Annotated in this window: 57 protein-coding genes (2 of these 57 cut by a window edge); 28 read left to right on the top strand and 29 right to left on the bottom strand. The window is 72.0% G+C overall.

Annotated features, from left to right (window positions below):
* Nucleotides 1–70 carry the start of an FAD-dependent oxidoreductase gene (locus ABD691_RS02455; protein ID WP_344677673.1) on the bottom strand. It extends 1,457 nt beyond the left edge of the window, so only the first 70 of its 1,527 coding nucleotides appear in the window; its start codon is at nucleotides 68–70; its stop codon lies beyond the left edge, outside the window.
* A gap of 107 nt (nucleotides 71–177) precedes the next feature.
* Between ABD691_RS02455 and ABD691_RS02450 the strand changes: the two genes are divergently transcribed.
* Complete coding sequence (locus tag ABD691_RS02450; protein ID WP_344677672.1) at nucleotides 178–906, top strand: IclR family transcriptional regulator; 729 nt, start codon at nucleotides 178–180, stop codon at nucleotides 904–906.
* A 100-nt stretch (nucleotides 907–1,006) separates the two neighbouring features.
* Here the strand turns inward: ABD691_RS02450 and ABD691_RS02445 are convergent, their stop codons facing one another.
* Together ABD691_RS02445 and ABD691_RS02440 are read right to left on the bottom strand one after the other, a co-directional pair.
* Nucleotides 1,007–1,555 carry a GrpB family protein gene (locus tag ABD691_RS02445; protein WP_344677671.1) on the bottom strand — a complete coding sequence of 183 codons (549 nt, stop codon included), beginning with the start codon at nucleotides 1,553–1,555 and terminating at the stop codon, nucleotides 1,007–1,009.
* A 19-nt stretch (nucleotides 1,556–1,574) separates the two neighbouring features.
* Complete coding sequence (locus ABD691_RS02440; RefSeq protein ID WP_344677670.1) at nucleotides 1,575–2,060, bottom strand: Lrp/AsnC family transcriptional regulator; 486 nt, start codon at nucleotides 2,058–2,060, stop codon at nucleotides 1,575–1,577.
* 123 nt (nucleotides 2,061–2,183) lie between these two features.
* Between ABD691_RS02440 and pdhA the strand changes: the two genes are divergently transcribed.
* The 3 genes from pdhA to ABD691_RS02425 are packed head-to-tail and all read left to right on the top strand — an operon-like array spanning nucleotide 2,184 to nucleotide 5,492.
* Nucleotides 2,184–3,257: a pyruvate dehydrogenase (acetyl-transferring) E1 component subunit alpha gene (gene pdhA, locus ABD691_RS02435; protein WP_344677669.1), complete on the top strand. Its 1,074-nt coding sequence runs from the start codon at nucleotides 2,184–2,186 to the stop codon at nucleotides 3,255–3,257.
* Between the two features lie 11 nt (nucleotides 3,258–3,268).
* A complete protein-coding gene (locus ABD691_RS02430) occupies nucleotides 3,269–4,249 on the top strand; it encodes an alpha-ketoacid dehydrogenase subunit beta (RefSeq protein WP_344677721.1) in 981 nt (326 codons plus the stop codon).
* A complete protein-coding gene (locus tag ABD691_RS02425) occupies nucleotides 4,242–5,492 on the top strand; it encodes a dihydrolipoamide acetyltransferase family protein (protein ID WP_344677668.1) in 1,251 nt (416 codons plus the stop codon). The genes ABD691_RS02430 and ABD691_RS02425 overlap by 8 nt, the downstream gene beginning before the upstream one ends.
* Before the next feature lie 49 nt (nucleotides 5,493–5,541).
* Here the strand turns inward: ABD691_RS02425 and ABD691_RS02420 are convergent, their stop codons facing one another.
* From ABD691_RS02420 to ABD691_RS02410, 3 genes are all read right to left on the bottom strand, one after another.
* On the bottom strand, nucleotides 5,542–5,754 hold the full coding sequence (locus tag ABD691_RS02420) for a hypothetical protein (protein ID WP_344677667.1): 213 nt from the start codon (nucleotides 5,752–5,754) through the stop codon (nucleotides 5,542–5,544).
* A 144-nt stretch (nucleotides 5,755–5,898) separates the two neighbouring features.
* Entirely contained in the window at nucleotides 5,899–6,786 is an 888-nt protein-coding gene (locus tag ABD691_RS02415; RefSeq protein WP_344677666.1) for an MBL fold metallo-hydrolase, read from the bottom strand.
* Between the two features lie 24 nt (nucleotides 6,787–6,810).
* A complete protein-coding gene (locus ABD691_RS02410) occupies nucleotides 6,811–7,086 on the bottom strand; it encodes a hypothetical protein (RefSeq protein WP_344677665.1) in 276 nt (91 codons plus the stop codon).
* Nucleotides 7,087–7,268: 182 nt separating this feature from the next.
* On the opposite strand from ABD691_RS02410, the gene ABD691_RS02405 reads away from it, so the two are divergent.
* A complete protein-coding gene (locus tag ABD691_RS02405; RefSeq protein ID WP_344677664.1) occupies nucleotides 7,269–7,757 on the top strand; it encodes an ATP-binding protein in 489 nt (162 codons plus the stop codon).
* Between the two features lie 118 nt (nucleotides 7,758–7,875).
* Here the strand turns inward: ABD691_RS02405 and ABD691_RS02400 are convergent, their stop codons facing one another.
* Nucleotides 7,876–9,399: a glycerol-3-phosphate dehydrogenase/oxidase gene (locus ABD691_RS02400; protein ID WP_344677663.1), complete on the bottom strand. Its 1,524-nt coding sequence runs from the start codon at nucleotides 9,397–9,399 to the stop codon at nucleotides 7,876–7,878.
* Nucleotides 9,396–10,004, bottom strand: a complete 609-nt coding sequence (locus tag ABD691_RS02395; RefSeq protein WP_344677662.1) for a TetR/AcrR family transcriptional regulator — start codon at nucleotides 10,002–10,004, stop codon at nucleotides 9,396–9,398. Before ABD691_RS02395 ends, ABD691_RS02400 begins: the two co-directional genes overlap by 4 nt.
* Nucleotides 10,005–10,084: 80 nt before the next feature.
* Between ABD691_RS02395 and ABD691_RS02390 the strand changes: the two genes are divergently transcribed.
* The 16 genes from ABD691_RS02390 (at nucleotide 10,085) to ABD691_RS02315 (ending at nucleotide 29,241) form a co-directional block, all read left to right on the top strand.
* Entirely contained in the window at nucleotides 10,085–11,650 is a 1,566-nt protein-coding gene (locus ABD691_RS02390) for an FAD-binding oxidoreductase (RefSeq protein WP_344677661.1), read from the top strand.
* Nucleotides 11,651–11,723: 73 nt separating this feature from the next.
* On the top strand, nucleotides 11,724–12,617 hold the full coding sequence (locus ABD691_RS02385) for a diacylglycerol/lipid kinase family protein (RefSeq protein ID WP_344677660.1): 894 nt from the start codon (nucleotides 11,724–11,726) through the stop codon (nucleotides 12,615–12,617).
* A gap of 96 nt (nucleotides 12,618–12,713) precedes the next feature.
* Nucleotides 12,714–13,460, top strand: coding sequence for a methyltransferase domain-containing protein (locus tag ABD691_RS02380; protein ID WP_425564940.1), 747 nt, complete (start codon nucleotides 12,714–12,716; stop codon nucleotides 13,458–13,460).
* Nucleotides 13,457–14,497, top strand: coding sequence for a FecCD family ABC transporter permease (locus tag ABD691_RS02375; RefSeq protein WP_344677659.1), 1,041 nt, complete (start codon nucleotides 13,457–13,459; stop codon nucleotides 14,495–14,497). The genes ABD691_RS02380 and ABD691_RS02375 overlap by 4 nt, the downstream gene beginning before the upstream one ends.
* On the top strand, nucleotides 14,497–15,285 hold the full coding sequence (locus ABD691_RS02370) for an ABC transporter ATP-binding protein (protein ID WP_344677719.1): 789 nt from the start codon (nucleotides 14,497–14,499) through the stop codon (nucleotides 15,283–15,285). The genes ABD691_RS02375 and ABD691_RS02370 overlap by 1 nt, the downstream gene beginning before the upstream one ends.
* Complete coding sequence (locus tag ABD691_RS02365; protein ID WP_344677658.1) at nucleotides 15,282–16,271, top strand: ABC transporter substrate-binding protein; 990 nt, start codon at nucleotides 15,282–15,284, stop codon at nucleotides 16,269–16,271. Before ABD691_RS02370 ends, ABD691_RS02365 begins: the two co-directional genes overlap by 4 nt.
* Entirely contained in the window at nucleotides 16,268–17,341 is a 1,074-nt protein-coding gene (locus tag ABD691_RS02360; RefSeq protein WP_344677657.1) for a pyridoxal-phosphate dependent enzyme, read from the top strand. The genes ABD691_RS02365 and ABD691_RS02360 overlap by 4 nt, the downstream gene beginning before the upstream one ends.
* Nucleotides 17,338–18,528 (top strand): ATP-grasp domain-containing protein, encoded by a 1,191-nt coding sequence (locus tag ABD691_RS02355; protein ID WP_344677656.1) that lies wholly within the window; start codon nucleotides 17,338–17,340, stop codon nucleotides 18,526–18,528. The genes ABD691_RS02360 and ABD691_RS02355 overlap by 4 nt, the downstream gene beginning before the upstream one ends.
* The gene (locus ABD691_RS02350) at nucleotides 18,525–19,682 is read left to right on the top strand and encodes an MFS transporter (RefSeq protein WP_344677655.1); all 1,158 of its coding nucleotides are present in this window, start codon (nucleotides 18,525–18,527) and stop codon (nucleotides 19,680–19,682) included. The genes ABD691_RS02355 and ABD691_RS02350 overlap by 4 nt, the downstream gene beginning before the upstream one ends.
* Nucleotides 19,683–19,865: 183 nt before the next feature.
* The gene (sbnA, locus tag ABD691_RS02345; RefSeq protein WP_344677654.1) at nucleotides 19,866–20,840 is read left to right on the top strand and encodes a 2,3-diaminopropionate biosynthesis protein SbnA; all 975 of its coding nucleotides are present in this window, start codon (nucleotides 19,866–19,868) and stop codon (nucleotides 20,838–20,840) included.
* Between the two features lie 11 nt (nucleotides 20,841–20,851).
* A complete protein-coding gene (locus ABD691_RS02340; RefSeq protein WP_344677653.1) occupies nucleotides 20,852–22,564 on the top strand; it encodes an IucA/IucC family protein in 1,713 nt (570 codons plus the stop codon).
* Nucleotides 22,561–23,775, top strand: a complete 1,215-nt coding sequence (locus ABD691_RS02335; protein ID WP_344677652.1) for an MFS transporter — start codon at nucleotides 22,561–22,563, stop codon at nucleotides 23,773–23,775. Before ABD691_RS02340 ends, ABD691_RS02335 begins: the two co-directional genes overlap by 4 nt.
* Nucleotides 23,772–25,490 carry an IucA/IucC family protein gene (locus ABD691_RS02330; protein WP_344677651.1) on the top strand — a complete coding sequence of 573 codons (1,719 nt, stop codon included), beginning with the start codon at nucleotides 23,772–23,774 and terminating at the stop codon, nucleotides 25,488–25,490. Before ABD691_RS02335 ends, ABD691_RS02330 begins: the two co-directional genes overlap by 4 nt.
* The gene (locus ABD691_RS02325; protein WP_344677650.1) at nucleotides 25,487–27,253 is read left to right on the top strand and encodes an IucA/IucC family protein; all 1,767 of its coding nucleotides are present in this window, start codon (nucleotides 25,487–25,489) and stop codon (nucleotides 27,251–27,253) included. The genes ABD691_RS02330 and ABD691_RS02325 overlap by 4 nt, the downstream gene beginning before the upstream one ends.
* Nucleotides 27,254–28,018: an HpcH/HpaI aldolase family protein gene (locus ABD691_RS02320; protein ID WP_344677649.1), complete on the top strand. Its 765-nt coding sequence runs from the start codon at nucleotides 27,254–27,256 to the stop codon at nucleotides 28,016–28,018.
* A gap of 11 nt (nucleotides 28,019–28,029) precedes the next feature.
* Nucleotides 28,030–29,241 carry a type III PLP-dependent enzyme gene (locus ABD691_RS02315; RefSeq protein ID WP_344677648.1) on the top strand — a complete coding sequence of 404 codons (1,212 nt, stop codon included), beginning with the start codon at nucleotides 28,030–28,032 and terminating at the stop codon, nucleotides 29,239–29,241.
* 4 nt (nucleotides 29,242–29,245) lie between these two features.
* Here the strand turns inward: ABD691_RS02315 and ABD691_RS02310 are convergent, their stop codons facing one another.
* Entirely contained in the window at nucleotides 29,246–29,803 is a 558-nt protein-coding gene (locus ABD691_RS02310) for a winged helix-turn-helix domain-containing protein (protein ID WP_344677647.1), read from the bottom strand.
* 205 nt (nucleotides 29,804–30,008) lie between these two features.
* Nucleotides 30,009–30,080, bottom strand: a complete 72-nt coding sequence (locus ABD691_RS33665; RefSeq protein ID WP_425564945.1) for a putative leader peptide — start codon at nucleotides 30,078–30,080, stop codon at nucleotides 30,009–30,011.
* Between the two features lie 285 nt (nucleotides 30,081–30,365).
* Here ABD691_RS33665 and ABD691_RS02305 point away from each other — a divergent pair, with 285 nt between their 5' ends.
* The 3 genes from ABD691_RS02305 to ABD691_RS02295 are packed head-to-tail and all read left to right on the top strand — an operon-like array spanning nucleotide 30,366 to nucleotide 32,885.
* Nucleotides 30,366–31,199 carry an ABC transporter permease gene (locus ABD691_RS02305; RefSeq protein WP_344677646.1) on the top strand — a complete coding sequence of 278 codons (834 nt, stop codon included), beginning with the start codon at nucleotides 30,366–30,368 and terminating at the stop codon, nucleotides 31,197–31,199.
* Nucleotides 31,172–31,885 carry an ABC transporter ATP-binding protein gene (locus ABD691_RS02300; RefSeq protein WP_344677645.1) on the top strand — a complete coding sequence of 238 codons (714 nt, stop codon included), beginning with the start codon at nucleotides 31,172–31,174 and terminating at the stop codon, nucleotides 31,883–31,885. The genes ABD691_RS02305 and ABD691_RS02300 overlap by 28 nt, the downstream gene beginning before the upstream one ends.
* Nucleotides 31,872–32,885 carry an ABC transporter substrate-binding protein gene (locus ABD691_RS02295; protein WP_344677644.1) on the top strand — a complete coding sequence of 338 codons (1,014 nt, stop codon included), beginning with the start codon at nucleotides 31,872–31,874 and terminating at the stop codon, nucleotides 32,883–32,885. Before ABD691_RS02300 ends, ABD691_RS02295 begins: the two co-directional genes overlap by 14 nt.
* A gap of 61 nt (nucleotides 32,886–32,946) precedes the next feature.
* On the opposite strand, the gene ABD691_RS02290 is transcribed toward ABD691_RS02295, so the two are convergent.
* Genes ABD691_RS02290 through ABD691_RS02280 form a run of 3 tightly spaced genes read right to left on the bottom strand, consistent with a single transcriptional unit; the run spans nucleotide 32,947 to nucleotide 36,508 of the window.
* Nucleotides 32,947–34,791, bottom strand: coding sequence for an FAD/NAD(P)-binding protein (locus ABD691_RS02290; RefSeq protein WP_344677643.1), 1,845 nt, complete (start codon nucleotides 34,789–34,791; stop codon nucleotides 32,947–32,949).
* Complete coding sequence (locus ABD691_RS02285) at nucleotides 34,788–35,546, bottom strand: amino acid ABC transporter ATP-binding protein (protein ID WP_344677642.1); 759 nt, start codon at nucleotides 35,544–35,546, stop codon at nucleotides 34,788–34,790. The genes ABD691_RS02290 and ABD691_RS02285 overlap by 4 nt, the downstream gene beginning before the upstream one ends.
* Complete coding sequence (locus ABD691_RS02280; RefSeq protein ID WP_344677641.1) at nucleotides 35,543–36,508, bottom strand: amino acid ABC transporter permease; 966 nt, start codon at nucleotides 36,506–36,508, stop codon at nucleotides 35,543–35,545. Before ABD691_RS02280 ends, ABD691_RS02285 begins: the two co-directional genes overlap by 4 nt.
* Nucleotides 36,509–36,998: 490 nt before the next feature.
* Here ABD691_RS02280 and ABD691_RS02275 point away from each other — a divergent pair, with 490 nt between their 5' ends.
* The gene (locus ABD691_RS02275; protein WP_344677640.1) at nucleotides 36,999–37,904 is read left to right on the top strand and encodes an ABC transporter substrate-binding protein; all 906 of its coding nucleotides are present in this window, start codon (nucleotides 36,999–37,001) and stop codon (nucleotides 37,902–37,904) included.
* 59 nt (nucleotides 37,905–37,963) lie between these two features.
* On the opposite strand, the gene ssuE is transcribed toward ABD691_RS02275, so the two are convergent.
* Both ssuE and ABD691_RS02265 read right to left on the bottom strand, forming a co-directional pair.
* Nucleotides 37,964–38,524, bottom strand: coding sequence for an NADPH-dependent FMN reductase (ssuE, locus tag ABD691_RS02270; RefSeq protein WP_344677639.1), 561 nt, complete (start codon nucleotides 38,522–38,524; stop codon nucleotides 37,964–37,966).
* 236 nt (nucleotides 38,525–38,760) lie between these two features.
* Nucleotides 38,761–39,060, bottom strand: a complete 300-nt coding sequence (locus tag ABD691_RS02265) for a DUF1330 domain-containing protein (RefSeq protein WP_344677638.1) — start codon at nucleotides 39,058–39,060, stop codon at nucleotides 38,761–38,763.
* A 98-nt stretch (nucleotides 39,061–39,158) separates the two neighbouring features.
* Between ABD691_RS02265 and ABD691_RS02260 the strand changes: the two genes are divergently transcribed.
* Nucleotides 39,159–39,839 (top strand): TetR/AcrR family transcriptional regulator, encoded by a 681-nt coding sequence (locus ABD691_RS02260; RefSeq protein ID WP_344677637.1) that lies wholly within the window; start codon nucleotides 39,159–39,161, stop codon nucleotides 39,837–39,839.
* Here ABD691_RS02260 and ABD691_RS02255 read toward each other — a convergent pair whose 3' ends face one another.
* The 5 genes from ABD691_RS02255 to ABD691_RS02235 form a co-directional block, all read right to left on the bottom strand.
* On the bottom strand, nucleotides 39,840–40,877 hold the full coding sequence (locus ABD691_RS02255) for a cation diffusion facilitator family transporter (protein ID WP_344677636.1): 1,038 nt from the start codon (nucleotides 40,875–40,877) through the stop codon (nucleotides 39,840–39,842).
* A gap of 106 nt (nucleotides 40,878–40,983) precedes the next feature.
* The gene (locus ABD691_RS02250) at nucleotides 40,984–42,132 is read right to left on the bottom strand and encodes a DUF6923 family protein (RefSeq protein ID WP_344677635.1); all 1,149 of its coding nucleotides are present in this window, start codon (nucleotides 42,130–42,132) and stop codon (nucleotides 40,984–40,986) included.
* Nucleotide 42,133: 1 nt separating this feature from the next.
* Nucleotides 42,134–42,895, bottom strand: a complete 762-nt coding sequence (locus ABD691_RS02245; protein WP_344677634.1) for a bestrophin-like domain — start codon at nucleotides 42,893–42,895, stop codon at nucleotides 42,134–42,136.
* The gene (locus tag ABD691_RS02240; protein WP_344677633.1) at nucleotides 42,892–43,143 is read right to left on the bottom strand and encodes a helix-turn-helix domain-containing protein; all 252 of its coding nucleotides are present in this window, start codon (nucleotides 43,141–43,143) and stop codon (nucleotides 42,892–42,894) included. The genes ABD691_RS02245 and ABD691_RS02240 overlap by 4 nt, the downstream gene beginning before the upstream one ends.
* 910 nt (nucleotides 43,144–44,053) lie before the next feature.
* Entirely contained in the window at nucleotides 44,054–44,686 is a 633-nt protein-coding gene (locus ABD691_RS02235) for a TetR/AcrR family transcriptional regulator (protein ID WP_344677632.1), read from the bottom strand.
* Between the two features lie 120 nt (nucleotides 44,687–44,806).
* Here ABD691_RS02235 and ABD691_RS02230 point away from each other — a divergent pair, with 120 nt between their 5' ends.
* Both ABD691_RS02230 and ABD691_RS02225 read left to right on the top strand, forming a co-directional pair.
* A complete protein-coding gene (locus ABD691_RS02230; RefSeq protein WP_344677631.1) occupies nucleotides 44,807–46,165 on the top strand; it encodes an MFS transporter in 1,359 nt (452 codons plus the stop codon).
* A gap of 49 nt (nucleotides 46,166–46,214) precedes the next feature.
* Complete coding sequence (locus ABD691_RS02225) at nucleotides 46,215–47,099, top strand: hypothetical protein (RefSeq protein WP_344677630.1); 885 nt, start codon at nucleotides 46,215–46,217, stop codon at nucleotides 47,097–47,099.
* Between the two features lie 35 nt (nucleotides 47,100–47,134).
* On the opposite strand, the gene ABD691_RS02220 is transcribed toward ABD691_RS02225, so the two are convergent.
* The 9 genes in view from ABD691_RS02220 to ABD691_RS02180 are tightly spaced (at most 50 nt apart) and all read right to left on the bottom strand, a layout consistent with a single transcriptional unit that may run on beyond the window.
* A complete protein-coding gene (locus tag ABD691_RS02220; protein ID WP_344677629.1) occupies nucleotides 47,135–47,695 on the bottom strand; it encodes a dienelactone hydrolase family protein in 561 nt (186 codons plus the stop codon).
* A gap of 27 nt (nucleotides 47,696–47,722) precedes the next feature.
* On the bottom strand, nucleotides 47,723–48,793 hold the full coding sequence (locus ABD691_RS02215; RefSeq protein WP_344677628.1) for a VIT1/CCC1 transporter family protein: 1,071 nt from the start codon (nucleotides 48,791–48,793) through the stop codon (nucleotides 47,723–47,725).
* A 50-nt stretch (nucleotides 48,794–48,843) separates the two neighbouring features.
* Complete coding sequence (locus tag ABD691_RS02210) at nucleotides 48,844–49,944, bottom strand: MCE family protein (RefSeq protein WP_344677627.1); 1,101 nt, start codon at nucleotides 49,942–49,944, stop codon at nucleotides 48,844–48,846.
* Nucleotides 49,944–51,077: an MCE family protein gene (locus ABD691_RS02205; RefSeq protein ID WP_344677626.1), complete on the bottom strand. Its 1,134-nt coding sequence runs from the start codon at nucleotides 51,075–51,077 to the stop codon at nucleotides 49,944–49,946. The genes ABD691_RS02210 and ABD691_RS02205 overlap by 1 nt, the downstream gene beginning before the upstream one ends.
* The gene (locus ABD691_RS02200) at nucleotides 51,077–52,213 is read right to left on the bottom strand and encodes an MCE family protein (RefSeq protein WP_344677625.1); all 1,137 of its coding nucleotides are present in this window, start codon (nucleotides 52,211–52,213) and stop codon (nucleotides 51,077–51,079) included. Before ABD691_RS02200 ends, ABD691_RS02205 begins: the two co-directional genes overlap by 1 nt.
* Nucleotides 52,210–53,217, bottom strand: a complete 1,008-nt coding sequence (locus ABD691_RS02195) for an MCE family protein (RefSeq protein ID WP_344677624.1) — start codon at nucleotides 53,215–53,217, stop codon at nucleotides 52,210–52,212. Before ABD691_RS02195 ends, ABD691_RS02200 begins: the two co-directional genes overlap by 4 nt.
* Nucleotides 53,214–54,245 (bottom strand): MCE family protein, encoded by a 1,032-nt coding sequence (locus tag ABD691_RS02190; protein WP_344677623.1) that lies wholly within the window; start codon nucleotides 54,243–54,245, stop codon nucleotides 53,214–53,216. Before ABD691_RS02190 ends, ABD691_RS02195 begins: the two co-directional genes overlap by 4 nt.
* Nucleotides 54,242–55,453 (bottom strand): MCE family protein, encoded by a 1,212-nt coding sequence (locus tag ABD691_RS02185; protein ID WP_344677622.1) that lies wholly within the window; start codon nucleotides 55,451–55,453, stop codon nucleotides 54,242–54,244. The genes ABD691_RS02190 and ABD691_RS02185 overlap by 4 nt, the downstream gene beginning before the upstream one ends.
* Nucleotides 55,450–55,584: the end of an MlaE family ABC transporter permease gene (locus ABD691_RS02180; protein WP_344677621.1), read on the bottom strand. It continues 681 nt past the right edge of the window; only the last 135 of its 816 coding nucleotides appear in the window; its start codon lies beyond the right edge, outside the window — the gene reads right to left on this strand; the stop codon is at nucleotides 55,450–55,452. The genes ABD691_RS02185 and ABD691_RS02180 overlap by 4 nt, the downstream gene beginning before the upstream one ends.

Genomic DNA, 55,584 nt, shown 5'->3' with positions numbered 1-55,584 from the left:
CACCGACCACCACGACGGACGCGGCGGCCGGCGGCGGCTCGAAGGGATACCGGCGCGGCGCGAAGTACACACCCACCTCCGATGTTGCAAATAACGAACACAGGTGTTACACAGATTGCATCACTATCTTTCCGGGGTCTGGGACTGTCAAGGCCTCGGACGCCAACCGGGGTGGGTATGTCCGCTGAACGGAAAAGCACCGAACGGAAAACCGACGGGTCGCAGACGCTGGAACGCGGTCTGCTGGTGCTGCGGATGCTCGCCGAGGCGCCGGAAGGGCTCGGCGCGAGCGAGGTCGCGACCCGGCTCGGAGTGCACCGCTCGGTCGCCTACCGGCTGCTGATGGCGTTGACCCGGCAGAACTTCGCGTCCCGGGATCCCGAGGGCAGGTACCGGATCGGCCTGGAGTTCTTCACCCTCGCCGAACGCGTCCGCCCCCGGCTGCTCGACGTGGCCGACCCGGTGCTGCGGGAGCTGACGGCGGAGCTGGACGCGACCGCGTGCCTGGTGGTGGCAGAGAACGGCTCGGCGGTCGCGATCGCCGTCATCGAGCCGCCAGGGCCGGGGCCGCGCTTCTCCTACGGCATCGGCAACCGCGACCCGCTGGAACGCGGCGCGGCGGGGATCGCGCTGCTCGCGGCGGGGTCACCGGAGGACGACGAGCCGGAGCGGGTCACCACCACCCGCCGGACCGGGCACATAGTGACCCACGAGGAGGTCGTCGCGGGCTCCATCGGCATCGCCGCGCCCATCCGCCCGCCGCGCGGCGGGCAGGCCGCGGCCGTCAACGTCATCACCCACCGCCGGGACATCGCCGACCGGGCCATCCCGTTCGTCGTGGCCGCCGCGCAGCGGATCACCGAGGTCCTGAACGGACCGGGTACCGGGGGCAGCCGAGGGAGTTGAACCCTGCGCGGCTTGTGAAGGCGGCGCCCATAACCGGCCCAGTCTTCGACGGGCGGCGGCTGCCCACCTTTTCAACGTGCCGCCACGGCCGGGAATTCCCTCAACGCACGTCCGTGCCCAGGACGCTCGCGACGAAATCCCCCTTGCCTTCCGTGTACGCCTCGCGGTCGTGGCCGCTCTGCTCGGACAGCCGGCGTTTCAGGTCCTCGTACCGGCGCGCGAGCTCGCCGTCCCGGCGCAGCGCGTCGCGGAACCTGATCTGCTCGGACCACCGCGGATGACCGGCCCCGACCAGGTGCAGGTGCGCCTCGCGCCGCTGCCCCGACGGGTCCGGCTTGACGAAGAACCGCCGCCAGGGGCGGTGATCCAGCTCCGGCGGCACGTAGCACCAGCCGTCCGCACGCAGCCGTTCCAGCGCCCGGTCGACCACCGTGTCCAGGTCGGTCACGGAGGCCATCACGTCGACGATCGGCTTGGCGGCAAGCCCGGGGACGGCCGTCGACCCGACGTGCTCCACCCCGTCGACCAGCCACGGCGCGAGCGAATCGGCCAGCGCCGCGCACTCCGCGTCCGCCCGGAGGATCCAGCGCGGGTCGTGCGGCCGGAGCTCCGCCCGCTCGTACGCCCAAGCAGGGACTTCCTCGCTCATCCGGCCGCCCTGACCGCGATCACAACGGCCGGGAAGGCAGTTCGTCCAGCACCAGTACGGTGTGGCTGGACACCACGTCCGGGATCGTCTGCAACCGGTTGAGCACCAGCTCCCGCAGGCACTGGGCATCGCGGGTGCGCACCAGCAGCACCAGATCGTTCTCCCCGGAAACCAGCGCGCCGTGTGCGACCTCGGGGATCTCCAGCACCCGCTGGCGGACCGCCTTCCAGGAGTGCTGGCTGACCTTGAGGTAGACGTACGCCGAGACCCCGTAGCCGAACCGCTCAGGGTTGATCACCGCGCTGTAGCCGGTGATCACGCCCTCCCGGTGCAGCCGCTCGACCCGGGTGTAGGCGCTCGCGCGGGAGATGTGCAGCCGCTCGGCCAGCGCGCGCATCGAGATCCGGCCGTCGGCGCGCAGCTCCTCGACGATCCGCCGGTCGAGCTCGTCCAACGCGGCGGAACGTCCAGCGGGAGCGGCGCTGCCGGGGCGTTCTGCGGACATCTGGCACACGGTAGCCGACCACGACGGCCAGATGTCCGGAAATCCGTTCCCGATCTGGAGGATCGGCCGCCTCGGTTGAACAATCCCTCTCACCACCAGGCTGCCGGTTCACTGGAGGACCCCATGACCACGGCCAGACAACGCACTCTGCTCCCCTCGGAAACCCCGAGGTCGCTGCTGGACGCCGACGGCCGCGCCACGGGCGGCGAGCTGCCCGCCGACGACGTGCTGCTCGAACTGCACCGGCGGATGGTCGTCGGCCGCCGGTTCGACACCCAGGCCACCGCGCTGACCCGGCAGGGCAGGCTCGCGGTCTACCCGTCCTCGCGCGGCCAGGAGGCGTGCCAGGTCGGATCGGTGCTCGCCCTTTCCGAGCAGGACTGGCTGTTCCCGACCTACCGCGACTCGGTCGCCCTGGTGACCCGCGGCGTCGACCCGGTGCAGACCCTCACCCTGCTCCAGGGCGGCTGGCACCTGGGCTACGACCCCCACGAGTACCGGATCGGGCCGCAGTGCACGCCGCTGGCGACCAACACCCTGCACGCCGTGGGCATGGCGCACGCCGCGCGCCTCAAGGGCGAGGACGCCGTCACCCTGGTGCTGCTCGGCGACGGCGCGACCAGCGAGGGCGACACCCACGAGGCGCTGAACTTCGCCGGTGTCTGGCGGGCGCCGGTGGTCTTCCTGGTGCAGAACAACGGCTACGCGATCAGCGTTCCGATGAGCAAGCAGAACGCCGCGCCTTCCTTGGCGCACAAGGGAATCGGCTACGGCATCGCCTCCGAGCTGATCGACGGCAACGACGTCGCGGCGGTGCACGCGACGGTGTCCGAGGCGGTCGCGGCGGCGCGCTCCGGTGCGGGCCCGGCGCTGATCGAGGCGCGGACCTACCGGATCGAGTCGCACACCAACGCCGACGACGCCACCCGCTACCGGGAGACCGACGAGGTCGCGGCCTGGCTGGCGCGCGACCCGATCGACCGGACCGAGCGGTACCTGCGCTCGCGCGGCCTGCTCGACGACGCGCGCGAAGCGGCGATCACCGAGGAGGCCGAGGCGTTCGCCGCGTCCCTGCGGGAGCGGATGAACACCGACGTCGAGGTGGATCCGCGGGAGCTGTTCGCCCACGTCTACGCCGAACCGACGGCCGCCCTCCGGGAGCAGGCCGAACTGCTGGACGAGGAGTTGCGGTCGTGACACAGCTGTCGATGGCGGCGGCGCTGAACCAGGCGCTGGCCGACGCGCTGGAAGCCGACGAGCGGGTGCTGGTCTTCGGCGAGGACGTCGGGCCGCTCGGCGGCGTCTTCCGGGTCACCGACGGGCTGACCCGCAGGTTCGGCGAGGACCGGGTGTTCGACACGCCGCTGGCCGAGTCCGGGATCGTGGGCACCGCGATCGGGATGGCGATGAACGGCCTGCGGCCGGTGGTGGAGATGCAGTTCGACGCCTTCGCCTACCCCGCGTTCGAGCAGATCACCAGCCACCTGGCCAAGTTGCGCAACCGCACCCGCGGCCGGGTCGAGCTGCCGGTGGTCATCCGCATCCCCTACGGCGGCGGCATCGGCGGCGTGGAGCACCACTGCGACTCGTCCGAGGTCTACTACACCCACACCGCCGGACTGCGGGTCGTCTCCCCCGGTACGCCCGACGACGCCTACGGGCTGCTGCGCGCGGCGATCGAGTCGCCGGATCCGGTGGTGTTCCTGGAGCCCAAGCGCCGGTACTGGTCCAAGGGCGAGGTGTCCCGCGCCGTCGCGCCGATCGACCGCGCGGTGGTCCGCAGGCCGGGCGGGGACGTCACCCTCATCGCCTACGGGCCCATGGTCGCGACCGCGCTGGAGACAGCCGAGGCCGCGACCGCCGAGGGCTGGGACGTCGAGGTCGTCGACCTGCGCAGCCTCGCGCCGTTCGACGACCGGACCGTGACCGAGTCGGTCCGGCGGACCGGCCGCGCGGTCGTGGTGCACGAGGCCGCCGGTTTCTGCGGGTACGGCGCGGAAGTCGCCGCGCGGGTGACCGAGCGCTGCTTCCACCACCTGCACGCGCCGGTGCTGCGGGTGACCGGGTTCGACATCCCCTACCCGCCGCCCAAGGTCGAGGAGCACCACCTGCCCAGCGTCGACCGCATCCTCGACGCGATCGACCGGCTGCAGTGGAACGACGAGGTCGTGGAGGCCCGCCATGGCTGACTTCGCACTGCCCGACCTCGGCGAGGGCCTGACCGAGGCCGAGATCGTCAACTGGCTGGTCGCGGTCGGCGACGAGGTCGCCGTCGACCAGCCGGTGGCCGAGGTCGAGACCGCCAAGGCGGTCGTCGAGGTCCCCTGCCCCTACGCCGGCGTCGTGCGCGCGCTGCACGGCAAGCAGGGCGACACGATCGCGGTCGGCGCGCCGCTGATCAGCGTGGAGGAGCCGGGCGGATTCGCCGAACCCGGCGTGGTCGTCGCGCCGCCGCGGGAGGAGAGCAGCGGCAACGTGCTCATCGGCTACGGCACCGGAAACGCGCCGCCGCGCAGGAACCGGCGCAGGCGCTCGGCGGCACCCGAGCAGATACCGGCGCCGACGCCGAGCCCGGAACCCGCCGCGGCGCCGACGAACGCGGTCGCCGTCATCTCCCCGCTGGTCCGCCAGCTGGCCAGGCAGAACGGCATCGATCTCGGCGGGATCCGGGGCAGCGGTCCCGGCGGCGTGATCCGCCGGTGCGACGTGGAAGCGGCGATCAGCGCGACCGAGCCCCCTTCCAGCGGTGGCAAGCGGATCCCGCTCACCGGGCTGCGGCGCGCGGTCGCGGACAAGCTGACCCGGTCGCGCCGGGAGATCCCCGAGGCCACGGTGTGGGTCGACGTCGACGCCACCGACCTGCTCGCCGCCCGCGCCGCGCTCAACGCCCGGGAACCGGAGCACCCGGTCAGCTTGCTGGCGCTGATCGCGCGGTTCGCGGTGCTGGGGCTGCGCAGGTTTCCGGAGCTGAACTCCCGCGTCGAGGCGGACGAGATCGTGCTGCTCGACGAGATCCACCTCGGGTTCGCCGCCCAGACCGACCGCGGCCTGATGGTCCCGGTGGTCCGCGACGCCCACGCGCTCAACACCCGCGCGCTCTCCGACGCCCTCCGCACGCACACCGCGGCGGGCCGGGCGGGCACGCTGTCGCCGTCGGACCTGACCGGCGGCACGTTCACCGTGAACAACTACGGGGTGTTCGGGGTGGACGGTTCGGCGGCGATCATCAACCACCCGGAGGCCGCGATCCTCGGGATCGGGCGGATCATCGACCGGCCGTGGGCGGTCGACGGGGAACTCGCCCTGCGCAAGGTCTGCGAGCTGACCCTGGCCTTCGACCACCGGGTCTGCGACGGCGGCACCGCGGGCGGATTCCTCCGGTTCGTGGCCGACTGCGTGGAGTCCCCGATCACCGCGCTCGGCGAGCTGTAGCGGTGAGGCCCCGCACCTGGGGGTGCGGGGCCTCATCGCCAGGACCTGACTACCTGCCCCGGACCGGCTGAGTGGAGAGGTTGTAGTAAGCGGGCCTGAACAGCTCACCCTGGGTGTGGTGCTGGGTGGTCTTGGTCGAGGAAATGGTCTCCGTCGAGGAGTTGTGGACCAAAACCCAGTCCTCCGCGTACGCGGTGGCACCTCCTGCCAGGGCGAGCCCGGTAGCAGCGAGCATCGCGACCGCCAGCGATCGAACGCGCATTGCGTTGCCTCCTTTTCTTGGTGTGGATCAAGGCGGGCTTGATCCTCACCGCGGCCGGGCGCGTGGGCTTGCGGTGTCATCGGATTGATCGATGTCCGGCGGGTGGGTGGGTGATGCCCGCGCTCAGCCGGATTCCGGCCGCCGCTAGAGGTCGAGGTGGATCGGCCCGCCTGCGGAACGCAGCATGGCCGCGAGCGCGGCTTCCAGGTCCGGCGGATTGCCGTGCACCTCGGCGTGGGCCAGGCGCAGGTTCGCCGCGTGCCGCTCCTGGTCGAGCCAGCCCGGCCAGCGCTGCCGCCCCTGCCGCTCCAGCGCGGCGAAGTCCGGGCGGTCGGCCGCGGCCGAGTCGAGCAGCCAGCGCAGGTACTCCGACACCGCCGCGATCGCCTCCGCCGGGGCGGTCAGCTCGCCGTGTCCGGGAACGAGGTGCCGGGCGTCGAACCCGGACAGCGCGGTCAGCGCCTCCAGCCAGCCGCTGATCCGGCCGTGCAGGGCCAGCGGGGTCACGCCGTTGAAGATCAGGTCGCCGCTGAACAGCACGCCGTCCTCGGGCACCCACACCACGAGATCACCGTCGGTGTGGGCGGTTCCGGCCACCGGGACGATCTCGGCGGTCCGGCCGCCGAGGTCGAGCCGGGTCGGTTCGCCGACGGTCCCGGTGATCCGGGGCGGACCGATCTCGCCCCACCCGGAGTAGACGAAGACCTCCGGGAACAGGTGCGGCCCGGTGCCGATCGTGCGCGCGGCCTCGGCCGAGGCCAGCACGTCCCCGCCTGCCTCGGCGACCAGCCGGGCGCCGTTGCTGTGATCGCCGTGGGCGTGGGTCAGCACCGCCGAGAGGGCAGCGCTCGACGATCCCCGCGCGGTTTCCAGCAACCGGCGCGAACGCGCCTCGGTCGCGCAGGTGTCGACCAGCAGCATCCGCTCGCGGCCGGTGATCCACCCCGCGTTGTTGCGGAACCAGCCACCGGGCGGTTGCAGGTACGCGCTGGTCGCCGGGCTCAGTTCGGTCACGTGGAAGTCGGCCGGCATGCGCCGATCCTCCCACCCGGGACGTCAGGCGCCGCCGCCCCCGCCTCCGCCGCCGGAGTCCCCGCCGCCGCTGAACCCGCCGCCGCCGTCACCTCCGCCGAAACCGCCGCCGCCGTCGCCACCCCAGCCGCCGGAGTCGCCGCCTCCCGAATCGCCGCCGCCGGAATCACCACCACCGATGAAACCGCCGCCCGAACCGCGCCCGCCGCGGTTGCCGCTCCCGCTCGCGGCCGCGATGGCGGTGATCACGATCAGGAGGAAGCCGCCAACCACGACCAGAAGGGGGATATTCGCGTCCACGCGTGACTCCCGTATGTTCGTGCGCGCCGCCCGGCACGCCGCCGTCCCGCTATGAGGCCGCGCACAACGAAAGAACGATCTTGAAATCGGCCCGGCCGAACGCGACACTCTCTCGGGTTGGCAAGATACTTCTTTCGGGTGAAGCTTGGGGCTCGCTTGATGCAAACGAAGGAAGGACTCCGGTGAACGCGCCTACCGCACAGGTCGACGACCTTCGGCTCATTGCCCTGCCCAGCGCCGTGAACTGCACGAACCTGTTCGTCCGGTTCGCCCTCACCGAGTGGTCGCTGCGCCCCCTGGTCGACGAGGCGACCGCGGTCGCCAACCGGATGGTCAGCGCCGCCATCGACGCAGCGGACCAGAACAATCCCGGGTTCATCACGATCCGGTTGCGGCTCACCGGCGACAGCCTGGTGATCGAGGCCGAGGCCGACGCCCGCGGCGAAGCCCCCGAACTGGGCTACCAGCGCAGCGGCGTGGAGTACCTCGCCGACGGGCGGCGGATGTCCTGGTGCCAGCTCAGCCTGCCCACCGGCGTCTCCGCCAACGAGGTCCCGCTGCCCCGCCGCGAGAAGAAGCGCTCCTACGTCAGCGAGGACGAGACCGCCGAGGTCGACCCCGAGGTGATCTCGCGCCTGCTGACCGGGCTCAACCGCTCGTCGGAGTACTAGGCACAGGTCCCGATCGGACGAATTCGCCCGATCGGACAGATACACCCCTTTCGCCCGGATTTCCCTGTTTCTCCGGGTAAATGCGCGGTTCCTCCGGGTAGGCGCACGCGATCGCCGGCTACTCCCGCGCGACCGCCGCGTACTCCCGCGCGATCGGCAGTGCGCGCCGCCGGTCGTCCTCGGCGAGCCCGATCCGCGTCCTGCGGTCCAGCAGGTCCGATTCGTCCAGCGCGCCTTCGTGCCGCACCGCGAACCGCAGCTCCGCGCCCGTGGTCTCGATCCCCTCCGCGATCGGCGCCAGCTCGTCGCCACCGGCTCCGGCCAGGACCGCTGCCGCTTCCGTTCCGTAGCGCCCGAGCAGCCGCTGCGGTGCCCGCACCGCCGCCAGCTCCGCCGGGCTCCCGGCGCCGACCAGCGGCAGCCGCCGCGTCCGGCAGACTCCCGCGGTCAGCGCGGTGCGCGCCAGCGCGGCGTCGAGCGCGTCCTGGGCCATCCGCCGGTAGGTGGTGAGCTTCCCGCCGACGACGGTGACCAGCCCGTCCGGCGCGGTGATCACCGCGTGCTTGCGGGAGACGTCGGCCGTGCGGCCGGTCCCGGAGTCCAGCAGCGGCCGCAGCCCGGAGTAGGTCCCGAGCACGTCGGCCCGCGACAGCGGTTCCCGCAGCGCGGTCCCGACCGTCTCCAGCAGGAAGTCGACCTCCTGCTCCGACGCCCGCGGCACGTCCGGGATCTCCCCCTCCGCCTCCTCGTCGGTCAGTCCTATGTAGACGCGACCCTCCGGCGAGGGCAGCGCGAAGACGAACCTGTTGCGCTCCCCCGGAACCGGCACCATCAGCCCGGCGCCGAGCCCGCCGAACGACTCCCGCGACAGCACCAGGTGGGTGCCCCGGCTGGGCCGCAGGGCGATGCCGGGCGCGACCTGCCCGGCCCACACCCCGGTCGCGTTGATCACGATCCGGGCGTCGACGTCGTGGCCGCGGCCGGTCAGTCCGTCCCGCAGGACCGCGCCCCTGCCGGTCACCTGCTCGCCCGCGCAGCGGGTGAGCACGCGCGCCCCGTGCGCGGCTGCGGTGCGCGCGAGCGCGACCACCAGCCGGGCGTCGTCCTGGAGCTGGCCGTCCCAGGCCAGCAGGCCGCCGCGCAGGCCGTCGGTGCGGACCGTCGGCGCGTAGCGCCGCACCTCGGCGCGGGTGATCCGCCGGGACGGCGGGAGCCGGTGCGCGGAGGTCCCGGCCGCGGCGCGCAGCGCGTCGCCCGCCAGGAACCCGGCGCGGACCACCGCCGCGCCCGCCCTGCCGGTCTCCGGCAGCAGCGGCACCACCTGCGGCAGCGGGCGGACCAGGTGCGGCGCGGTGCGGTCGATCAGGATCCCGCGTTCGACCGCGCTCTCGTGCGCGATGCCGACGCTGCCCGATGCCAGGTAGCGCAGACCGCCGTGCACCAGCTTGGAGCTCCAGCGGCTGGTGCCGAAGGCGAGGTCGTGCTTCTCGGCCAGCACCACCGACAGCCCCCGCGACGCGGCGTCGAGCGCGACCCCGGCACCGGTGACCCCGCCGCCGATCACCAGCACGTCGACCGGCCCCCGGCCGTCGAGTTCGTCGAGTTCGCGGGCCCGGCGACCGGCGTTGAGCGAGGCGTTCACGGCTTGAGGTACCGGTCGAGGAGCTCGCGCAGCTGCTCGTCGAGCCCGTCGGCTTCGTCCGGGCCGACCAGCACCGGCCCGGTCAGCACGAACGACCAGGCGGTCAGCAGCAGCGATTTCGCCTGCATGGCGACGTCTCCGGGCCGGATCGAGCCGTCCTCGGCGCCGGCCAGCAGCGCCTGCTCGATCAGCGCGAGCTGCTGGTCGGTGCTGGTGCCCCGGCGTTCCAGCAGGTACGGCAGCAGGAAGTCCGGGTCCAGTTCGATGATCTTGCGCAGCATCGGGTGGGTGCGGACGGTGCCCGCGATCCGCACGATCCCGTCCACCAGCCGCTCCCGCGCGGAGTCGGCGGGCGCCCGGAACGCGGCGTTGCCCAGTTCGGTCCACTCCCTGGTCATCAGGCTCGCGACCACCGAGCGGACGTTGGGCCACCGCCGGTACAGCGTCGCCCGGGACACCTCGGCGTGGCGGGCGATGTCGGCCATCGTCATCCGCCGCAGTCCGACCGCGAGCAGCAGTTCGTAGGCCGCGTCCAGGATCCGGTGCTCCGGGATCGCGTTCGCGGCGCGGATCAGATCGGGATCGTTGCGATGCTGCGACACCATGTGTCAATGTGTATCACAACCGAGCCAGGCCCCGACACCGTGAGGCAGCGTTGACCGAGTCCGATCTCCCCGTCGTTGACATGCACCCGTACTTGTGGGGCGACCCGGCGCAGGCGGTCGCGCTGCCCGAGGCCGCGACGTCCGCGCTCGCGCACCTGGGCGCCACCGCGGGAGCGGAACCCGTTGCGGTGTCCGACATCGCGCTGCCCGAACCGGCGCTCCCGGGCCCGGCCCGGGCCGCGATCACCGATGCCGTCGGCGCTGATCACGTCAGTTCCGACCACGACGCCCGGATCGCGCACACGCGCGGCTGGTCCACTCCGGACCTGCTCCGGCTGCGCGCCGGGGACGCCACCGACGCGCCGGACGCCGTCGTGTGCCCCGGCACGCACGAGGAAGTGCTTGCCGTGCTCAGCGCGTGCTCGCGGCACCGGATCGCGGTCGTGCCGTTCTGCGGCGGCACCTCGGTGGTCGGCGGTCTCAACCCGGCCCGCGACGGCTTCGCCGGGGTGATCGCGCTGGACCTGCGGCGCATGGACGGACTGCTCGCCGTCGACCCGGTTTCCCGCACCGCGACCCTGCAAGCCGGTGTCCGGGGGCCGCACGCCGAGCGACTGCTCTCCGAGCACGGCCTGACGCTCGGCCACTTCCCGCAGTCCTACGAAGGCGCCAGCATCGGCGGTTACGCGGCGGCGCGGTCGGCCGGCCAGTCCTCGGCCGGTTACGGGCGGTTCGACGAGATGGTCGTCGGGATCGTGCTGGCAACCCCGAGCGGGACCGTCGAACTCGGCAGCGCCCCGATGTCGGCGGCGGGCCCCGACCTGCGCCAGCTGGTGCTGGGATCGGAAGGCGCACTCGGGGTGATCACCTCGGTCACGGTGCGAGTTCGCCCGGCTCCCGAGCAGCGGGTCTACGAAGGCTGGCGGTTCCCGTCGTTCGAGGCCGGGGCGGCGGCGCTGCGCAGGCTCGCGCAGGACGGGCCGTTGCCGACCGTGCTGCGGCTTTCCGACGAGGCCGAGACCGCGGTCAACCTCGCCGATCCCGGCGGAGCCCTGGGCGGCGGCCCCGGCGGCTGCCTGGCGATCGTCGGCCACGAGGGATCAGCGGTCTCCGGCCGCCAAGCCGCGGTGCGCGAGATCCTGCTGGACCTGGGCGGAGAACCGCTGGGCCCCGAGCCGGGCGAGGCATGGCGGGAGGGCCGCTTCCGCGCGCCGTACCTGCGCGATCCGCTGCTGTCCGCAGGAGCGCTGGTCGAAACCCTGGAAACAGCCACGTTCTGGTCGAACCTGCCTGCCCTGCGCACCGCCGTCACCGACGCCCTGACCGGAGCACTGGCGGCGCAGGGAACACCTGCGCTGGTGCTCTGCCACATCTCGCACGTCTACGAGACCGGCGCTTCGCTGTACTTCACCGTGGTGTGCGCGCAGAAGCCGGACGCCGTCGCGCAGTGGCGGGAGGCCAAGGCCGCCGCGAACGCGGCGATCCGCGGCGCGGGAGCGACGATCACGCACCACCACGGCGTCGGCACCGACCACCGCGCGACCTACGCCGAGGAGATCGGGCCGCTGGCGGTCGACGTGCTGCGGTCGGTCAAGCGCACGGTCGACCCGGCCGGAGTCCTCAACCCCGGCGTGCTCCTCTCCTGAGGTCCCGGACTCGTCCCGCGCGGCTGGTCACCCGGCGCAGGCGCCGCTTCGAAGCTCAAAGACAGGTTCCGACATGGCCGACTACACCGCCCTGCTCAACCCCATCTCCGGCGGCGGGCGCGCCGCCGCGAGCTGGGCGCCCGTCGCCCGGCGACTGCGCGAAGCCGGCGCGGCGGTCCGCGTCGAGCGGACCCGCAGCCGCGAGCACGCCGTCGAGCTCGCCGCCGCTGCGGCTGCGGACGGCTCGACCGTCGTCGCCGTCGGCGGCGACGGCCTGGTGCGCGACGCCGCCTGCGGAGTGGTCGCCGCGGGCGGCGCGCTCGCGGTCGTGCCCGCCGGGCGAGGCAACGATCTCGCCCGCACGCTGGGAATTCCTGACGATCCAGGCGCGCTGGCCGAGCTGCTGCTGACCACTCCGCCGCGAGCGATCGACGTGCTGGAGGTCAACGGCGTGATCGTGCCCGGCAACGTCTACGCGGGCATCGACGCGGTTGCCACCGCGATGATCAACAGCAGCCGCTGGATCCCCGGCCCGCTGCTCTACCGGCTGGCGCCGGTGCGAGCGGTGCTCAGCTGGCGCCCGGTCCGGTACACCCTGACCGTCGATGGCCGAACCCGGACCATGCGGGGCCAGACCGTGGTGGTCGGCAACTCCGGCGCCTACGGCCACGGGCTGCGCATCGTGCCGCCGGCCAGGCTCGACGACGGCCTGCTCGACGTGCTCGTGGTCGGCGACGGTCCGCTGCGCAAGATCGTGTCGTTCATGCGCGAGGCGAAAGCGGGCACGCACCTGCGCCGACCGGAGGTAGGCCACGAGACCGGACGGGAGATCACTCTTTCCGCCGACCGGCCGGTTCCGCTGTGCGCCGACGGCGACCAGATCGGCACACTGCCCGCCACGGTGCGGCTGCTGCCTGCGGCGTTGCGGGTGATCGCACCCGAACCACCTGCACAACCGTCCACATAAGACATTCGTCCCACGCACTGGAAAACCGCGGCATCCGCGGGAACCCTCCGCGCGCGCCGGACGACCTGTGGTCGGACGACGTGGACGAGCAGGAGGGTGAGGCCGTTGCGCTGGTACGCCGACGACGGGCTCTGGTCGGATTTCTTCGAGACGATGTTCTCCCGGCGCAGGGCCGAACAGGCAGGCGAGCTGACGGCGGGCTCCCCGCTGCTGGACTTCCCCGCCGGTTCCGCGGTGCTCGACCTGTGCTGCGGCCCCGGTCTGTACCTGGTGCCGCTGGCCCGGCAGGGCCACAAGGTCACCGGCGTTGACCTCAGCCCGGCCATGCTGGAGCGGGCGCGCGAGCGGTGCGCGGAGGCCGGTGCCGAGGTCGAGCTGGTCCGGGCCGACATGCTCGACTACGTCGCGCCCGGCCGGTTCGACGTCGTGCTGAACCTGTTCACCTCGTTCGGCTACTTCGACGATCCCGCCGACAACCTCAGGGTCCTGCGCAACGCCCACGACTCGCTGGCACCGGGCGGAACCCTGCTGGTCGACGTCCTCGGCAAGGAGGTCCTGGCGGGCTGGGTCGGCCGCCCGCAGGTCGTGCACCACGAGGACGCGGTGGTCTTCCAGCGCGACACGATCCTCGACGACTGGACCCGGCTGCGCACCGACTGGACGCTGGTGCGCGGGGACAGCGCACGCACCGCGACCATCACCTCGTTCGTCTACAGTGGAGCGGAGCTGCGCTCGCTGTTCGAGTCCGCCGGGTTCACCGGCGTCGAGTGCTTCGGCGACTTCGACGGCTCCCCCTACGACAACCACGCCCGCAGGCTCATCGTGCGCGGGAGGCGCGGATGACCCGGGCGCGCACGGCCACGGTCGTCCTGGTGCTGTCCGGATTCCTGGTGCTGTCGATCCTGGCCGGGATCGCGCTCGGGCCGACCGTGGTGCCGCTCGGCGACGTCGCGCGGTTCCTGTGGGCGGCGCTGACCGGCGGCACGATCAGCGCCGACGACGTCACCGGCTACTCGGTGGTGTGGAACGTGCGCACTCCCCGGGTGCTGCTGGCGGTCGTCGTCGGCGCCGGGCTCAGCGTCGTCGGTGTCGCGATCCAGGCCCTGGTGCGCAACGCGCTCGCCGACCCGTTCGTCCTGGGCATCTCGTCCGGGGCGTCGGTGGGTGCGACCGCCGTGGTGGTGTTCGGGGTGTTCGCCGGGCTCGGGGTTTTCGCGCTGTCGGCGGCGGCCTTCCTCGGCGCGCTGGGCGCGACGGTGCTCGTCTACGCCGCCGCCAGCAGCCGTCTCGGCCTGACTCCGCTGCGGCTCGTGCTCACCGGTGTCGCCCTGGCCTACGGCTTCCAGGCGGTGATGAGCGTGCTCGTGTTCATGTCGCCCAACGGCGAAGCCGCGCGCACGGTCCTGTTCTGGCTGCTGGGAAGCCTCGGTGCGGCGGGGTGGCATTCGCTGCCCGCCGCGTCGGTGGTCGTCGTGGTGGCGATCGCCGTGCTGCTCCGGCTGAGCAGGCCGCTGGACGTGCTGTCGATGGGTGACGAGTCCGCCGCGAGCCTGGGCGTCGACGCCGCCGCGCTGCGGCGCGGGCTGTTCGTGCTGACCGCCGCCGTCACCGGGCTGCTGGTCGCGGTCAGCGGCGCGATCGGGTTCGTCGGGCTGGTGCTGCCGCACGTCGTGCGCATCCTCGTCGGCTCCGGCCACCGGCGGGTGCTGATGGTGGCGCCGCTGGCGGGCGCCTGCTTCCTGCTCTGGGCCGACCTGCTCTCCCGGACGCTGTTCGCGCCCGAGGAGCTGCCGGTCGGTGTGCTGACCGCGCTGGTCGGCGTTCCGGTGTTCATCGCCCTCATGCGGCGCCGCGGATACCTGTTCGGAGGCGGTCGATGATGCTGTCCCTGCGCGGAGTTTCGGTCGAGGTCGCCGGTCGCGCGCTGGTCGAGGAGCTGCACCTCGACGTCGGCGGCGGTGAGGTCGTCGGCCTGGTCGGGCCGAACGGCAGCGGCAAGTCCACCGCGCTGCGCTGCGTCTACCGCGCGCTTCGCCCGACTTCCGGCGCGGTGCTGCTCGACGGCGTCGACATCGCCGGGCTCAAGCTGCGCGACAGCGCGCGCTCGATCGCCGCGCTGACCCAGGAGAACCACGCCGATCTCGACTTCACCGTCGAAGAGGTGGTGGCACTGGGCCGGACCCCGCACGCCAGCGGCAACCGCCCGCTCGACGAGCGCGAACGGGAGTTGTGCCGCCGCTGCATGGAAGAACTCGACGTGCTGCACCTGGCCGACCGGGGCGTGCTGACGCTCTCCGGTGGCGAACGCCAGCGCGTGCAGCTGGCCAGGGCCCTGGTGCAGGAACCGCGGGTGCTGGTCCTGGACGAACCGACCAACCACCTCGACGTGCGGCACCAGGTCGGACTGCTGTCCTTCCTGCGCGCCACCGAGCTGACCGTCCTGGTCGCGCTTCACGACCTCAACCTCGCCGCCGCGGTCTGCGACCGGATCGCGGTGCTGCACGACGGAGTTCTGGTCACCTCCGGCACTCCAGCCGAAGTGCTGGTGCCGGAGGTCATCCGGGACGTGTTCGGGGTCGACGCCACCATCGTGACCCACCCGCGCACCGGAGTCCCGCAACTGCTGTTCGACATCGCCGCCGACCGTCTGGAAGGAACCTCCCGTTGAGCAGATCCTCCTCGCTGGCCGCAATCCTGACCGCCGTTGTCCTGGCCACCGGCTGCGGCGCCAAGGTCGAACCGTCCGGCCAGGCCGCGCCACCGGTCACGCTGTCCAACTGCGGTCACGACATCACCTACCCGACCCCGCAGCGCCCGGTCTCCTACGACGTCAGCGGCACCGAGAAGATGTTCGCGCTCGGCCTGGCCGACCGGATGCGCGGGTACGTGATGAACTCGCTGGGCGACCCGTCGATCGCCGGTTCCCCGTGGCGGGACGACTACGGCCGGGTGCCGCGGCTGGGAACCGGCCGAATCACCAAGGAAATCCTCATCGACGCGCAGGCGGACTGGGTGCTGGCCGGGTGGAACTCCGGGTTCAGCGAGGAACGCGGCATCACCCCGGCGCTGCTCTCCCAGGTCGGCATCAACAGCTACCTGCACACCGAAACGTGCTGGGGTTACGGGGAGAACGGCACCGACGTCCCACCGCTTGAAGCCCTCTACACCGACCTGCGCAACCTCGGCACGCTGTTCGGCGTGCGCGACCGGGCCGACGAGCTCGTGGGCGAACTCCAGGGCCGGATCGCCGCGCTGCGCACGACCTGGCCCGCGGGCCAGGACCCGGCGCGGGTTTTCGTCTACGACTCCGGCGTCGACCAGCCCTTCACCGCCGGCAAGCACGCCGCGCCCAACGACGTCATCGCCGCCGCGGGCGGTCGCAACGTCTTCGGGGACCTGGACGCGGGCTGGGGTTCGGTCGGCTGGGAACCGGTGGTGCAGGCGCAGCCGGAGGTCATCGTCATCGTCGACTACGCCGACCAGCCCGCCGCCGACAAGATCGCGTTCCTGGAGTCCCTGCCGCAGCTGCGGTCCGCGCCCGCCGTCGTGCACGACCGCTACTTCGTGATGTCCTACGGCGACGCCGTGAGCGGTCCGCGCAACGTGCAGGCGGCCGAACAGCTCGGCGGCTACCTGCGTTCGGTGGGGCGATGACGATGACCGAAACCCTGGCTCCCACCGCCGTGGTGCACCAGCACATCACCGACGCGGTCAAGGCCCCGGACCTGATCCGGCTGGACGGCAATCTCGTGCTGGCCCGGTTCGAGACGATGAAGGTCTACGCCGCGCTCGGCGCGGTGCGCGAGCTGCTCCGGCGCGGCACCGTGCGACCGGGCCAGACGCTGGTCGACAGCTCCAGCGGGATCTACGCGCTGGCGCTGGCGATGGCCTGCCACCGCTACGGGCTGCGCTGCCACATCATCGCCTCCACCACCGTCGACGCCACGATGCGCGCCCAGCTGGAGATCCTCGGCGCGACCGTGGACCGGATGCCGCCGTCCCAGGACCTGCGGCTGGACCAGGAACGCCGGGTCCAGCGGGTCCGGGAGCTGCTGGCCGAGCGGTCCGACCTGCACTGGATGCGCCAGTACCACGACGACATCCACTACCTCGGTTACCGGGAGCTCGCGGAGCTGGTGAGCACGGCGCTGCCTTCCGCACCGCTGACGGTCGTGGGCTCGGTCGGCACGGGTTCGTCCACCGGCGGCCTGATCGAGCCGCTGCGGCAGCGGGATCCGTCGGTGCGGCTGGTGGGCGTGCAACCGTTCGGCAGCATCACCTTCGGCAGCGAGGGGTTCAGCGATCCGGAGGCGATCATCGCCGGGATCGGCAGCTCGATCCACTTCGGCAACGTCCGCCACGAGCTCTACGACGCGATGCACTGGGTGGACTTCCGGCACGCGATGGCGGGCGCGGTCGGCCTGATGCGCGACCACGCCGTGTTCGCTGGGCTGTCGACCGGCGCCACCTACCTGGTCGCGGGCCGGGAGGCCGCCGCGAACCCGCACCGCACCCACCTGCTCATCGGCGCCGACACCGGACATCGTTATGCGGAGCGGGTTTTCGCCCGCCACCACGAGGCGCTGCGGCCGGACGGGCTGCGGCCGAAGGAGATCACCTCGCTGCACGACCTCGCGCCGCCGTGGTCGGCGATGGAATGGCAGCGGCAACCCTATTCGACTGCTGGGAAAGACGGCCAGGCGTGGAAAGGCGGCCAGTCGTGACGATCGCGGCGTTGGAGTTCCAGATCTTCGGCCTGAGCCGCCTGGTCGAGGCCGCCGCCGACGCCGGTGAACGGCTGTGCCTGCTCACCGGGGACCGGGCGATCTACCGGCACGAACTGGCGAACCTGCCACCGGACGCACTGGAGGTCGTCGACGTCGACACCCAGGACCGCGAAGCCGCGCACCGGGCGCTCGGCTCGATCGGCGACCTGCGGGGCCTGATCAACTCGACGGACACGTGGTGCCTGCCGGGAGCCGATCTGGCCCACCGCCTCGGGCTTCCGGGGCCGGACCCGGACGCGGTCCGGGTGCTGCGGGACAAGCGCCGCGTGCGCGCGCTGCTCCACGACCACGGCCTGTCGCGCGGGCGCGCGATCGAAGCGTCCACTGTGGAGGAAATCCGGCGTGAAGTCGGATTTCCGGTCATCCTCAAGGATTCCGCGGGCACCTCGTCGCGCAACGTCTGGCTGGCCCGCGACGAGGACCAGCTCGGTTCGGCCCTGGAAGCCGCGCGAGCGGCGGACCTGCGGGGAAGCCTGCTCGCCGAACCGTTCCTGGCGGGCCCGGTCTACAGCGCCGAAACCGTGAGCTGGGAGGGCAAGACCCGGCTGCTGGGCGTGCTGAGCAGGCAGGTTTCGCCGGAACCGGACTTCCGGGAGCTGGCGGCGTCCTTCCCGGTCGCGCTGGACGAGTCCCGGATCGAGGACTGGGCGGGCCGGGTGCTGGCGGCGGCCGGGCACGATGGCGGGTTCGCCCACGTCGAGTTCGTGCTGACCGCCGAAGGCCCGGAGCTGGTCGAGATCAACCCCCGGATCGGCGGGGCGCTCGTCGGCGAGGCGCTTTGCCGGTCGCTCGGCACCAACGTCTACCGCGCGCTGGTCGAGATGGCCCTGGGCTCGCGCCCGGCACTGCTGGACGCGCCTGCCCCGGCCGGCCCCGCCGTCGCGTTCGCCCTGGTGTACGCCGACCGGACCGGAACCCTCACCGGCTGGACCGGGCTGGACGGGCTGGCCGACCACCCCGGCTCCCCCGAGTGGTACCCGACTTCGGCCACCGGCAGCGCGATCGCCCACCTGCACGACCAGCGCGGGTGCACCGGCATCGTGCTCGCCGAGGGCGCGACGGCCGAACTCGCGTCGCACCGCGCGCTGGCGGCGGCGGGCAGCGTGCGCCCGGTCATCGGGTGAGGCGGTTCAGCGGGCCGCAGCTGTTCCTGCTCGCCGGTTCCTTCCTCATCCCGCTGGGCAGTTTCGCGGTTCTGCCGTTCATGTCGGTCCTGCTGCACGAGCGGTTCGAGATGGGCCTCGGGGCGGTCGGCTTCGTGCTCGCCGTCGCCTCGCTGGTCCAGTTCTCCGGCGGGGTCGTGGGCGCGGTGGTGGCCGAGCGGATCGGCCTGCGCAACACCATGGTGCTCGCGCTGGCGGTGCGCAGCGCCGGGTTCGCGCTGTTCGTCCCCGGGCTGCGCTGGCCGTGGCTGGCGGTCGTCGCGCTGGTCCTGACCTGTTGCGGGGCGGCGCTGTACCTGCCTGCGAACAAGGCGTACCTGGTGGACGGGATCGACGAACAGCGGCGACCGCTGCTGCTGTCGACCGGGAACGCCGCGATCAACGCCGGTGTCGCGCTCGGTCCGCTGGCCGCCGGGCCGTTAGTCCTGGACGCCTCCGCCGCCCTGTTCACGGCCGTGACCGGCCTGTTCGCGGCGCTGACCATCGGGCACGCCCTGCTGCCGCCCGAGACCGGGCGGCCGGAGCCGCACCCCAGGCACGTCCTGTCCGGCCTGCCGGTCCTGCCGTTCGCGGTGACCGCGCTGAGCGTGTACCTGTTCATGTTCTTCCAGCACTTCCTGGCCGTTTTCGCACTGGCGCGGATGCCCGCGGTGCTCTACGGCGCCGTGCTCGCGGGCTACTCGCTGTCGGTCGTCGTCTTCCAGCCGCTGCTGTCGGCGCGGATCGCCCGGATCTCCTACCGGCGCGCGATGGTGCTCGGGTTCGCCGCGATGGCGGCGGGCATGTGCACCATCGCCATCGGGGACCCGTTCGCGATCCCGGCCGGTGCGTTGCTGATCAGCCTGGGCGAAGTCGTGCTGTTCCTCAAGAACGACCTGGAAGCGCTCGCCCGGTCTCCGCGCAGCCCGGCCGTCGTGTTCGGGCAGCAACGGCTGGCTTCCGGGATCGGCGCGTTCGCCAGCGCCGCGATCGGCGGCCAGCTCTACGGCATCGCCTCCGGACTCGGCCACAGTGGACTCTTCTGGCTCGCGGTGGCGGCGCAGTGCGCGCTGCTCCCACCGCTGGCGGTGCTCCTGCTCCGGAAGCGGACGACTCCCTCGGGCTCGACCACCTGAACAGCGGTACCCACCGCACGTTCGAAGTGGGATTGGGCGTTTCGGGGAGGTCGATGCGTCCGTCCCGGTGATTGTGCGCTGCGCCACGACCCTTGCCGAACGCGATCAGGTTAGCCTAGCCTCACTGCTCGGCCGAGGGAGCGCATCCGAGCGACTCCCGCCGCACGAACGAGGGATGTCCTGGTGACCACTGCCAAGACCGTCGTCGAGTCCGTGCACTCCTCGATCTTCGACTGCATCGGCAACACCCCGATGGTCGCGCTCAACCGGTTGTTCCCCGAACCCGGCGTCGAGGTGATCGCGAAGCTGGAGCTGATGAACCCGGGCGGCAGCATGAAGGACCGCCCCGCTCGCTACGTGATCGAGCAGGGACTGGCCGACGGAAGCATCACCACCGGAGCGCACCTGATCGAGAGCAGTTCCGGCAACTTCGGCATCGCGCTGGCGACCGCCGCGCGGCTGCACGGCCTGGAGTTCACCTGCGTGGTGGACCCGAAGGCGACCTCTGCCAACCTGCGGATCCTGGAGCGGCTCGGTGCGAACGTCGACGTCGTCTCCGAGCCCGACGAGGGCGGCGGCTACCTGCACACCCGGATCCGGCGGGTGCGGGAACTGCGGGACAGCCTGCCCGGCAGCATCTGGATCAACCAGTACGCCAACGAGCGCAACTGGCAGTCCTACTACCACGGCACCGGAGCCGAGATCGCCGACGGGCTCGACCGCGCGCCGGACTACTTCGTGGCCGCGGTGAGCACCAGCGGCAGCATCCTCGGCTGCTCCCGGCGGATGCGCGAGCGCTTTCCCCAGATGCGGGTGATCGCCGTCGACGCGGTCGGCTCGGTGATCTTCGGCACGCCGCCGGGGCCGCGCGACATCCCCGGGATCGGTTCCAGCCGGGTGCCCGAACTGCTCAACCGCGACGAGATCGACGAGGTCGTGCACGTCGACGACCTGGAGTCGGCCACCGGCTGCCGCGCGCTGCTGAGCGCCGAGGGCATCTTCGGCGGCGGCTCGACCGGCTCGGTGATCGCGGCGATCCGGAAGACGCTGCCCCGGCTGGACCGCCCGGTCCGGATCGTGACGCTGTTCCCCGACCGCGGAGACCGCTACCTCGACCTCGTCTACGACGAGGACTGGTACGCCGGGCGCCGGCGCTGATCGGAGCCGACATGCGGAACACCGGCACGGCACCGGCCGAACTCGTCATGCGCGACCTCGTCGACTCCCTGGTGCAGGAGAACCCCGACGCGGTCGCCGAACTCACCACTCCAGCCGGGCCGCTGGCCCCCGGCGAGCGCTGGCTCCGGCTCGGGCTCCGGTCCGGGTGGGCGTGCTTCCGGGGACGCCCGGCCGTCCTCCAGCCCTACCGGCTCTCCCGGGGACCGGTCTGGCACCGCTGGGACGACCAGTGGCGCGAGCTGGCCCCGCACGAGCTGCTGGCGCTGCTGGAACCGGACGCCTCGCACGTCGTCGCGGACCTGCGCAGCGCGGTCGAGCACACCGCGGTCACCCTGGATGCCCGCGGCCACCGGGACCTCCGACCGCGTCCCGGCGGAATCCTCGCTGGGGAACTGCTTTCCGCCACTCGCGGGCGGCCGTTCCACCCGACCGCGCGAGCAGCGGCGGGCTGGACCGCGGCCGAGCTGGACGTCTACGGGCCGATGCGGCGGGAACCGGTCGCGCTGGACTGGGTCGCGGTCCGGCGGGACCACCTCCGGCTCGGCGCCGCCGAAACCTCCGGCTCGCTGCACGAACTCCTGCTCGGACCGGCTGAACGGGAACAACTCGCGCGGGCGATGCGCGCCGCCGGTGCCGGCGAGGATTTCCAGCCGTTGCCGGTGCATCCGTGGCAGTTCGAACGGGTGCTGCCGGAGGCGTACGCCGACGAGTTCGCGTCCGGAGCCGTCGTCGCGGTCGCGCGCGGCATCGGCCGCTTTCACCCGACTGCGTCGTTGCGGACGCTGACGACCTCGCCGGAGAGCGCTCGGCACGTCAAGCTCCCGCTTGGAGTGTCCACATTGGGCGCGATGCGCCTGTTGCCACCGCGCTACCTGGACAACGGGCAGCGCGCGGAGGCCACGATGCGCGCCCTCGCCGAACGCGATCCGGTGCTGGGCAGGCGGGTGCTCGTCTGCGACGAGACCGCCTGGTCCGGGTGGCGGCACCCGTCCGGTGCCGACGAGTTCGACGACCGCCCCGGCCAGCTCACCGCGCAGGTGCGGACCTATCCGCCCGGGCTGCTCGACGATCCCGAAGCCGTGGTGCTCCCGATGGCCGCTCTCGCGGCGGACTGCTGGGACCTGCTCCCTTGGGCGGATGTGGACTTCTTCGGAGCGCTGGCCGACGCCTTCTGCGAGATGGGCCTGAGCTTCCTGCGCCACGGGGTGCTGCCGGAACTGCACGGCCAGAACGTGCTGGTGGTGCTGCGCGGGCGGCGGATCGAGCGGTTCGTCCTGCGCGACCACGACACGCTCCGCGTGCATCCGGAGTGGATGGAAGCGGCCGGGGTGCCCGAGCCCGGCTACCGGATCAAACCCGGCGCACGGCAGTCACTCCGGCTCGACAAGCCCGAAGACCTGTTGTCCTACCTGCAAACCCTGGGTTTCCAGGTCAACCTGTTCGGCATCGCCGATGCGCTCGGACGCCACCTCGGGTTCGGGGAGCACGTCTTCTGGCAACGGCTCCGCGGGGCCGTCATCGGCGCGCTCGAACGGCTCGACCTGCCGGAACACGTCACCGACCTGGTCCAGCGCGAGGTGCTGCGGTCGCCGACCTGGCCGTGCCGCCTGGTCCTCGGCCCGCTGCTGCGCGGCACGCGCGGGGCCGGGGTGAGTATGCCCGCCGGAACCGGGCGCGTGCCCAACCCGCTGGGGCGCGTGTGAGTTCCCGGCGCGCGTTCGGCGTGCTGTGGATGGGTCAGTTCGCCACCACCGGCGGGCTCACCGTGTTCGTGCCGCTGCTTCCCTTCTACCTGGCCGAGCTGGGCACCCCGAAGATGCAGGTCCCGACCTGGACCGCGGTCACGCTGGCCGCCCCGGCGGTGGCCCAGATGCTGACCGGACCGCTGTGGGGCTGGATCGGTGACCGCTACGGGCGCAAGGCGATGGTGGTGCGCGCGCAGGCCGGGCTGGCGGTGGCGCTGGCCCTGATGTGCCTGGCCGAAACGCCCGAGCAGTTCCTGCTCTGCCGGGTGTTCCAGGGCGCCTGCGGCGGGGTGGTGTCGGCGACGGCCGCGTTCGCCAGCGCGACGGCCGAACCCGGTCGCCGGGGCAGCGCGCTGGGCACCCTGCACGGAGCGACCGCCGCCGGATCGCTGGCGGGCCCGCTGCTGGGCAGCCTGCTCGCCGACAGCTTCGGCTTCACCGCGCTGCTGGCCGTCGTGTCCGCGCTGACCGCGACCGCCGCCGTGCTCGCGATGGCGCTGCTGCGCGAACCGCCCCGCTGCGCGTCGGCGGGCGAACCCGCGCCGCTGACCGGAGTTCTCCCGTTCCTGCTGCGCGGCCGGAGCGCGTACTACCTGTTCGCCGGACTCGCTGCCCAGACCGGGGTGTACGCGCTTGTCGTCGGCTTCGCCCCGCAGGTCGCGCGGACCGCGGGCTCGGTCGCCGACGGCACGCTGTGGGTCGGCATCCTCCAGTCGGCGACCTGGGCCGCCGCGCTGTTCGGCGGGCCGTGGTGGGGCCGCCGCAACGACCTCGGGCCGCCCCGGCGGAGCCTGGTCGCGGCGGTCACCGGGTGCGCGGTGGCGGTGGCGTTGCAGGGAGTTCCGGCCGATCCGGAGCTGTTGCTGCCACTGCGGCTGGTCCAGGGGTTCTGCTGCGCCGCGGTCCTGCCCTCCGTGTTGCAGGTGGTGTGCCTTGCCGTGCCCGAGAACATGCGCGGCGCGTGCATCGGAGTGGCCACCAGCGCGCTGGAACTGGGCCAGGTGGTCGGTCCCCCGCTGGGTGCCGCCGCGGTCCTGCTGTTCCCGCCCGCCGGAACGTTCGCCGCGATCGGCGGGCTGTTCGTGCTGTCGGCCGCGGCCGTGGCGCTGAGCCCGGTCCGGCATCCCGTCCCCGTCCCCGACTTGCCCAAGGCTGGTGCGACACGTTGAAGGAAGTCCTCGCCCCATCCCCCGGATCGACAGCTCCGGGATCGACAGCTCCCCGGTCAGCCGCCACCGGATCAGCGGCCACCGGATCAGGGGCCCCGAAACCGGCCGCCGAACGCGTCGCGGACCGGCGGCTGCTCAACGCCTACCTCCGCGAGACCGGCGTCGGTGATCCCAGGGTCGAAGGGGACCGGTTCCGCATCGACCTGCCCGCGACCGGCCGCGCGCTGACCGGCGAGCTGACCTACTGGTCGGTGACCGGGCACCACGACTACTGCGACGAGCTCTGGCTCTGCGAAGGCGGAACGGCCACCCCGTGCGGGCATCGGGAACTCGTCGCCGCCCTGCTCGCGGAACTCGACTCCACCGACGAGGCGTCACCGCGGCGGCAGCGGCTCGCCGAGCAGATCGACAACAGCGTCCGGCGCACCACGCGCTACCTGGAGCACGTGCCCGAGCCCTGCCCGTCCGCACCTCGGGACCTGACCCGGTACGCCGAGCACTCGCTGCTCACCGGGCATCCGTTCCACCCCACGCCCAAGAGCGCCGAGGGTTTCAGCGATGACGACCTCACCGCCTACGCGCCGGAGCTCGGGGCGTCGTTCGTGCTGCACCACCTCGCGGTCGCGCCCGATCTGCTCGTCGAACAGCGGGTCGCGCCGGGCGAGTGGACTCCGGACGACGTGCCCGGCCACGACGGGTTCGCGGTCCTGCCGGTGCATCCGTGGCAGGCGTCGTACCTGTCGCGGCAGCCGGCGGTCCAGGAGCTGATCGAGGCGGGCTCCCTGGTCCCGCTCGGGCCGGGCGGGCGGACGGTCTACCCGACGTCGTCGGTGCGCACGGTCTGCGACCCCGGCTTCGAGACCGCGTGGAAGCTCCCGCTGCACGTGCGGATCACCAACTTCGTCCGCAACAACCCCGTCGAACACCTCCGCCGCGCGGCCGACGCCTCCCGGCTCGTGGCCGAACTGCGCCGGAACTGGATCCACGAAGGCTTCGAAGTCCTGCTGGAGACCGGTTTCCGCACCATCGACCACCCGGAGCTGGCGGCCGACATCGCGGTGCTGTACCGGGAGAACCCGTTCCACACCGGGCAGGCCGCGCCCCAGGTCGTGGCCGGTCTGCTGGAGGACCGGCCGGGAGCCGGGCCCGGCCTGGTCGGCCACGTCCGGACCGCGGTGGGGCGCCTGACCGCCGCCGGCGTCGCGGAATGGCTGCGCCGCTACCTGTCGGTCTCCCTGCTCCCCGTGCTCGCGCTGTGGCGGCAGGACGGGCTGAGCCTGGAAGCGCACGTGCAGAACTCGTTGGTGCACCTGGAGAACGGCTGGCCCACCAGGTTCTACGTCCGCGACATGGAAGGCACCGTCGCGAGCCGCGAACGGCTGTGCCGCAACGGGATGGTCGACCTGGTCGGCGCGGCCAGCCCCGCGCTGTACGACGACGCCGAAGCCTGGATGCGCTTCAAGTACTACGTCGTGACCAACCACCTGGGCCACCTCGTCCACGTCCTCGGCAGGCATGGCGAGGCCGACGAGAGCGCGCTGTGGGGCGTGGTCGCCGCCGTCCTCCGGGACGCGCTGCCCGACCGCTACGTGTGCGACCTGCTGGCCGCACCGGACCTCCCGGCCAAGGCCAACCTGATCAGCCGGTTCGCCGAACGCGGCGAAACACCGGTGTACCTGACGATCCCGAACCCGATGCGCGAGGAGACCCCGTGACCACGGTCCAGGATGCGCTGCGGCACCCCAGGTTCGCGCTGGTGCGCCGCCGCGTGTTCCGCCAGCTGCTGGAATCCCTGCTCTACGAGGAAGTCCTCGAACCGCGGGTGTCCGGAGACCACCACGTGCTCACCGGCACCGACGCGCATGGCCGGGCGGTGACCTACGAGTTCACGGCCGCCCGGCGCTACGGGTTCGAGCGCGTCCGCCTCGGCCCCGAACCGGTGTCCCGCACGGTCGGTGGTGTCACCGCCGAAGCCGACTCGCTGCGCCACTTCGTCTTCGACCTGCGGGAGCAACTCGGCGCCGACGACCGGCTGACCGGGTTCGCGCGGGAACTGGAAGCCACTCTGATCAAGGACGCGATGGCCCAGCACGCGCGGTTCCAGCGGGCGGACGTGCTGGCCGGGGCCGACTTCGACGCGCTGGAGTGCCTGATCACCGACGGCCATCCCTACCACCCGGCCTACAAGTCGCGGCTGGGCTTCGACTTCGAGGACAACCTGCGCTGGGGCCCGGAGTTCGCGCGTCCGCTGCGCGTTCTGTGGCTCGCCGCGCACCACGGCATCGCGACGGTCTCCACGTCGGAGTCGCTGCCCGCCTCGTTCGTCGCCGACCAGCTCGGGCCGGGGCCGGTGGAGGCGTTCCAGCAGGTGATCCGGCAGCACGGACACGCGCCCGAGGACTACGCGCTGGTGCCGGTGCATCCCTGGCAATGGCGGGAAGTCCTGTCCGAGGTGATGGCCGACGAACTCAGGTCGGGTGAGCTCATCGTCCTCGGCGAGGACGCGGCGCCGCTGCGACCGCAGCAGTCCATCCGCACCCTGTCCTACGTGGACTCCGACCGCGCGTACCTGAAGCTGTCGCTGTCGATCGTCAACACCTCGACCAGCCGGGTCCTCGCACCGCACACCGTCGCCAACGCGCCGCGGATCTCGGACTGGCTCAAGCGGATCGTCGCAGGCGACCCGTACCTGAACGACACGCACCGGCTCGTGGTGCTCGGCGAGGTCGCGGCGACGTCGGTGGAGCCGCGCGAGGAGTCCGGGCCCGAGTCCTACGGCGCGCTGGCCTGCATCTGGCGCGACAACCTCAAACCCCGCCTGTCGGCCGAGGAGCGGGCGGTTCCCTTCAACGGGCTGATCTCGCGGGAGCTCGACGGCACTCCCCTGATCGATCCCTGGGTTCGTGCCCACGGGGTCGAGCAGTGGGTGCGGGACCTGCTCTCGGTGACCCTGCCGCCGCTGGTCCACCTGTTGCAGGGACATGGGGTGGCGCTGGAGTCGCACGCGCAGAACATGGCGCTGATCCACGTCGGCGGCAGGCCGGCCCGCCTGGCGCTCAGGGACTTCCACGACGGCGTCCGGTTCAGCCGCGCGCGGCTGGCCCGGCCGGAGCTGTGCCCGGAGTTGGCCGGAACCCCGGCGCACCACGTCAACCGCAACTCCTTCGTCGAGACCGACGACCTGGACCTGGTGGTCGACTACCTGCTCGACGCGCTGCTGTTCATCAACCTCGGCGAGCTGTCGCTGTTCCTGGCCGACTCCTACGGCTTCGACGAGCGCGAGTTCTGGTCGATCGCCCGCCGGACCGTCCACGACTACCAGCGGCGCTTCCCCGAGCTGGAGCAGCGCTTCGCGGAGTTCGACGTGTTCAAGCCGGGCATCGGCATCGAGAAGCTGACCACCCGGCGGCTGCTGCCCGACACCGAACTGCGGTTGCACGTCAAGCCGAACCCGCTGGCCGACGCGAAGGAGGACTGAGTGCTGCGCCCCAACGCCGTGCGCGCCGAGCTGCGCGCCGGGAACGAGGTCTACGGCCTGTTCTGCTCGATCCCGGCTCCCGCCCTGGTCGAGATGATCGGTTGCGCCGGCTACGACTTCACCATCCTCGACACCGAACACACCCTGGTCAGCCCGCAGGAGCTCGAAAACCTGATCCGCGCGGCCGAGGCGGTCGACCTCACGCCGTTCGTCCGCGTGCCCGAAGGCGATCCCGGTGCGATCCTGCGCGCGCTGGACGCGGGCGCGATGGGCGTCGTCGTCCCGCACGTCCGCTCCCGGGCGGACGTCGACGCGGCGCTTGCGGCCGCGCGGTACGCGCCGGAGGGCATGCGCAGCCTCAACGGCGGGCGGGTGCCGGGGTTCGGCCGGATCGAGCTGCGCGAGTACCTGGCGATGGCCAACGCCGAGATCATGGTCATCCCGATGATCGAGGACGCCGAAGGAGTCGAGGCGCTGCCGGACATCCTCGCAGGCGGCGGGGTGGACCTGGTCGTCGAAGGCGCGGCCGATCTGTCGCAGTCCTACGGCGTCGCCTGGCAGACCCGGCATCCGCTGGTCCGCGACGCGTTGCACAAGGTGCAGCGCACGTGCGCCGAACACGACGTCCCCTACTGCGCGCTGCCCCGGACTCCCGAGGACCACGAGGAATGGCGGGCGGCCGGGGTGCGCGCGTTCGTCCTCGGCGAGGAACGCGGGCTGGCCGCACGCGCCCTGCGCAGCCACCTCGAAAACCACGCCCGTTGAGCGGAGGAAGCATGTCCGGCGACACCGTCACCAAACTGGTCCTCGACCGCGCGGGCGACGAGCCCGTGTGCCTGTTCGCCTACGATCTCGACGCGCTCACCGAGCACGTCCGCCGAGTGGTGGCTTCGCTGCCCGAGCGCTGCCGGATGTTCTACGCGATGAAGGCCAACAGCGCGGCTCCCGTGCTGCGCGCGCTTGCGCCGGTCGTCGCGGGATTCGACGCCGCGTCCGGCGGTGAGGTCGACAAGGTCCGCGCGGTCGCGCCGGACGCCGTGATCGCGCTGGGCGGCCCCGCCAAGTCTCCGCAGGCGATCAGCGGCGCGCTGGCGCAGGGCGTGACCCGGTTCCACGCCGAGAGCGAGCTGGACCTGGCCCGGATCTCCGAGGCCGCCCGGCGCTCGGGGCGGACCGCGGAGGTGCTGCTGCGGGTGAACCTGGAGGGCCCGTTCCCGACCGCGACGCTGGCGATGGCGGGACGCCCGACGCAGTTCGGCATCTCCGAGGCCGGCCTGCCCGCGGCCGTCGCGCTCGCCCGCGAGCTGCCCGCGATCCGGCTGACCGGGTTCCACCTGCACTCGCTGTCGAACAACCTGTCCGCCCAAGCGCACCTCGACCTGCTGGACCTGTACCGGCGGAAGGTGACCGGGTGGGAGCACGAGTTCGGCCTGTCCTGCGAGGTGCTCAACGTCGGCGGCGGTGTCGGGGTCAACTACGCCGACCTCGACGCCCAGTTCGACTGGCCTGGATTCGCCGACGGACTCGCCGCCCTGGTGGAGTCGTTCCCCGCGCACTGGCGGGAGATCGCCTTCGAGTGCGGCCGGTACCTGACCGCGTTCTGCGGCTACTACGCGGCCGAGGTCCTCGACGTGAAGACCAACCACGGCGAGCACTACGCGATCTTGCGCGGGGGGACGCACCACTTCCGGCTTCCCTCGTCATGGCAGCACAACCACCCCTTCACCGTCGTCGAAGTCGACGGCTGGCCGCTGCCCCACGCACGACCGGAGCACGCGGGCCGACCGGTGACCGTGACCGGGGAGTTGTGCACTCCCAAGGACGTGCTGGCCCGCAACGTGCCGGTCGAGCGGGTGCGCGCGGGTGACGTGCTGCTGTTCAGCCACGCCGGCGCCTACGGCTGGGACATCTCGCACCACGACTTCCTCAGCCACCCGCACCCCGAACGCGTCTTCGTCAGCGCGGGCGGTGAGCTGGCGGACCCCTGACGGATCAGGCCCGGCCGTAGTCGATCGCCACGTGGTCGGCGCCGTCGAACCGGTACCCCACACCGCGGATCGTGGTGATGAAGTCCAGTTCCGGGCCGAACTTGTTGCGCAGCCTGCGCACGTGGACGTCGACGGTCCGGGTGCTCACCGCCGCGTCGATGCCCCACACCTCACGCAGCAGCGGCTGGCGCCGGTGCACCCATCCCGGGTTCTCGCACAGGAACAGGAACAGGTCGAACTCCAGCCGGGTCAGCTGGACGGGGTTGCCGTCGAGGAGCACGACCCGGGGCGCGACGAGGATGCGCAGCCGCGCGTTCTCGGCCGGGCGCGGCAGCTGCCGGACGTTGTCGGGTTCGGGGGCGGTGTCGCCGTCCCACTGGATCCGCACCCGCGGGTTGCTCGGCTGCTCGGCCAGCGCTCGCAGTTCGCGCGCCACGTAGGCGCCGACCTGGTCGAGCGAGTCGCGGTGCACCACGACCCTGGCCACGACTTCGAGCACCGCGGTGTCCTGCGTAGGTGCGGGGCCGATGTCCCACGAATCGGCCGCGGAATCCGCGCTCATGACGGGTTCTCCGTTCTCCGCGCCGCCACCGGCGCGGGTTTCACGTCTGTTTTCCGGAATTTCACGCTGAATCGGGGGTGCGGCCGACGTCCTCCCCCGCATGGCGGGTGGCTGCGCCGGCCGACGGCGTGATGGGAGCTCCCGCGACCGGGAACTCACCGGCGGGACGTCTGGAACTGGGGAGTGGACAGCTCGGACCGGCAGGTCAACAAGCGGCCGACGCGACCCGCAACAGGTCGACGTGCGCGCGCTGCACAAGCCTCACTCCCGTGGTCATGATCCCGATGCAACCAGGAGGACACAGAACCGTCAAAGCCGCCCACCCTGTGGGAACCACGACACTCCACTGTGGACGCGATCACTGGGTGGGAGTCGTTGACACCTCCACCTGGCGTTGCAAACATGCTGGTCATGAGCGCGCGGAACACGTTCTTCCAGCGCAGGCACGTCGACCTGCACCGCCAGGCCAGCGCCCTCTGCCGCTGACCCGGCACCTGTCCCCGCCGCACCTGCCGTCCTCGCGCACCGCCGCGCGGCAGGCCCTCGCGCACTGGAGGTCCCCATGACCGCGTCCACCGCGCCACCCGAGATCTCCGCCCGGGCGGCACCGGAAACCGAATCCCCGCCGCGGCGAAGACGCCGCCCGAACCTGCGCCGGTGGATCAGCCCGGTGGCTCTTCTGGTGGTGTGGCAGATCGCCAGCGGAACAGGGCTGCTGCCGCCCGACAAGCTCGCCGCTCCGGACGTGATCCTGCGCTCCGGCTGGGAACTGGCGGTCACCGGGGAGCTCGGGCCGAACCTGCTGGTGTCGCTGAGCCGGGTCGCGGCCGGCCTGGTCATCGGCGTCTCGCTGGGCGTCGCGGCCGGTCTCGTCGCCGGACTGCTGCGCTGGGGCGACGCCCTGCTCGACCCGCCGGTGCAGATGCTGCGGACGCTGCCGCACCTCGGCCTGGTACCGCTGTTCATCCTCTGGTTCGGCATCGGCGAGGCGCCCAAGATCGCCCTCGTCGCGCTCGGCGTGACGTTCCCGCTCTACCTCAACGTGCACGGCGCGATCCGCGGGGTCGACCCCAAGCTGCTGGAGGCCGCTTCGGTGCTGGGCTTCACCCGCACGCAGCGGGTCCGGCACGTGGTGCTGCCCGCGACGCTGCCCGGCCTGCTCATCGGCCTGCGGCAGGGGCTCGGGATCGCGTGGCTGTCGCTGATCATCGGCGAGCAGGTCAACGCCGACGCCGGGATCGGATACATGATCAACAACGCCAGGGAGTTCCTGCGCACGGACATCATCGTGGTGGGCCTGGTCATCTACGCCGCGCTGGGGCTGATCACCGACGCCCTGGTCCGGCTGGCGGAGAGGAGGGCCCTGCGATGGCGGGTCGGCACGGCAGTGCGGTGACCGTGCGCGGGCTGGTCCGCGGCTTCGGCGGACGCCGGGTGCTCGACGGGCTGGACCTGCGCTTCGGGCCGGGCGAGTTCGTCGCCCTGCTCGGCCGCAGCGGTTCCGGGAAGTCGACGCTGCTGCGCATCCTCGCAGGCCTGGACCGCGAGGCCACCGGCGAGCTCGACGTCCCCGACGGCGTTTCGGTGGCGTTCCAGGAGCCCCGGCTGCTGCCGTGGCGGACCGTCGGCGAGAACGTCTGGCTCGGGCTGCGCGGCGCGGACCGGCGCGAGACCGCCCGGCGGGCGCTGGCCGAGGTCGGGCTCGGCGACCGCGAGGACGCCTGGCCGCTGACCCTGTCCGGCGGTGAGGCGCAGCGGGTGTCGCTGGCCCGCGCCCTGGTGCGGGAACCGGCCCTGCTGCTGCTCGACGAGCCCTTCGGCGCGCTGGACGCGCTGACCCGGGTGTCCATGCACGGGCTGGTCGGACGCCTGTGGCGGCAGCACCGCCCGACCGTGCTGCTGGTGACCCACGACATCGACGAGGCGCTGGCGCTGGCGGACCGGGTGCTGGTGCTCTCGGACGGCCGGATCACCGGCGAACACGTCCCGGCGGGCGAACGCCCGCGGGACCACGGTCAGCTGGCCGCGCTGCGCGGCCGGATCCTGCGCGATCTGGGAGTGGTGGACGATGGCGCGGCGTGACGTGCTGCGGACGATCTCGGCCCTGCTGGTCCTGGCCCTGGCGACGGCGTGCGGCAGCGCCACGACCGCGCCGCGGCGGGCACCGGTCCCGCCGCCGGTGGGCCCGGCCGAGCTGTCCGCGGTGGTGCTGAAGGTCGGAGACCAGAAGGGCGGGGCGAAGTCCCTGCTCACGGCGGCAGGTCTGCTCGGCGACGTGCCTTACCGGATCGAGTGGTCGACGTTCACGTCCGGGCCGCCGATGCTGGAGGCGGTGTCGGCCGGGGCGGTCGACGTGGGCAGCGTCGGCAACACCCCGCCGCTGTTCGCGGCGGCGGCCGGCGCGCAGATCTCCATCGTCTCGGCCAGCAAGGCCGACCCGGCGGGCGAGGCGATCCTGGTGCCACCGGACTCTCCGCTGCGCACCCTGTCCGACCTGCGGGGCAGGACGATCGGTGTCGCCAAGGGAAGTTCGGCGCACGGCCAGGTGCTCTACACCCTGCGCCGCGCGGGTCTGTCGCTGCAGGACGTGCGCCTGTCCTACCTGCAACCGTCGGAGGCGTACTCGGCGTTCACCCAGAAGCAGATCGACGCGTGGGCGGTGTGGGACCCCTACACGGCACAGGCCGAGCTGGAGGCAGGCGCCCGCGTCCTGGCCACCGGCGAGGGGACTGCCAACGGCTACGGATTCCAGGTGGCGAGCCGGAAATCGCTGGCCGACCCGGGCCGCAACGCCGCGATCGCCGACTTCGTGACCAGGCTGGCCCGGGCGCAGGTCTTCAACGACCAGCACCCCGACCGGCGAGCGGAGTTCTGGACGGCCGAGACCGGCCTGCCGCCGGAGGTCACCCGCAGGGCGGCCGACCGCAAGAACCAGCTGCCGGTGGCGTTGTCGCCCGAACTGGTCGACTCCGAGCAGAAGCTGGCCGATGCGTTGCGCGAGGCCGGCGTGCTGCCGGGCCGGTTCCGGTTCGAGGACTTCGTCGATCGCAGATACGACGCGCAGGTAGCCGCAGTCCGCTGAGCGGGCTTGCCGGACTCGCCTCGGGCGTCTTCGCGGAGACGCCCGAGGGCCGCGTTGCTTTTCAGAACTCCCCGAGCTGCACCAGGATCCGGCGGGCGACGGCGTCGTTCTCCCGGAAGGCCGGGGCATTCGTCTTCGGCCGGGCGAAGGCTGCCAACGCCCGCCCGCTCGTGAAAGCTCCGAGGGCGTACCGGCGCGGATGTTCCTCGCCGCCACCGTCGATGATCCGCCCCGACTCCGGAGCGACCAGCACCCGGCCGGTGGCGTGCCGGAAATCCCCTTCCGCGAGGACTTCCTCCGCCACCGCGCCCCTCTCGTGCAGCCCGCGCAGCAGCCGGTTCCGGCTCCCGCGCACGCTGGGCCCCGGCAGCTTCGCCTCGATCAGCGCCCGCGCGGAGACGACCCGCGGTGTGCTCGCGCTCCCGGCCCTGAACTCACCGCCGTCGGCCTCCACCCACATGTCCGCCCCGAGGAACGACACCACCCCGGCACGGGACAACGCCAGCAGTTCTTCCAGCCGAGGCCCCGGGGGCCCGCTGGCGAAGTAGTTGAAGAACCCGTAGAACCAGCCGTCGAGATCGGCGACGTGAGAGCGGGCGTCGAGCCGGGCGAACGCCCGGGGCAGCTGCCCGTAGACCGACAGCAGGGCGAGGAAGACCCCGAGATCCGCGCTGTGGTCGGCATTTCCGCGACGGGCCAGGTCGTCGGTGACGTGCTCCCGGATCGCCTCCTGGAACCGGTCCGGATCGTCGAAGCCGATCCCCCGCAGCGGGCGGTCCAGCCGCTCGATGTCCAGCCGGTCCGCCTGCTTCGGCACCGCCTCCGCGACCAGCGGCCCCACCTCGTGCCACCCGAGCTCCGCGTACCGGGCGGCGAACTCCGCCCAGTCCATGGCGACCCGGTCCGGGTGCGCGGTGAACAGCTCGTGGTAGTGGCCCCAGCCCAGCTCCTTGGCGATCAGCGGCCAGACGTCGCGCCGGAAGTCCGCTCCGCTCGGCAGCCGGTCGATCTGCTCGGGGCCGAAGAACACCGGATACCGCGGGCGTTGCCCGATCAGGCCGTACCCGATCTTCGACCGGTAGGGCACACCCCGGCGGGATCCGACGTGGATCCGCGGCTCGGCCCCGGACGGCTCGTAGCGCAGCGCACCCTCCCGGTCGCGGTGGTAGCGGCCTCCCCGGCCTTCGGTGAGCAGGACCATCAGGTCGACGAACGCGAGGCCGAACCCGCGCACGATCACGTCCTGCTCAGGCGCCACCGCAGTGAGGTCGGCGTCGGCCGAGTACTCCGGCGGGAGGTAGAACAGCCCGTGCCGCCGGGCGAAGTCCCGCAGCCGCGCGTGCTCTCCGGCCGGTTCTGCGTCCAGGTGTCCCAGCGCGAGGACGACGACGTCGGCGACGAGGTCCGATCCGTCGTCCAGCCGGACGCACTGCCTGCCGTCGGGGAGGTCCTCGACGCAGGTCGCCTCCGCCCGGTGGACGTGGACCGCGATCCGGTCCGGCAGCGAGGCCACCGCCCGGTCGAAAACCCAGGACAGGTAAGCGCTTTGCACCTGCCGGTCGGCGAACGCGCGGCCCTCCAGCTTCCGGACCCGCCCGGCGACGGCCTCCGGCAGCGCGTCGGCGTCGGCCTCCCGCGCCCACTCCGCCAGCGACGGACCCGACCGGACCGGACCGGTGCACTCCACCGACGAGTCGAGGAACATCGTGACGTCCTCGGCCATCGAGTTCATCCACAGCAGCGGCGACTGGTCCGGCCGCCACACCCGCCCGGCACCGGGCGGATGCGGATCGACCAGGTGCACCGCCAACTCGCCCGGCAGCAGTTCCGGGGCGTTGGCCCCGAGCCGCTCCAGCAGTCCGGTCGCGCGCGGGCCCGCACCCACCACGACCAGCTGCGCGCTCACAGGACCCGTTCCAGGAACTCCCGGGTCCGCGGTTCGCGCGGGGCACCGAGCACCGCGGACGGAGTACCGCGCTCGACCACCTGCCCCTCGTCGAGGAACACGACGCTGTCGGCGGCCTCGCGGGCGAATCCCATCTCGTGGGTCACCACGACCATGGTCAGCCCGCGCGCGGCCAGGTCCTTCATCACCGTCAGCACCTCGCCCACCAGCTCCGGGTCCAGGGCGCTGGTCGGCTCGTCGAACAGCACCAGCTTCGGCCGCATGGCCAGCGCCCGCGCGATCGCGATCCGCTGCTGCTGGCCGCCGGAGAGCTGCCGCGGGTAGGAGTCCTCCCGCCCCTGCAGGCCGACCAGCTCCAGCATCTCCCTGGCCCGCCCGGTAGCGTCCGATTTGGACAGACCGCGCACCCCGACCGGCGCCTCCACCAGGTTCTCCAGCACCGTCATGTGGCCGAACAGGTTGAAGTTCTGGAACACCATGCCGATCTCGGCCCGCTGCCGGGCGATCGCCCGGTCCGGGAGCTCGTGCAGCTTGCCCGCCGACTCCCGGTAGCCGACCAGCTCGCCGTCGAGCTCCACCACCCCGGCGTCGATCTTCTCCAGGTGGTTGACGCAGCGCAGCAACGTGCTCTTGCCGGAGCCGGACGGGCCGATCACGCACGTCACCTCCCCGGCTGCGACCTCCAGCGAGACACCCTTCAGCACCGGTGTCGGGCCGAAGCTCTTGTGCACGTCGCGCACTCGCAGCATCGTCATCGTGACTGCTCCCCCGGTCGCGCCGGCCGGGTGTTCGCCAGCCGGGTGTTCACGGCACGCCATCCGGTGCGGAGGCGTTGCAGCGGTGTCGGCGGCAGCTGCCGCTGCGAGCCGCGCGCGTAGTACCGCTCGACGTAGTACTGGCAGATGGTCAGCAGGCTGGTCACCACGAGGTACCAGACGCACGCCACCAGCAGCAGCGGAATGACCAGGTAGTTGCGGTTGTAGATGATCTGCACCGAGTAAAGCAGGTCGTGCACCGCGATGACGCTCACGATCGAGGTCCCCTTCAGGGTGCCGATCAGCGCGTTGCCAGCGGGCGGGATGATCGCCCGCATCGCCTGCGGCAGCACGATCCGGCGCAGGATCCGCAGCCGTCCCATGCCCAGCGCCTGGGCGGCCTCGGTCTGCCCCGCGTCGATCGACAGGATCCCGCCGCGCACGATCTCGGCGGCGAAGGCCGCCTCGTGCAGCACCAGGCCGATGACCGCCGTGGTGGTGCCGCCGATCAGGTCGACCGTGGAGATGCTGAACGAGCCCACGCCCAGCGTCGGGTAGAGCGCGCCGATGTTGAACCAGAACAGCAGCTGCACCAGCAGCGGGATCGAGCGGAACAGCCAGACGTAGCCCCAGCTCAGCGCCACCAGCACCGGGTTGCCGGACAGCCGCATGACCGCCAGCACGGTGCCGAGCAGGAAGCCGAGCACCATCGTCACCGCGGTCAGCCACAGCGTGAGGACGAGGCCGTGCAGCACCGCCGGCGTGCCGAAGTACGCGCCGACGACGCTCCACTGGAAGTTCGGGTTGGTCACCACCGACCACAGCACCAGCGCGAAGACCGCCAGCACCACCGCGGCGGCGGCCCAGCGCCCGCTGTGGCGCAGCGGAACGACTTTCGGGGGCGGTACCGCGGCCTGGCCGGCCGCGGGGTCGGAGACCGCCCGCAGATGAGAACGGGTCATGGATTCCTACTCGCGCAGGGGAAAATGGATACGAGCACCCGCCGCCGGCCGAAGCCTTCGGACCCCGGGTCCGTCAAACACCGCGTCCCTCAACGCGCGTCGGACCACCACCGGTCCTGATCGCCACCATAACCCCCGGGCGGGTCCGGTCAAGGCGGATCACCTGCCCCGTCCCAGAACGTGGCATCCGTTGACTTCGCTCCCGCGGCGGGCAATCCTCGATCTCGTGACCTACCAGTTGCGTTTGGTGACGCGGGCCCACATCGATCTGGGGTTCGTGTGGTCCGCCTCCTGTAGCAGCTGAAACAGGCGCCGGCCCGGCATCCCTCGGTCGCTGCGGCGACCGCCCGGCCGCGCGCTTTTCCCGCCGCACCACCGCGTTCCGCCCGCAAACCACTTCTTCCCGGGAACCAACGCTGCCCCGAGCAGTCCGACCGTTCACTGTGGACTTCGCGGCCCGGAAGGGCCAAGTACAACCGAGGACAGCACAATGTCGCTCCGCAAACCTCTGGCCATCGCGGTCGCGCTGACCGCGATGGCCCTCAGCGCCTGCGGCCAGGCGCCCGTCACCGAAACGACGCTGGACGTCAACACCGACGTGGTCTCGACGATCCCGAAGGACGACTCGATCGCCGGCCTGCTCCCCGAGGAAGTCCGCTCCTCCGGGGTGCTGCGCTTCGGCTCGGCGATCGGCACCCCGCCCGGCGGGTTCTTCGTCGAGGGCAGGCCGCAGCCCGTCGGCCTGGACGTCGACATCGCCGACGCCGTCGCGCGCGTGCTCGGCGTGCGGGTCGAGCGGGAGGACGCCGCGTTCGAGACGATCCTGCCCGCGCTGGGCAGCGGCAAGTACCAGGTCGGCACCGGCAACTTCGGGGTGACCGAGGAACGCAAGAAGACCATCGACTTCGTCACCTACGTCAACGACGGCCAGGGGTTCGCGGTCCGCAAGGACAGCGATCTCCCCGAGGTCACCGACATCACGCAGCTGTGCGGTCGGACCATCGGGACCGGGGCGGGCACCACCTTCGAGTCCACGCTGAACTCGCAGCGCCACCGCTGCGCCGAAACCGGCCGCCCGGAGTACCAGGTGCAGGTGTTCTCCGAGCAGAGCGCCCTGTTCTCCGCGCTCAACCAGGGCAAGGTGGACGTGCTCATGTCCACCATCAACGGGCTGCGCTACGGCGTGTCCCAGCAGCCGAACCTGAAGTTCCTCAACGAGTTCCGCAGGCTCGACGTCGGTTTCGCGCTGAAGAAGGAATCGCCGCTGGCGCCCGCGCTGCAGGCGGCGGTGAACAAGCTCATCCAGGACGGCAGCTACCAGCGCATCCTGCAGAAGTGGGGCACCGGGTCGTCGGCCATCGCGCAGTCCCAGCTCAGCCCACCCGAAATCCGCTGACGCGGCAGGGCACGAAGAAGGGGCGGCACCTCGTGGGTGCCGCCCCTTTTCGGCGCCGGTCAGGCCGAGCGACCGAGAACGGTGTCGTGCGGGACGCCGTCGAGCGCCTTGCGGAACTGGGCGAGCACGTCGTCCAGCGGTCCGGCGCTGTCGGGGTGCACGCCGAAGTCGTCCCCCGACACCAGGAGGTGCTTGCTCAGCAGGAAGAGGCTCTGCACCACGTGGCGCGGGCCGAGCGACTGCACGACCGGGCGCAACCCGTAGTCCAGCGCCAGCACGTGCGCGACCGTTCCGCCGGTGGCCAGCGGCAGGACCGCCTTGCCCGCGAAACCGAACTGCGGCAGCAGGTCGAGGAAGACCTTGAGCAGACCGGAGTAGGCGGCCTTGTAGGTCGGGGTCGCCAGCACGATCCCGTCGGCGTCGATGACCGCCTTGACCGCGGCGGCGATGTCCGGGTGCGAGGTGTCGGCGGTCAGCAGCGGTTCGGCCGGAAGGCCGCGCAGCCGCAGGTGTTCGGCGGCGGTGCCGTCGGCGACCAGCCGCCGGGTGACGTGGTCGGCGAACCGTTCGGTCTTCGACGTGGAGGAAGGACTCCCGGAGATGACGAGGGCGGTGGACACAGCGTGCTCCTGATGATGGCTGATGTTGGCGGCGGGCGGTTTTCCCCGTCGCACTGCGGCTTTCGATCGATCAGTACCGACACGCCTGGCCGGACACGCGGAGGAGGTCCGGATGCCTGCGCCTGGTGCGGAGAACCGAGTGCATCACGGTCCAATCGTCACCACCGCGGTGAAACCATGTCAACCAACGGCGAATCCGTCCCACGAGCCGGACGTCCCCGGTTTTTTCGTTGGCGTTAAGCGGACTTTCCGGGAGCGACCAGCAACCGGACGTCGATCGCGCCCTCGCGGACCGCCTTCGCCGCCTGGTACTCGTCCGAGTCGTACCACTCCCGCAGCGCGGCCAGGTCCGGGAACTCCACGACGGTGGTGACCCGCGAGGGGTTGGGCCAGGCCCCCTCGACCGCCTCCGGCACGGTGCCCTGGATCAGGTACCGGCCGCCGTGGCGGCGGATCGACTCCTCGGCCAGCACCCGGTACTCGTCGGCGCGGTCGTAGTCGTGGACCTCGGCTTCAACCAGCACGTACGCAGTCATGTGCACTCCTGTCGCTCAAGAAGTACACGGCGAATCTTTTTGACACGGCGTGTACTTTTGCCACGACGAAGACTAATGCAACGGTGTACGGTGTCAAGGTGCCAGCGATCACCAGCCGACGAGAACGGCTCCGCGCGGAGACGACCCGCGAGATCATGACGATCGCGCTCCGGCAGATGGCCGAAGCGGGCCCGGGCGGGATCTCGCTGCGCGGCATCGCCCGCGAGATGGGGATGACCGCGCGCGCCATCTACAGCTACTTCCCCACCCGTGACGATCTGGTCACCGCTCTGATCGGCGACCTCGGTGCCGCGCTCGCCGACGCGCTGGAGAGCGCGCGCGACGCGGCGCCCGACGATCCCGGTGAGCGACTCCTCGCCTGGGGCGACGCCCTGCGGGACTGGTCGTTGAGCAATCCGCAGGGATTCCGGCTCATCTACGGCGATCCGGTTCCCGGGTACCGGGCGCCCGACGACGGCCCGGCCGCGCAGGCCGCGCGCCGCATCTGCGGCGGGCTCAACCGGCTCGTGGCCGCCGCGTGCACGGCGGAACCGGACGACGGCTTCGCCTGGTCGGACTTCCCGGCCGGCTACCGGTCCAAGATCGAGACCGAAGCCGGCGACCTCTCGCCCGCCGTCGTCGCGCTCGCGCTGCGCGTCTGGGGGCGCATGCACGGCCTGGTGAGCCTGGAGATCCACGGCCACCTGAGCGCCGTGGCCAACGACCCCGGCGCGATCTACCGGGCCGAGCTGCGCAACCTCGTCGCCTCGCTGGGCTGATCAGGCGAGCCGGTGGTGCGCGGTGATCTCGTGCGCTGAGGACCTTGCGGGATGTGCGTGCACGATCGCCGCCCGCAGCCGGGGAAGCGCGTGCATCATGCGGTGCTCGGCGTCGTGGGCGATCCGGTGCGCCTCGGCCAGCGACAGCGCCGGATCGACGTCCAGCTCTGTCTCGGCGCGCAGCTGGTGGCCGACCCAGCGCATCCGCAGCCCGCTGACCGCGCGGACCCCGGGCGTCTCCGCCAGCGCCCGCTCGGCGCGGCCCAGGTCTTCCGGGTCGACCGCGTCGAGCACGCGGCCCAGCACCTCCTTGGCCGCCGACCACAGCACCGAGCCGATCGCGGCGGTGATGGCCAGGCCGACCACCGGATCCGCCCAGGTCCAGCCGAGCGCCGCGCCGCCTGCGGCGAGCAGGACCGCCAGGCTGGTGAAGCCGTCCGCCCGCGCGTGCAGGCCGTCGGCGACCAACGCGGCCGAACCGATCCGCCGCCCGACGACGATGCGGTAGCGGGCGACCAGCTCGTTCCCGGCGAAGCCGAGCAGCCCCGCTGCCGCGACCCAGCCGAGGTGGTCGATCTGCTGCGGCTGGGCCAGCCTGCGGACCGCCTCCCACCCGGCCAGCACCGCCGAGGTCGCGATGACGGCGAGGATCAGCAGCCCGGCCAGGTCCTCGGCGCGGCCGAGACCGTAGGTGAACCGCCTGCTCGCGGACCTGCGGGCGAGCAGGAACGCGATGGCCAGCGGGACCGCGGTCAGCGCGTCGGCGAAGTTGTGCAGGGTGTCGCCGAGCAGCGCGACCGAGCCGGTGAACCCGACCAGGACGGCCTGCCCGGTCGCGGTCAGCGTCAACGCGCCGAACGACAGCCACAGCGCCCGCATTCCCCGGCGGCTCGCCTGAAGGGAACCGTCGACAGCGCCTGCCGGGTCGTGGCTGTGCGGGGTGAGCGCGTGGCGCAGCCGCGCCCGCCAGCCCGAACCGCTGCGGTGTCCGTGTCCGTGCCCGTGTTTCCCAAGTCCGTGCCCGTGCCCGTTGGCCACCGGATACCTCCCGCGTCGTCACGACAACGGTAGTTCTCCGCTCAACCGTGCGACAACGGCGCAACTGCCAGGACCTCGCAACAACCGTCCACACTGGATCAGCGCGTCAGCGGGCGATTCGCCGTCCCGCCGCACTCGCTCCTAGCAGGACCAGGAGCATCGCCAAGCCCCAACGCCGCTTCTCCTCGGTGGTGTGCCCGCTTGCTTCGGCGTCCTCTTCTTCCTCCGGTTTCTCGCGTGCGCGGATGGTCGGAGGCGGTGGTGGAGGCGGCAGCGGCGGGCGCGCCTCAGGCGGCACCGGGCTCGGGCTCGGCGGACGCGGTACCGGGAAGGGCGGCGCCGGTGGCATGTCCGGCGGCGGTGCCTGTGGCGGTACCGGTGGATCCGGCGGTACCGGTGGATCCGGTGCTGGCGACTCTGGCGGCGTTGGCGGCTCCGGCGGTGCCGACCGCGTCAGGCATCCGGCTCCGTCGGTGCTCGCCGCGGGTGACCCGGTGGCCAGCCGCCGCGACGACCCGTCCCGCTCGACCCGGTAGAGCACGCTCGCCCCCGCCGTGGCGTTCGCGGTGACGTACAGCGCGCCGTCCGGCCCGAGCACGGTCGAGCCGAACTCCGCACCGTGCGGCAGGTCCGCACGGGCGACCGCCGACACGTGCCCGCTGTCCGGATCGACGCGGACCACGACGGGCTCGCCGTGCCACGCGGCGGCCACGCCGTAGAGCATTCCGCTGTCCGGGTCCACGTCGAAGTCGCCCATCCCGGAACTCCAGGGCCACAACGGGACCGATCGGACGATGCGCAGATAATCCGGACTTTCCGGATCCACCCGCAGCACGTGCAGAAAGAATTGATCCCGGACGTACCACCGATTTCCGGAAATGGCACCACCGGTGGCGTTCACCACAAGCGGAAATCCCCGGACCGGCCCCCGATCCGCGGTGTTGCCGCCGCGGTCGATCGTGATGACCCGGCCGCCCGGAAACACCTGCCCGCCCCGTCCCCTGTGGACGATGCCGTAGACGAGGTTCTGGTCCTGGGAGTATCCGATCGCGTTGACCCGGTAATCCAGTTCGCCGAGCGGGGTTTCGGCACCGGAGGGCAACTCGAACCGGGAAAGGTCCGACACCCCGCCCGCGAAACCGTTGTGCACGCGGAAAAACGCGCAGTCCGGCTCCGCGACCGGGGTCGGAGCCTGGGCAGGCGCCGGGCCGAGCGCGAGCGCGAGGACCATCCCGACGGCGACGACCGCCGCCACGTCAGCCGAGCCTGGCCAGCGCCCAGCGGAACGCGTCCGGCTCGATCCACGATCCGCCGCCGAACGGGTTCTGCAGCTGGTAGATCGCGAACAGCAGCAGGCTCAGCGCTCCGGCCAGGGTGGACACCACGATGATGTGGGTGGCCATCCGGGTGCCGCCGAACAGGTTCGGCAGCAGCACGCAGATGACGCTGCCCGCGATCAGCACGAACCACACCACCGCCACCACGCTGCGGTCGAAGGCGGTGTTGAGCCGTTCCTGCCGCTTCTCGTAGACCTCGTCCAGCCTGGCCGCGGCCTCGCTCTTGCGCTCCTCCTGCCACTCGCCGTCCGCCTCGGCCGCCAGCACCGCCGCGCGCAGCCGGTCCAGCTGCTCCCAGCCCGGCCCGGTGACGTCCTGCCCGCCGCGCATCTGCGGCCACTCCGCGTCGACGACGGTGCCCGCGTAGTCGCGGCCGAGCCCGCGGACCTCGCTGCCGGCCTCCCCGGGCAGCGCGTCCACCGCCCACGCCACCGCCACCAGGCTCTCGGCCTCGTCGTAGGTTCCCGCCCGCGCCGAGCTGACCGTGTCGAACAGGGTGATCAGAACGAACGCGACGACCACCGCGTGCAGGCCGCTGACGATGGTGAAGACCTGGCCCGCCGCGTCGTTGTTGCCGGGTCTGCCCTCGTCCTGGCCGATCCGCCGCACCAGGTACGCGACCAGGGCGGCGGCCAGCACGGACGAGAGCACCCATAAGGAGCCGGCCAGGTAGGTGTTCACTCGCCGCCCCCGGCGACCCGTGCCGGGCACGCGGTCCGCTCCGGGATCAGCAGGTCGCCGACCTCGCACCCGAGCGCGGAGCACATCAGGTCGAGGTCGTGGAGCTTCAGGCTGCTCGGCGTGCCCGACCACAGGTGCGACATCTTGCCCGCCGAGACCACCAGGCCCTCCTCCGCGAACCGGCGCTGCAGTTCGCTCGACTTCCAGATCCCCCGCTGGGCCGCGACCAGCCGCAGGTTCCACTTCACGACAGCATTCCTCCCGGAGCACCGGTGACGATGTTCGGCTTCGCCGACAGAATTTCACCCATCCTGAACAACGGCCGATTGCCGTTGCTCTTCATCAGTTCCCGGAGACCCTATACCCGATGGAATAGATACGGTGATCCCCGAATCGTGCAGTCCGAAAACGACTCCGTTGACACGAGTGGAGCAGCGCGCCCACGTACCGTGGCCCGCCAATTGGTACAAGCGGGTGCGCGAAAGGCAGTAGCGGACGCGTACTAATGGCCTTACCGACAGCCGCGCAAGCGGCGGATCGGGTGATGGTCGCGGATTTCGAATTCCGGGCCCGGGAGCCAAGGCCGTTCGGACAACCAAGAACCCAAGATGTTCGAGTAGTCAAGACCGTTCGGGTGACTGTACGGTCTGTTTCCACGATGCTAACGTCGCCGTTGTCGGCCCGAGACCGATCCGGAACCACCGGTCGACCGGAGCTGATCCCCTGAACCACCAAGCGGCCGCCGCCGACAATTCCCTTTCTCCTTTACCGGAATCATCCCGCACCCCGTCACGACCAGGAGAGTGGTATTCCCCGTGTCCACGACGAATCCGGCCGAGCTCGCAGGGCCGCGCAGCGCGAGAACAACGCGGACGCACCGGTAGCGACGGCCGTTGCGCCCGCGAGTGAGGAGGTGACGCAGGAGGACGACCAACAGCAAGTCCACTGAGGACAACCAGGAGCGCGCCGACCGGGAAACACCCCTTCCCAGTCCCGGTCGGCGCGACTCTGCCAGATCTGTCCACTCAGGACGATTCAGGCACGGATCTGGCCGTCGGACATTTGACCCCGGCGAGAATCTCCGGTCACGGAGGGAAGATCCCGCCCGCGGCGGAAAGATCCAGCCGCACAGCAACGAATCAGCCGCGGCAGGAACACTCAGCCGCAGTAGGAACCCAGCCCCGAACCGAGCAGCTCGAAAGCCCGGTTCGCATCCTTGACCGCCGCCGGATACCGCTTCCGCGCGCTCTCCCCCGCCGCCAGCCGCTCGTAGTTCTCCAGCGCCAGCAGCCGCTGCACGGCGACGATCTGCCCGGCCGCGAGCCGCGCCACGAGATCACCGGAGCCGACGGCGTCGCGCAACGCCTCCGCCAGCAGTTCCGTCGAGCGGTCGGTGAACCGGGACAGCCGCGCGACCAGACCCGGCGTTCCGTAGAGAAGCCGGTTGTACGCCAGGACTTCTTCCTCGTCGCTGAGCCCCGTGATCGGGTCGCGCTCCTTCAGGCCGCGCAGGTGGTGCTCGCGCAGCGCGTCCAGCGGCGCCTGGCCGCCCGGGCGTTCCCGCACGACCCGGGCGGCTTCGTCGACGTGGTCGGCGAAGCGGTGCAGGACCAGGTCCTCCTTGGTCGGGAAGTAGCTGAACAGCGTCGGCTTGGAGACCTCGGCCGCCGCCGCGACCTCGGCGACCGGGACCCGGTCGAACCCCGACTCCAGGAACAGCCGGATCGCGGCGTCCGAGATCGCCCGGCGCGTTCGCTCCTTCTTGCGGGCCCGCAACCCCTGCTCGCTCATCCCGCCAGGCTACCCGGGAACCAGACCAGGGCAATCATCTGCCTTGGATAATTTTTTGACTCGGTTAAGTTATTGCTGGCATGCTGCTGCGCACCGACCGAGCGAGGGAGACATCGACCGATGACCACGACAGCCCCCACCGCGGGGACCGCCCACCGGCCGTGGTGGGGTTTCACGCTGATCAGCGCGGCGCAGCTGATGGTGTTGCTGGACACGACGATCGTGAACATCGCCCTGCCCTGGGCGCAGCGCGATCTGGGGCTTACCGACGGCGACCGGCAGTGGGTCGTGACGGCCTACATGCTCGCCTTCGGCTCGCTGCTGCTGCTCGGCGGGCGCATCGCCGACGCGCTCGGGCGCAGGCGCAGCCTGCTGATCGGGGTGATCGGCTTCGGCCTCGCCTCGGCCGCCGGTGGCGCCGCGAACGGCGCCGTCATGCTGATCGCCGCCCGCGCCGCGCAGGGCGCGTTCGCCGCACTGCTCGCGCCGTCGACCATGGCGTTGCTCGCCGCGCTGTTCACCGGCCAGCGCGAGCGCGCCCGCGCGCTCGGCCGCTTCAGCGCGGTCGCCGGAGCCGGCGGGGCGCTCGGCCTGGTCCTGGGCGGTGTGCTCGTCGGCTATCTGGACTGGCGCTGGTGCCTCTACGTCAACGTGCCGATCGCGGCGCTGGTCGCGGTGCTGACCCCGGTGCTGCTGCCGGACCTGCCTGGACATCGCGGAGTCCGCCCCGACCTGATCGGGGCGGTGCTGGGAATCGCCGGGATGGCCGCGCTGATCTACGGTCTCGACGGCGGGGGCTCGGCCGGGCTGCTGGTCGCCGCGGTGGTGCTGCTCGCCGCGTTCGGCGTCCGCCAGGCCCGGGCGCAGCAGCCGCTGCTACCACCGCGCGTGGTCGCCGACCGCCGCCGGGCGGGAGCGCTGTCGGCCGTCGCGCTCGTCATGGCGGCGATGTTCGGGACGATGCTGGTGATGACCTACCAGTTGCAGGGCGTCATGGGTTTTTCACCGCTGGCGACCGGAATCGCGATCCTGCCGGGTTCCGCGCTGACGATGCTCACCGCGTCGCAGGTCTCCGGCAGGCTGCTGCCGCGCACGGGCGCGCGCCCGCTGGTGGTGCCGGGAATGCTGCTCACCGCGTGCGGGCTGGTGTGGCTGGCGCAGCTGACGCCGGACAGCACCTACCTGTCGGCGATCCTGCCCGCACAGGTGCTGTTCGGGATCGGCGCGGGCCTGGTCATGACCCCGAGCATCGGCACCGCGCTGACCGGGGTCGCGCCGGAGGACTCCGGCGTCGCCTCCGCGCTGCTGAGCACCGCGCAGCAGATCGGCGGTTCGGCGGGCATCACGCTGATGAACGCCGTCGCGGCAGCGGCGGCGACCCAGGTGCACGGCCACTCCATGGCGGCGTACTGGGGCGCGGGACTCGCGCTGGCCGGGGCCGTCCTCGCCGCACTGCTGCTCGGCAGGCGGGCTGACTAGCCGCTGCGGCGGAGCCGTTATCCTGCTTGGCCCGAGGTGAGGAGGACGCGTGGTACAGCTACGGGACTGGCCGATCAACGTCATCCCGCGCAACAGCGGGGACGTGGCGCAGGCCGTCGAGCTGCTGTGCTCGCGCGTGCACTGGAACGACGCCAACCGCCGTGTCCTGGAGCGGCTGCTCGAACCGTGGTTCGCCGAGGGCTGGCACGTGCAGGCCGTGCTGCACGCGCTCGACCACCGCCCGGACGGCAGTCCGCAGGCGCGGCGCGGCAAGAACGAGACCGCCGACGAGTTCACCCGCAACCGCCTGCGGCACTGGTACGACGAGTCGCCGCAGGCGGAGACGGCCCATTCCAAGCTGCCGCCGCCCAGACCCGGGCTGGAGTTCGGCCGGTACCTGGTCCTGCAGCAGGAACGGCAGCGGCGCGAGGCGCCCCGATCCGCTCCGCGGCTGACCGAACGCGGCGAGCAGGCGCGCGATCGCGCCCGGCGCGCCGCCCGCACCCGGGTCGATCCGGTGCAGCGCGGCCGGGACCAGGACGAGCGGGTCCGGGCCGCGATGGACAGCCTGCTCCCGCCCGGAGCGACCGAGCCGGTCCGGCTGCCCGCCGACGCACCACGCGCCCGGCTGCGCGATTCCACCCGCGACATCGCCGACTTCGCGGCGCGGCGCTCGCTCGTCCGCAGCGACCCCCGCGTCCGGCGCTGCGTGCAGGAGATCGCCGACGGCGGCGGGAAACCGACCCGCGAGCAACTCCAGGTGCTGCGCGGCGCGGTGTTGCAGGCGCGGCAGAACGCGCGCCTGGCGTCGCTGGACGCCGCGACGCCGGGTCCCGAGCTGACCCCGGAAGCCCAGCGGATCCTGGATTTCCTGGACAACGTCATCGACGTCGGCAACACGGTCGATGCCACCCTCGCCGCGCTGGAGCGGTGACCCGGCCGCCGACGTCCACCCGAGGAAGTCCGGCCCTACCCGAGGAAGTCCAGCACCCGCCGCCAGGTCAGCTCGGCGGCTGCCGGGTCGTGGTCCGGCAGCTCGGGGTCGATGTAGAAGTGCCCGGCGCCCGGATACCGGAAGATCTCCAACGCGACTCCGGATTCCCGGGCCGCCCGGCGGAGGCCGGCGACGCGTTCGGGTGGCGCGAACTCGTCCGGCTCCGCGGCGTGCAGCTGCATCCTGAGACCGGCGGGAACCCGGGCCGGAAGCTCGACAGCGGCGTGCAGCAGGACAACCGGCCCGGCCGCAGGGCGTTCGGACAGCAGATTGGCGACGACACCGGATCCCATGGACACCCCGACGAACGCGGTCCCTTCCGGCATGTCCTCGACTGCCTGGCGGGCGCGTCGCACCACGACGTCCCAGCCCGTCCGGTCCAGCAGCCGGAACCCCTCGTCGAGGGTCGCCGCGGTCTGGCCGTCGAAGAGGTCGGGCGTGACGACCTCGTGTCCGGCTTTGCTCAAGCGTTCGGCGGCGAGACGTTCGGCAGAACGCAGACCGAGAACCGAGTGGAACAGCGCAACGTGGGCCATGCCGACATCATGCCCTCACCCGCCGACCTAGCCCACAGCAGCGCCGAATGCCAGGCCGAGCAAGTAAGTGGCCGCTGCGGCACCCAAGCCGATGGCGAGCTGCCGCATGGCGCGTGAAAGCGGTGCTGCGCCGGAAAGAACCCCAGCGGTCGCACCGGTGAGCATCAGCGCGCAGCCAACGAGCACGACAGCCACCACGACGGCTGCCGACCCGTGGAGACCAAACAGGAACGGCAGAACCGGAATCGCCGCGCCCGAGGCGAAGAAGCAGAAGCTCGACAGCGCCGCGTGCACCCCGCTGCCGACCACTTCGTGACCGTCCTCTTCGGACTCCGCAGTCCGGGGTTCGGTGCCACCGCTGCGCAACATCGCGTCGGCGCGACGCTTGGCTTCCTCAGCCGACATGCCACGGGCTCGGTAGACCAGGGCGAGTTCGTTCGCGTCGACATCCAGGTGCGGCACGACCGCCCGAGCCGCGCGGTCCGGCCGGGACGCGGCGAGCAGTTCCCGCTGCGAGCGCACCGAGATGTATTCCCCGGCGCCCATCGACAACGCGCCGGAGAGCAGCCCGGCCAGGCCGGTGAGCAGCACGGCACTGGTGGTGACACCGCCGCCGGTGACGCCGAGGACCAGGGCGAGGTTGCTGACCAGACCGTCGTTCGCGCCGAACACGGCCGCCCGGAACGACCCGGACACCCGCGCCCGGCCGCGCGCGGCGAGCCCCCGCACGACCTCGGCGTGGATGCGCTCGTCGGCCGCCATCGCACGGGTCGCATCGGCGTCGATGTCGTAGACCGACCGGCTTTCCGCCCGCTGCGCGAGCGCGAGGACGAACACCGAACCGAACCGCCGGGCCAGCAGCACCAGCAGCCGCATCCGGAGATCGCCCCGCCGCTCCGGCCCGATCCGGTCCCCGAGCAGGTTCTTCCAGTGCGCGGCGTGCCGTTCCTCGGCCTCGGCGAGCCCGAGCAGGATCTCCCGCTCCTCCCCGGTGCGGCGATCGGCCAGGGACCGGTAGACCTCGGCCTCCTCGCGCTCGTCGGCCAGCCTGCGCTGCCAGCGGCGCACGTCCCTGCGGTGTGGTGCGTGGTCGGTCACCCGCACAGGCTCTCAGGGCCTCGTGGCAGCCACCACTCAGGCGTGCCGCTTTAGGGCACGTTCTGCGCACCCCGGACGTTGGTCGGGCTCCCCGGCGGTTCCGCGCAGTACGCGTACTGGTTAGCCGGTGCGGGACTGAGATCGTCCCCCGGCCGCTGGACGGTACTGCCGTACCCCCGAGTGCACACCAGCGGATTGAAGACGTTGAGCACGAGTCCGAAGTGGGCGCGCCCGTCGCCGGGCAGCACGCTGTCGGCCGCGGCCATCGCCGGAGGCATCGTGACCAGCGCCTGCTCCAGCCCGTCGAGCCGCGTCTCGACGATGTGCGAAGTGCTGAGCAGGTTCGCCAGGACGATCCCGAGGTCCGGGCCCGACTCGCGCACGACCTCGGCGGTCAGCCGGGCGGCGTCCGGCGCGGCCGCGATCGCCGCGCGCAGGGCCGGGTCCGACTCGCGGACCGTGGCCGCCAGCGCCCGCAGGTCGCGGCCGAAGGTCAGCAGGTGCTCGGACTCCGAGCGCTGCGTGTCGAGCGCGGTGCGGCCCGCGGCCAGCAGATCAGTGGTCTGCGGCAGGTGGTCGGTGGCGGCGGTGGTGAACGAGTGCGCGCTGTCGAGCAGCGTGCGCAGCTGAGGGCCGGCTCCGGTGAACGCGGTGTCGAGTTCGTCGACGACCGTGCGCAGCGAGTCCTGCGGGACGCTCGCGGCCAGGGAGTCGAGGTGCGCCACCAGCATCTCCGGCGGCAGCGGGACCGACGTGTCGGCGCTGCGGATCACCGAACCGTCGGCGAGGAACGGGCCCTCGGCAGTGCGCGGGCGCAGGTCGACGTACTGCTCCCCCACCGCCGACCGGTTCGCCACCACGGCTTCGGTGTCGGCGGGGACCGGCGGCGCGTCGGGGTCGATGTCGAGCTGGGCCTCCACCCCGTCCGCGGTCAGCCGCAGCTCCCCGACCCGCCCGACCGGCACCCCCCGGTAGGTGACCTCGGCGTGCGTCGAGAGGCCACCCGACTCGGCGAGCTGGGCGACGACCACGTGCCCGCGCGGTCCGGCCAGCCGGTCCAGGCCCGCGTACCGCCCGCCGACGTGGACCACGCCGACGAACGCGACGAGCAGGAAGATCCCGATCTGCACCTTGATCTTCTTCGGCAGCATCACAGCCCTCCGAGCAGATCGTCGAGCAGCGGCAGGGGCCGGGGCTCGGCCGGTGGCAGCGGCAGGGGCGGCAGCGGCAGGGGCAACGGCGGGGGTTCGATCGGCGGGCGCAGGACGTCAGGCGGCTCGTGGACCGGAGTCCGGGACTCGGCGAGGTTGCCCAGCACGCTCCCCAGTTCCAGGTCGAGTTCGATGTCGGCGTTCATGTAGTCGCCGCGGACCGCCTCGGTCGAGTAGTCGGTGAAGGGCGGGGTGAGCAGCACTTCCAGGCTCTTCGGCAGGCTCTCCCCCGCCCTGCCGAGCTCCCGCAGCGTGGGCACCAGCGCGTGCAGGTCCGCGACGATGTCGTCTCGGCTGCGGTGGACGGTGTCGACCGCGACATCGGACAACCTGTCGACCGACTGCAGCATCGCGACCAGTTGACCCCGTTGCTCGTCGAGCACCTCGATCCCGGGGCCGATTCCGTCCAGTGTGGTCACGATGTCGTCGCGCTGCCCCGCCAGCGAAGCCGAAAGCCGGTTCAGCTCGTCGATGGCGCGCGTGATGTCGTTCTTCTGCGCGTCCAGCGATCCGACGAAGGTGTCCACATTGGATAGCAGTGCGCGCAGGTCCTCCTCGTTGCCCGACAACGCCGCGTTGACCTCCCCGACGATGTCGTGCACCCGGCCGATACCGCCGTTGAGCAGCATCGACAGCGCGCCCAGCACCTCCTCCACCTGCGGGTTCCTGCCGGTGCGCTCCAGCGGGATGACCGCGCCGTCGCCCAGTTCGCCGGCCTCCGGGCGCTCGGGCCGCACCAGCTGGACGTACTTCTCCCCGAGCAGGCTGGACTGCCTCAGCTGCGCTCCCGCGTTGCTCGCCAGCCGCACGTCACCGTGCACCAGCATGCTCACCTCGGCGGTCCAGCCGTCCGGCGCCAGCCGCACCGACTCGACCCGCCCGACCGCGACGTCGTTGACCTTCACGCTCGCCTGCGGCACCAGGTCGAGCACGTCGGCGAACCGCGCGGTGACCCTGCGCGGATCGGTTCCCACGTCTGCCCCACCGGGCAGCGGCAGGTCCGCGACACCGCAGGAGGCAACCCCGCAGGATGTCGCCAGCAGGACCGCCGCGAGCGGTACCCGCCACCGCATCACCGCCCACCTCCCAGCGGGAGCGGCGGGAGGTCGCCCCGGAACACCTCGTCGAGCAGCTCCGCCGGAGGCGGCACCCCGTCGAGCACCGGGGCGAGCCGGTCGCAGGTCGCGGCCAGCTCCGGCGGCAGCTGCCCCGGTGCCGCCCGGCGCAGCGCCTTGCACAGGATCACCACCGGCGGGTGGTTGAGCTCGTTGGGGTTGACCCGCACGCCGAGCGTCCCGGAAGCCGGGTCGTAGGCGTTGTTGAGGTTGGAGAGCCCGGCGGGGATGACGTCGAGCAGTTCGGCCAGCGCGGACCGCTGCCGCCCCAGCACCGAGGTGATCTCGGCGAGGTCGTCCACATCGGTCCGGATGCTCTCGCGGTTGTCCTCGACGAACCCGCGGACCTCGGTCAGCGCCGGGCCGAGCTGGGCCAGCGCTGCGGCCAGCTCCTCGCGCTCCCCGGCCAGGAAGCCCGTCGCGTCGGCGAGCTGCGCGCCGAGCCCGCGCACCAGCTCGTCGCTGTCGGCCAGCGTGCGGGTGAAGGTCCGCAGCTGGTCCACCGAAGCGAACAGGTCCTCCTGCGAGCCGGACAGCGTCGACGCCGCCGCACCGAGCTCCCGGATCGTCTCCCCCAGCCGCTGCCCGTTGCCGTCGAGGTTGCGGGCGGCGGTGTCCAGCGCGGCCGACAGGTCGCCCTCGCGGTTGGCGCCGTCCGGGCCGAGCGCGACGGCGAGCTCGTCGAGGCTGCGCGCCAGCTCGTCGACCTCCACCGGCGTCGCGGTCCGCTCGCGCGGGATCACCGCGCCGTCGCCGATCTCCGGCCCCTCCCGGTACACCGGGGTCAGCTGCACGTACCGGTCGCTGACCAGACCGGACGCGGTGGCGACCGCCCGCGCGTCAGCGGGGATCGCGATGTCCGGTTCGACCAGCATGTCCACCCGGACCTGCGTGCCTTCCGGCAGCACGTGCGTCACGCTGCCGACCTTCATGCCGAGCACCCGCACGTCCGATCCCGGATACATCCCGACAGCGGCGCCGAAGTACGCGGTGATCCGAGTGCCCCGCTGCTCCTCCTGGCTCCACCAGAGCACGCCTCCGAGCAGGAGGACCAGCGCGCAGGCCAGGGCGGTGAGCTTGCTCAGCGGGGTCATCCCGGCGCTCCGATCTGCCCGGCGACGGGCGGCTCGCAGCCCTGCGGGTTCATCGATCCGAACCCGGTCTCGACGGTCGGCGGGAGCAGCCCGCACACGTAGGCGTCGAACCAGCGGCCGTTGCCGAGCATGTTGGTGAACAGCCGCGCGAAGGGGGCGAGCCGTTGGAGCCCCCGGTCCAGGTTCTCCTGGTTCTGCCGGAGGATCGCGGTGATCCGGCCGAGGCTGTCCAGCGCGGGGCGGAGCTGGGCGCTGTTGTCGGCCACCACGCCGCGCACTTCCTCCGACAGCCGCGAGACCCCGGCCAGCAGTGCGCTGATGGCGTCCTTGCGGAACCGGATCTCCTCCAGCAGGGCGTTCCCGTCGGCCAGCAGGCGGCGCAGCTCGCCGTCCCTGGCCGCGAGCGTCCCGCTGATCTGCCGGGCGTTGCCGAGCAGCCGGCCCAGGCTCTCGTCGCGGGACGCGATCGTCCGCGACAGCGCCGAAAGACCGCGCAACGCCTCGCCCACGTGGCGCGGGCTGCCCGCGAAGGTCTGCGACATCACCTCGAAGCTCTGCGCGAGCCGCGCGGTGTCGATCTGCTCGACCGCGCCGGCGAGCCCGGAGAACGCGTCGTTGATGTCGTAGGGCGACCGCGTCCGGCTCGCCGGGATCGGTCCGTCCAGTTCGGACTCGCCGAGCGGGTCCAGCGCCAGGTACTTCTGGCCCAGCAGCGTCTTGATCTCGATGGAGGCCGTGGTGCGGTCGCCGAGCCACGCGTCCGGCACCCGGAAGTCGACCCGCACGTGGTCGCCCTCCAGCTCCATCGCCGTGACCGAGCCCGCCTTCACCCCGGCGATGCGGACCTCGTCGCCGGGGCTCAGCCCGGCCGCCTCGGTGAAGTGCGCGGTGTGGTTCCGGCCGCCGATCAGCGGGATGTCCTCAAGGAAGAACACGGCCACCAGCAGGGTCGTCAGGACCGCGAGTCCGACGGCCCCGGTCCGGGCGGGGCGGGCGGTGGTCATCGGCACCTCTCCGGGGTATCGGTGGCGGGCAGCGGCAGGATCGGCAGCTCCACGCCCGCATCGGCGATCCCGGCGCGGCCGGAGGCGCGGCAGAGGTAGAAGTTGAACCAGGACCCGTAGGTCGCGGGCCGCATGACGGTGTTGAGCTTGTCCGGCAGGTTCTCGGCGAACCGGCGCACCAGCTCCTCGTGGTCGCCGAGGTTGCGGGACAGCACGCCGAGCCCGGCGATGTCGTCGCGCAGCGGTCCCCTGCCCTCGGCCAGCAGGCCCGCGGTCGCGCCGGTCAGCTCGGCGATGCCTGCCATCGCCTCCCCGATCGGACGCCGGTCCCCGGCCAGGCCGGTGACCAGCTGCTGGGTCTGCGCGAGCACGCCCGAGAGCTGCTCGCCGCGCGAGTTCACCGCGCCCAGCACGGTGTTGAGGTTGGCGACGACCTCTCCGATCACCCGGTCGCGCTCGGCGATCGTGGAGGTCAGCGACGCGATCCGGCCGAGCAGCCCCTCGACGGTGCCGCCCTCGCCCTGCAACACCTCGATGATCGCCTGGGAGAGCTCGTTGACGTCCTTCGGCGACAGCGCCTGGAACAGCGGCTTGAACCCGTTGAACAGCACGGTCAGGTTCAGCGCCGGCCTCGTCCGCTCCACCGGGATCGTGCTGCCCTCCGGCAGCATCTCGCCCGGCGGGCCGGACCCGCGGTCGAGCGCGAGGTAGCGCTGGCCGATCAGGTTGCGGTACTTGACGGTCCCGGTCACCGAGGCGGGCAGCAGCCTGCGGTCGTGGAGGGCGAACTCGACCTCGGCCAGCCTGCGGTCCACGATGCGGATCGAGCGCACCTGCCCGGCCGGCACCCCGGCGATCCGCACGTCGTCACCCTCGTTCAGACCGGTGACGTCGGTGAACCTGGCCAGGTAGTGCGAGTCCGGACCCAGCCGCGTGCCTGCCATCGTCACCCCGAGGAAGGTCGTCGCGGTCACCGCGACCAGCACGAACGCGGTCAGCTTCAGCACGGTCGGCAGCAGCTTCGTCACCGCAGCACCACCTCCGCCCCGCGCAGCGCCGGACCGGCCAGCAGCCCGCTCCACTGCGGAACGGGCCCGGGAGCCATCGCCGGGGCGAGCACGGCGTCCAGCGGCAGCGGTCCCGGTGGTGGTGCCGAACCGTCCTCGGTCGGGTGCTCCGGAGAATCGCCCGGGGTGTCGGCGATGCAGCGCGGTCCGCGCCTGTCCTCCCACCGGAAGGCATCGCGGCCGGGGACGTACTTGCCGCGGTTCGTGGTGATCTCCACCGTGAACCGGGCGGAGCGCGGCGTGTCGGTGCCCTTGCCGAAAGCCTCGTCCAGGCGCGGGACCATCCCGGCGATCGACTCCAGCACGCACTCGTACTCCGGGGCGTACGCGGCGAGCAGTTCGAGCGCGGGACGTGACGAGGACGCGAGGTCGACCATGATTTCCCCGTTGTCGCGCAGGAATCCGCTGGTCTCGTCGGCTGCCGCGGTCGTCGCGGTGAGCAGCTTGTCGACGTTTCCCCGCTGTTCGGCCAGGGTCCTGCTCGTGGTGGTCAGATCGCGCAACGCGGCAAGCAGATCCGGAGCCGCGTTGGAGTAGGTGCGGGAGACGTCGGCGATCCCCCTGAGATCGGCGGCCAGGTCCGGCAGCGCCGGGTTGACGCCCGCCAGCAGGTGGTTCAGCTCGACCAGGGTGGCACCCAGCCTTTCCCCGTTTCCTTCCAACGCCATCGCGACCGAGTTGATCGCGGAGGTGAGCTTGTCCGGCTGGACCGCCCGCAGGACCGGGAGCAGATCGCTCATCAGCTTCTCCAGCTCGACCGCGGATTCGGTGCGGTCCTGCGCGATCACGTCGCCGTCGGCCAGCGCGGGCTGTCGGGTACCGGCCGGCAGCAGGAGGTTGACGTACCGCTCGCCGAACAGCGTCTTGGGCAGCAGCCGCGCCGAGACGTCGCGGGGGATCATCGCGGCCTGATCCGGGTCCAGCGCGAGGTCGAGTTCGGCCCCGGCGGCCGACGCGCGGATGTCGCGGACCTCGCCGACGATGACCCCGCGCACCTTCACGTCGGCCGCTTTCCCCAGCTGGTTGCCGACGTGGTCGGTGCGCAGCGTGACGCGCACGGCCGGGGTGAACGCCTTCTGGTAGACCGCCACCATCATCGCCAGGAACAGCACCACCACGGTCAGGAACCCGACCCCGGCCACCTGCCTGCGAACCCGGTAGGAGTTCATCCGGAGATCCGGACGGTCGTGGTCGAGCCCCAGATCGCCAGGCTCAGGAAGAAGTCCAGCAGCGTCAGCGTGGTGATCGCGGTGCGCACCGCCCGGCCCACCGCGGCGCCGACCCCGGCCGGGCCGCCGGT

The organism is Saccharopolyspora taberi, from assembly GCF_039534165.1.
In the GTDB taxonomy this organism is placed as follows: domain Bacteria; phylum Actinomycetota; class Actinomycetes; order Mycobacteriales; family Pseudonocardiaceae; genus Saccharopolyspora_D; species Saccharopolyspora_D taberi.
This window is presented reverse-complemented; position numbering and strand designations above follow the sequence as displayed.

Excerpts from the sequence above, each read along its gene's own strand:
- ABD691_RS02295 (WP_344677644.1), top strand. The coding sequence starts at position 31,872 with ATGGCGCGGCGTGACGTGCTGCGGACGATCTCGGCCCTGCTGGTCCTG.
- ABD691_RS02235 (WP_344677632.1), bottom strand. The coding sequence starts at position 44,686 with ATGAGCGAGCAGGGGTTGCGGGCCCGCAAGAAGGAGCGAACGCGCCGG.
- ABD691_RS02205 (WP_344677626.1), bottom strand. The coding sequence starts at position 51,077 with ATGCGGTGGCGGGTACCGCTCGCGGCGGTCCTGCTGGCGACATCCTGC.
- ABD691_RS02195 (WP_344677624.1), bottom strand. The coding sequence starts at position 53,217 with ATGACCACCGCCCGCCCCGCCCGGACCGGGGCCGTCGGACTCGCGGTC.
- ABD691_RS02340 (WP_344677653.1), top strand. The coding sequence starts at position 20,852 with ATGCGGAACACCGGCACGGCACCGGCCGAACTCGTCATGCGCGACCTC.
- ABD691_RS02200 (WP_344677625.1), bottom strand. The coding sequence starts at position 52,213 with ATGACCCCGCTGAGCAAGCTCACCGCCCTGGCCTGCGCGCTGGTCCTC.
- ABD691_RS02445 (WP_344677671.1), bottom strand. The coding sequence starts at position 1,555 with ATGAGCGAGGAAGTCCCTGCTTGGGCGTACGAGCGGGCGGAGCTCCGG.
- ABD691_RS02265 (WP_344677638.1), bottom strand. The coding sequence starts at position 39,060 with ATGACTGCGTACGTGCTGGTTGAAGCCGAGGTCCACGACTACGACCGC.
- ABD691_RS02430 (WP_344677721.1), top strand. The coding sequence starts at position 3,269 with ATGGCGGCGGCGCTGAACCAGGCGCTGGCCGACGCGCTGGAAGCCGAC.
- ABD691_RS02230 (WP_344677631.1), top strand. The coding sequence starts at position 44,807 with ATGACCACGACAGCCCCCACCGCGGGGACCGCCCACCGGCCGTGGTGG.
- ABD691_RS02285 (WP_344677642.1), bottom strand. The coding sequence starts at position 35,546 with ATGACGATGCTGCGAGTGCGCGACGTGCACAAGAGCTTCGGCCCGACA.
- ABD691_RS02415 (WP_344677666.1), bottom strand. The coding sequence starts at position 6,786 with ATGCCGGCCGACTTCCACGTGACCGAACTGAGCCCGGCGACCAGCGCG.
- ABD691_RS02370 (WP_344677719.1), top strand. The coding sequence starts at position 14,497 with ATGCTGTCCCTGCGCGGAGTTTCGGTCGAGGTCGCCGGTCGCGCGCTG.
- ABD691_RS02280 (WP_344677641.1), bottom strand. The coding sequence starts at position 36,508 with ATGACCCGTTCTCATCTGCGGGCGGTCTCCGACCCCGCGGCCGGCCAG.
- ABD691_RS02220 (WP_344677629.1), bottom strand. The coding sequence starts at position 47,695 with ATGGCCCACGTTGCGCTGTTCCACTCGGTTCTCGGTCTGCGTTCTGCC.
- ABD691_RS02310 (WP_344677647.1), bottom strand. The coding sequence starts at position 29,803 with ATGAGCGCGGATTCCGCGGCCGATTCGTGGGACATCGGCCCCGCACCT.
- ABD691_RS02395 (WP_344677662.1), bottom strand. The coding sequence starts at position 10,004 with ATGGTGTCGCAGCATCGCAACGATCCCGATCTGATCCGCGCCGCGAAC.
- ABD691_RS02390 (WP_344677661.1), top strand. The coding sequence starts at position 10,085 with ATGCACCCGTACTTGTGGGGCGACCCGGCGCAGGCGGTCGCGCTGCCC.
- ABD691_RS02425 (WP_344677668.1), top strand. The coding sequence starts at position 4,242 with ATGGCTGACTTCGCACTGCCCGACCTCGGCGAGGGCCTGACCGAGGCC.
- ABD691_RS02210 (WP_344677627.1), bottom strand. The coding sequence starts at position 49,944 with ATGCTGCCGAAGAAGATCAAGGTGCAGATCGGGATCTTCCTGCTCGTC.
- ABD691_RS02360 (WP_344677657.1), top strand. The coding sequence starts at position 16,268 with ATGACGATGACCGAAACCCTGGCTCCCACCGCCGTGGTGCACCAGCAC.
- ABD691_RS02420 (WP_344677667.1), bottom strand. The coding sequence starts at position 5,754 with ATGCGCGTTCGATCGCTGGCGGTCGCGATGCTCGCTGCTACCGGGCTC.
- ABD691_RS02305 (WP_344677646.1), top strand. The coding sequence starts at position 30,366 with ATGACCGCGTCCACCGCGCCACCCGAGATCTCCGCCCGGGCGGCACCG.
- ABD691_RS02185 (WP_344677622.1), bottom strand. The coding sequence starts at position 55,453 with ATGAACTCCTACCGGGTTCGCAGGCAGGTGGCCGGGGTCGGGTTCCTG.
- ABD691_RS02440 (WP_344677670.1), bottom strand. The coding sequence starts at position 2,060 with ATGTCCGCAGAACGCCCCGGCAGCGCCGCTCCCGCTGGACGTTCCGCC.
- pdhA (WP_344677669.1), top strand. The coding sequence starts at position 2,184 with ATGACCACGGCCAGACAACGCACTCTGCTCCCCTCGGAAACCCCGAGG.
- ABD691_RS02385 (WP_344677660.1), top strand. The coding sequence starts at position 11,724 with ATGGCCGACTACACCGCCCTGCTCAACCCCATCTCCGGCGGCGGGCGC.
- ABD691_RS02450 (WP_344677672.1), top strand. The coding sequence starts at position 178 with ATGTCCGCTGAACGGAAAAGCACCGAACGGAAAACCGACGGGTCGCAG.
- ABD691_RS02300 (WP_344677645.1), top strand. The coding sequence starts at position 31,172 with ATGGCGGGTCGGCACGGCAGTGCGGTGACCGTGCGCGGGCTGGTCCGC.
- ABD691_RS02275 (WP_344677640.1), top strand. The coding sequence starts at position 36,999 with ATGTCGCTCCGCAAACCTCTGGCCATCGCGGTCGCGCTGACCGCGATG.
- ABD691_RS02375 (WP_344677659.1), top strand. The coding sequence starts at position 13,457 with ATGACCCGGGCGCGCACGGCCACGGTCGTCCTGGTGCTGTCCGGATTC.
- ABD691_RS02315 (WP_344677648.1), top strand. The coding sequence starts at position 28,030 with ATGTCCGGCGACACCGTCACCAAACTGGTCCTCGACCGCGCGGGCGAC.